Below are 57671 nucleotides of genomic sequence, written 5' to 3' on the forward strand. Positions count from 1 at the left end.
GCGCTGATCGAGGCCTCGACCAAGCGGGTCGGCGACGGCTCGCAGCTGGCCGAGCAGGCGGGCCGGACCATGGAGGAAGTGGTCAGATCGGTGCAGCGGGTGACCGACATCATCGACGAGATCTCGGCGGCCTCGCACGAGCAGAGCGAGGGCATCGGCCAGGTGAACACGGCGATCGCGCAGATGGACGAGGTGACGCAGCAGAACGCGGCGCTGGTGCAGGAGGCGTCGGCGGCGTCGTCCTCGCTGGCCGAGCAGGCGCGGCATCTGGAGGAGGCGGTGGCGGTGTTCCGGCTGGGCGCAGGGCAGGAAGCCCGGGCGGCGCGGAGCGACACGGCGCAATCCCGCTCGGGAGAGCAGCACAGGCTGGCCGTGGCGAAGGAACCTGCCAGGCCGGCCCTGGCCATCGCCGAGGAGCGCTGGGAAGCCTTCTGAGCGGGCCAGAGCGGAAGGCGCCTGCCGCGCCCAGCGGGGCCGTCTTGCAATCGGCCGGCAATGATCTAGCTTGAGTCGACACATCATGGATGCAGCCTTCGGTGGCGAACCGAAAGCCGCATGCGGGCGTGCCCTGCAAGCACGCCGCCCAAGGGACGGGGCAACGCTTCCGAACCGGCCAAATAGGTGAGTGCACCATGAAAACGCTGTTTCTCGTTCGTCACGCCAAGGCAAGCAAGGACGATCCCGAGTTGCCCGACCAGGACCGGCCCTTGACCGAGCGGGGCGAGAACGATGCCCCGAAGATGGGCAAGCGTCTGGCGAAACGGGGGGTGAAACCCGATCTCATTGTATCGAGCCCGGCAAAACGGGCGCTCGTCACGGCGGAAGCCATCGCCAGGACGCTCGATTACAAGCCCAAAGACATCATGACCAACAACGAGCTGTATGTTTCCGAGGCGGACAACCTGCTCGACATCATTCATGGGTTCGACGACAAACTGGAGGATGTGATGCTGGTCGGTCACAACCCGGCGCTGGACGAACTCGCCCATCGCCTGTCGAGCAAGATCGACCACCTGCCGACCTGCGCCGTCGCCAGGCTTTCCTTCGATACGCAATCCTGGTCGGCCGTCGGCACGACCAAACCCGCGAAAGTCCAGCTGGATTACCCGAAAAGCGCCTGAAATACGCTCCGCCATGCGGCCGACGAGCACTCTTCCGATCGCACCGGCGACGCCTGCCGGGCCGGACGCCGTCGGCCCCGCCGGCGGCAAGTGCCGTGGGCTGGCCTATAGTCAGTATCGACTCGGGGCCTCGAGAGCCGAGCATTCGGTTGCCAAGAGCTGTCCGTCTCCTTTCCACTTTCCCGGACTTCGCAATGATCGTCAGGATGGAAAAAGCCAGTAACCAGGCCGGCTATGTAGTTTGGTTGAATCACTACAAGGTCCATTTCAGCAGTCAGATCAAGGCGGAAGCCTTCGTCACGCAGTTGCAGGCGCGCCTGCAGGCTCCACATCCGCTGCCGGCACATGGCAACCAGGCGATCCATCCGTCGCGATGATCGCGCGACGTTATCCGGCCACTGTAGCCGCACCGGCTGTTTGAGAGATTAAAGATGATTGTCGATCGGCTGGTCGAGCACGTCTTGCAGCTGGATGTCGCGTTGATGGCCAGCGGCGCCCGGCTGCAGGCGCGCAGCGACGAGGAAGCGCTGCACGATCTGCGCGTCGCCGTGCGCCAGTTGCGCAGCGTGCTGCGTCCGCTGCGCGGCCTGTCCGACATCGATGCGCTGGAGGTCGTGGCGGCGGCGGTCGGCCATGCGAGCACGCCGCTGCGCGACACCGAGGTCCTGCTGCAGGAGTTGCAGGCCCGCAGTCTGGCCGAGCTGAGCGCGCCGCGCCGGCAAGCGCTGGAGGCGGGGCGCGATGCCCTGCTGGCCAGCGCCGAATGGCTGTTGTTGCGCAATGCCCTGGAGGCCTGGCCGGCAGTCTGCCGCCGGGCCGAGCGGCTCGGCGATCTCCAGGGGCTGCGCAAGCACATCCGCAATCGGCTGGCCAAGCAGCAGCGCAAGCTGGCCGAAGCCCTGCGCGATCCGGCCCATGACCGCCACCGGCTGCGCGTGCTGATCAAGCGGGTGCGCTACGCCGACGAGGCCTATCCCGAGCTGTCGGCCCTGCCGGCCGGCACGGCCAAGCGCCTGAAGGCGGCGCAATCGGCGCTCGGCGACTGGCACGACCGTCTGCAGTGGCTGCAGCGGGCCGAGCGGGAGGCCGATCTGCAGCCCCTGTGCGAGGCGTGGCGCCAGGCCCTGGCCGACGCTGCGCAGCGTTCGGACCAGGCGCTCGAGCCGCTCTGCAAGGATTTCCCGCTGGAGTGAAGCCGCCCCTCAGTCGAGGATGACGTGCGGCAGGAAGCGGCTGGAGTCGCGGGTGATCGGGCCATCGTCCTCGCGGATGCCCATGCCCGCGGCGTTGTCGCCGATCACCCAGGAGCCGATCAGGGTGTGGCTGCCGGCGAAGCGCGGCAGCGGCGCGCAGGCCTGCAGGATATAGGGCGCATCGGTGTAGGGACCGTCGACCCGGAACACCTCGCCCGCCGCCGTGCACAGCTCCACGTTGGCTCCCTCGCGGGAGAAGAAGGGCTTGCGCACCCAGCCTTTGGGCACCGGCCTGGCGGCATCCGTGTCCAGGTGGCAGGGCAACAGGTTCGGATGGCCTGCGTGGAATTCCCAGAGCAGCGGCAGGATGCCCTTGTTGGAGAGCAGCGCCTTCCACGGCGGCTCGAAGAACTGCGTGTCGCAGTCGGCCAGCGCCGCGCCGAACGGCTCGTGGAAGACGAACTCCCAGGGATGCAGCTTGAACAGGTGGGGAATCCAGCGCTCCTCCAGATCGACGAAGCGGCCTTCGGCGTTCAGGCCGATGTCCTCGAGGTCGATGTGGCGGGTCGCGATGCCCACCTGCTCGGCGATCCCGCGCAGGTAGTCGGTGGTGCCGCGGTCCTCCGCCGAGCCGCGGATCGAGGCCAAGTAGAAGGGCCGGCGGATGCCCAGCTCGGAGAACGCCTGGCGCAGCTGGTCCTCGATGCTGTTGAACTGGTCGGCGTGGCGCGGCAGCCTGCCGAGGGCCATGCACTCCTCCAGCCAGCCCCACTGGAAGGCGGCGCTCTCGTAGAGGCTGGTCGGGGTGTCGTAGTTCAGTTCCAGCAGCCTGGCCGGCCCGTGCCCGTCGTAGGAGAAATCCATGCGTCCGTAGAGGTGCGGATGGCCCTCGACCCAGGAGGTGCGGATCAGCTCGTGGAACGCCGGCGGGATCGCCAGGCGCTCGAGCAGTTCCTCGCTGTGCACCACCCGCTCGACCAGGTCCATGCACATCGCGTGCAACTCGTTGGTCGGCGCCTCGATGTCCTGCTCGACCTGGGCGAGGCTGAAGCGGTAGTAGGCGCGCTCGTCCCAATAGGGCTCGCCGTCGATGGTGTGGAAGCGGAAGCCGAGCCGCTCGGCGGTCCGCCGCCAGTCCGGCCGTTCGTCGATCGCGATTCTCTGCATGAGGCCTCCTCAGCCGCCGACGCTGCTGCTGCCGCCCCAGCCGCTGCGCGCGCTGGACTGGCTGCCGAAGCCGCCGCGCGAGGTGGCCGCGGAGGTCGAGACCGGCTTGCTGGTGGTGCGACTGTAGCCCTGGCCGTAGCGGCTCTGCTGCGAGTTCGGGAAGCTCGCGCCCTGCTCGATGCGCCGGCCGAGGGTCGAGGTGGAGAACGTGCCGCGGCCGTCGCGGTGGCGATACACCGGCTCGCTGTAATAGCGCCCGCCGCCGCTCATCAGGTTGCCGATCAAAAGGCCCATCAGCAGGCCGTCCATGGAGCTGCCCGAGGCGGCCGCCTGGGCGCGGGCGCTGTCCATCTGCGCCTGGCTGACGGTGCCGCCGGCGGTCAGCTCGAAGCCGCCCGGTTGCGGCACGTAGCGGCCGGCGGAATCGGTCTGGCAGTAGCCGGGCACGAAATCGGCCTCGCAGTCGGCCTGCCGCTCGTACACCGGCGCGACGCGCCGGTGCTCGGCCAGGGCGGTCATGTAGGCGTCGGAGCAGACGTCGACCGGAAACTTCTGGTTCACGCATTCCTGCACCGACTGGAAGCGGAACTTCTGCTCGATGTTGTAGGTGTCCTGCGGGCCGTCGCAGCCGGCGATCGCCAGGCTGATCGAGGTGGCCAGGGACAGTTGCACGTAACTGCTTCGCTTCATCGGGGCCTCCCGCCGGCCGCTCAGTTGGGGGTCATGCAGGCGGCGTTCAGCAGGCCGACGCCGACCGCCACCGCCGCCACGTAGATGCCGGCGGCGATCTCGCCCTTCTGGATCCGCGCCGGCAGGTCGCGCAGCGCCAGGTGGACGGCGAAGAAGGCCAGCAGCTGGACGATGGCGGCGATCAGCGTCCAGACCACGAAGTCGAGCAGGCCGACCGAATGGGCGATGACGTTGCTGGCGGGGATGGCGAAGCCGACGATCGCCCCGGCCAGGGCGATCGCCGCCGCCACGTTGCCCTCGCGGATCAGGGCGAACTCGCGGTGCGGGGTGAGCCGCGTGTAGACCAGCTGGAAGAGGAAGAAGAGGACCGCCGCGCCCAGCATGTAGGCGAGGAAGCCGAACACGGCCGCCTTGTTGAGCGACATTTGCAGTGCGTCGAGCATCGGTATTTCCCTGTTTCAGATGAGGTGCAGATCGGTGGTGTAGAGCGAGACGCCCAGCGCGGTGCTGAGGCTGACGGCGCCCTCGCCGTCCTCCTCGACCGTGAACAGCAGGAACTCGCGCCGCGCGGTGAGTCCGGTGTCGCGGGCGTAGAGCATCGCGTAGTGACCGATGCCGTAGGCCTCGTCGTTGGCGCTGCGCACGCGCTCGAAGAAATCCACCAGCCGGGTCTGGCCCTGCTCGCTGCCCCACTCGCGGACGAACTCGACCCCATCGAGGCTGTAGCGCGGCAGGCCGATGGGGCTGTCCGGCCCGGCCAGGCGGCGCAGCTCCGCCTCGCTGGCGACGCTGGCGCAGTCGAGGTAGTTGAACAGGATCAGCGACTCGACCTGCCCGTCCCGCGCGCCGCTGGTATGGACCTGCAGCCAGAAGTCCTGGTCGTCCAGGTAGTAGCGCGACAGCCAGTGGGACTGGCCGAGGTCGATCACCCCCTCGCTCCAGATCGACTGGCTGGCGGGCACGCAGACCCGGGAATGGCCCTCGAGCAGCAGGCCCAGGCTGGGATCGAAGCCCACCGCCCGGCCGCAGGCGAGCCCCAGCGGACCGGCCGCCGGCGCCACGGTTTCGCTCTTCGGGGCTTCGAAGCCCATCATGCGCTTAAGCCAGCTCATGGCAATTCTCCTTGAGACGGGCGGCGGCGATGTAGAACAGCTCGCCGCCCCGGATGCGGGTGTCGCCGGGCGGGTTGACCGCCGGCAGGTGCTCGCCGATGGCGCGGTGGCCGATCAGGGTCGCGTTGTGGCGCTGCTTGAAACTCAGGTAGAGGTCGCCGAAGCGCCCCTCGAAGCCGTCCGGCAGCTTCAGCCGGTACTGGGTGGCGCCCTGGCCGACGCTGAGCAGCTCGTTGATCACCTCCGACGAGCCGGGGTCCTGGGAGGAGCGCACCAGCATCTCGATGGCTATGCCGGAGGTGCACTCCAGCTTCGGCGCGTAGGCGCGGGCCAGGGCGGCGGTCTCACTGTCGTTGAAATGCGCCACGACGTGGCCCGCCGGATTCAGCTGGTTGACCGCCAGCACCGTGGCCAGGGTCAGGTCGTCCGAGCCGGTGCGCACCAGCACCCGCTCGGCGCCGGGCACGCCGGCGCGGCGTAGCAGGGCAGCCGAGGACAGGCTGTCGCCGCGGACGAAGGCGGCCTGGCCCGGCATCGGGTTTTCTTCCAGGGCCGCATCGCAGATCACGATCAGGTCGTCGTTGGAGGTTTCGTCCTCGAGCAGCAGCTCGACGACCCGCTCGCTGACCTTCCCCTCCCAGCCGATCAGCACCGTGTGGGCCGTGCGGTCGGTGTAGTCCCCCTTGCCCTTCATGTCTTTTCTCCAGAATTCGATCACCAGATTGGTGGCCTTGCCGATCGTCGCGGTGAGCAGGGCGATGCCGCCGATCATCACCCAGCCGGCCACGAACAGGCGCCCGGCCGGCGACAGGGGCGCGAGATCGCCTTAGCCGACGGTCAGCGCCGTGGTCAGATAGAAATACGCATAGGTCGCCGGCGCCGTCAGGTGCGACTCGCCCAGCGCCAGCAGGCCCGCGTAGGCGACCAGGGCATGCAGCCCCGTGGCCAGGCCCAGCCCGGCCCAGCTGAAGCGCGCGAAGAAGACGGCTGCATGAAGGCGCAGCAGGACGAAGATCGACATGGCTTCCGATTCCAGTGCAGGGGATCAGGGCGGCAGCAGCCGCGCCGCGACCAGGCCGGCGAGCGCTCCGGCGATGTGCGACTCGAACGAGGTCCCCCGCCCCGGCAGCAGGCCGAAGACCAGGCCGCCGTAGAGCAGGAGCACCACGCCGGCGACCAGCAGGTTGCGCCAGTTGCGCCGGTACCAGGCCCGCGCCAGGAGCCAGGCCCACAGGCCGAACACCCAGCCGCTGGCGCCGACATGCAGACCGTCCCGGCCGAACAGCCAGACCAGCAGGCCGCCGAGCAGGACGACGACCAGGCTGACGGCGACGAAGCGCCGCCTGCCCTCGGCGGCCACCAGGCTGCCGAGCACCAGGAAAGGCAGCAGGTTGCCGGCCAGGTGCGCGAACGAGCCATGCAGGAAGGGCGCGGCGACGATACCCGGCAGCCCCCAGAGCGACTGCGGCAGCAGGCCGAAGCCGTTGAGGCTGTAGCCGCTGAGCGCGTTGACCACCTGCAGCGCCAGCATCAGCCCGGCCACACCGGCCACCACGCGGAATCCGTCGACGATATTCACTGCCTGTCCCTGACCTGCGGCGCGCCGGGGACGGGTCCTCCCCCGTCCCCGGCGCGCCAATGCCTTACTCGGCGGCCTGCTTGCGCAGGCGCTCCAGCACCGCATTGGCGCTGCCGGCATCCGGCACGATGCCGGCTTCCTTCAGGCGCCGCTCCAGGTCGCTGCCGGTGGACGCCTCGGCCAGCTGCTCCTGAGCCTCCAGCTCGGCGGCGCGCAGGTCCTGCCTGGCCTTCAGGCGATTGAGGGTGCCGACCGCGGTCTCCAGCTTGCCGTTGGCCCCGCCACTGGCGATCGAGGCGCTGACCTGAGCCTTCTGCACGCTCTCGCGGGCGCGGGCCATGTCGACCTGCTGGCGCAGGCTCCTGATGCGCGCCTCGGCCTTGGCGACGTCCTTGCGCATCTTCTCGACGTAGGCGCCGAACTCGCCGGCCTGCCGGTGCTCGGCGTCGCGCTCGTTGGTCAGGTTGGCGATCAGCTGCGCGACCTCGGTCGCCAGATCCTCGCGACTGGCCTTCAGCGCTGCCAGGACCTTGGCTTCGAGGTCGTGGATCTTGGCGTCGTGCTCGGCCACGCGGCGGGTCGCCAGGCTGTGCTTAGCCATGATCGCGGCCAGCTCCTGACGGGCCTCGGCCAGTGCGGCGTCGGCGTCGCGGATCTCCTGATCGAGGATGCGCAGCGCCTGCTGGTCAACGATGGCCTCGCCGACTTCGCTGGCGCCGCCGCGGATGGCGGTGAACAGCTTGCTCCAGATGGACGTGCCTGACATGCGGATGCTCCCCTGTTACTTGAAGAAGTCTTCGAACGCCTCGGCGGCGCGCTGAAGGTTGTCGACCAGGGTGAACACCTCGGTCACCACGTTGGTCAGGCTGGAAGCGGCGCTGAGCGCGCCGAACATGTTGTAGACGGTCTGCCCGTTGGGCATCGTCTCGATGCCGATCGAGGACAGCGGGAACAGCTCCCGGCTGCGCAGCACGGCGTCGTTGAAGCGGGCGACGTCGGCGATGGCCTCCCGATCGACCAGCACGGAATCGACGATGATCTGCTCGCCGACCACCGCGAGGTAGATCGGCAGGCCGCCGTACTCGTTCATCTCCAGCCTGATGCTCGGCTCGGCGCCCTGGACCAGGGCGATGCCGATCTCCCCGGACCTCACTTCATCGAGCGCCTGCAAGGCGCCGTAGAGGCGGTCGATGGTCCAGTGTTCCCCTGCGCTCATGTATTCCTCCAGTCTGAATGTGCCGGCCAACAGCGGCTGACGTAATCGCTTCTCGAGCCGCTTGAGCAGCTCCCGGTTCTCGGGCAGCACCCAGCTCTCGTGCTTCACGTAACCGGCCTCGGCCAGCGCGCCGCGCATGCGCTTCATGTAGAAGCTGGACGGCTTCTTCTTCGCCCCGGCCGGAGTGGATTTCCTGCTTGGCATGGCTCACCCGATCCATCACATGTGAGAAAATCTAGATCAAAGTCCCAGCGCTGGCAATATCTCACACGTGATGGATTTCGGGCGACATCCGCAAAGCGCGACGGGGTTGGCAAAAGAGGGACAATCCGATGGTTTGCGCAAGGGTGTGCCACATGGCGCCGGCCGCGGTGCGCCAAGCGCTTGGCCCGCCGGCTGGGCTTCGCCCGGGAAACCCTGTCCCGCATCCTGCACGGTCATGCACCGATCAGCCCGGACCTGCCAGGGCAATCGCATGAACGTGTAGGAGCGAATTCATTCGCGACCCGCGCCATAGGTGCGGCAAATCGTTGAACATCTACGCCCCGCATGCGGGGCGGTCGCGGATGAATCCGCTCTTACAGAGGCGTATGCATGCCGACATTTCGCTTCATGCGATTGCCCTGCCGGACCTGCTCGGGCGGCGTCCCGCTGTAAGCCATCGCCTACAGCAGATCGAGCGTTCGCCCAATAGGATCGGAACGGCTGTCGGAGTAGAGTGACTCCCATACCGACATCGAAGGATCGATGAAGGCTGCTAGGGCTTGAAGACAAGGGAACCGCCGCAAGGATCGCGGCATCATCAGGATGATGACTCCCAGGGATGAGGTGAGATGTCAAAAACGGCGAGGCTAACCCCTCGCCGTTTTTGTTTTGCGCCGAAGAAAGTGACTCGACGCCTTCGCACCGAGGGTGCTGCACCTGGCAGCAGGGCGTTTCCGGGGCAATACACGCGGAGCCGGGCAAGTGTAGGCCTGAGTCACCCTGCCACAGTGACGCCATGCCACGGTGACGGGGTACGCCATCCGGGTACACTGCAGATGGTCATCACTGTGAGCTTTCTGCTTCCATAGCACGCCGGCATGTTGTCCTCCAGCAGCATCGCCGGCATTTTCTTTTGTCGGCCACCGCCCACGCGCCTTCCCCCTCTCCTCGGCCGCTCCTGCCACGCCGCACAGTTCGTCGCCGGGGCTGACCACCAGTCACCAGCCACCAGTACACCCGCTTCCGATTCCGGTAGCAGTCTCCCTGCTCATCCAGGCATCGCTCTCTCCCTCAACGCCTCCACCAGCCCGCTTCTCCGCTCCACCTGCCGCCTGACCGCCTCGTCGAACACGCTGCTGCGGCTTTCGATCAGGCTGAACCAGTGCCGCGCGCGGGTGATGCCGGTGTAGACCAGTTCCTTGGTCAGCACCGGGTTGAGGGTGTCGGGGAGGATCAGCGCGGTGTGGGCGAATTCCGAGCCCTGGGATTTGTGCACGGTCATGGCGAACACCGTCTCCACCGCGCTCAGGCGGCTGGGCAGGATGTAGCGCAGCCCATCCGAGCCGTCGTTGCGCGGGAAGACCACGCGCAGCACCGTCTGCGCCGGCGCGTCGGGCTCGGGCAGGCGCAGGGCGATGCCGATGTCGCCGTTCATCAGGCCCAGGCTGTAGTCGTTGCGAGTCATCAGCACCGGACGCCCTTCGTACCAGCCCTGGTCGCCCTCGAGCAGGCCGCGCCGGTGCAGGGCCGCGGCGATCCGCGGGTTGAGCCCTTCCACGCCCCAAGGTCCCTTGCGCACGGCGCAGAGCAGCTGGAATTCGTCGAAGGCCTTGAGCACCGCTGCTGCCCAGTTCTTCCAGTCCACATGGTCGGGCGGGCAGTCGGCGGCCGGGCGCTTCTCGCGCAGCAGCTCGAGGTAATGGGCGTAGCCCTGCGGCCTGGCCTGGCCCTGCATCGGCAGGCCGCCGAGCAGCAGGCGCTCCAGCGCTGCATCCTCCTCGCCGCGCAGGCGCAGCACGTGCAGGTCGCGGCCGCCTTCGGCGAGGATGGTCCGCGCGCCGGCCGCATCGCGACAGTTGACCGCGCGGGCCAAGCGACCGATGCCCGAGCCGCTGCCGAAGCGCCGCGAGTGGCGCAGCATCACGGTGCGCTGGGCCAGCGGCTGGCGCCCGGCGTCGCCTTCCCGCAAGGCGGGGTCGGCGAGGGTTTCGCCGCCGACCGCCTCCAGCCAGGCGCGGGTGTCGGCGCCGTAGAAGCCGCCCTCGGCGTCGCGGCACAGATCGCCGAGCAGCGCGCCGGCCTCCACCGAGGCGAGCTGGTCCTTGTCGCCGAGGAGGATCAGCCGGGCGTGGCGCGGCAGGGCGGCGAGCAAGCAGGCCATCATCTCCAGATCGATCATCGACGCCTCGTCGACCACCAGCACGTCGAGCGGCAGAGGGTTGCCGGCGTGGTGGCGGAAGTGGCGGCTGTCCGGCAGGCTGCCGAGCAGCCGGTGCAGGGTGGTGACCTCGCTGGGAATGGCCTTTTTCACCGAGTTATCCACATCCAGCGAGGCGATCTGAACGCCGATGGATTCGGTCAGCCGCGCGGCGGCCTTGCCGGTCGGTGCGGCGAGGCGGATGCGTAGCGCCTGGCCGGCGGCCAGCGCCGGGGCCTGCAACAGCGCCAGCAGGCGCACCACGGTGGTGGTCTTGCCGGTGCCGGGGCCGCCGGTGATCAGGCTGAAGCTGCCGCGCGCGGCCAGGGCGCAGGCGAGCTTCTGCCAGTCGGTCTGGCGCTCGCCGTCGACCAGCAGCGGCTCGGGGAAGAGCTGGCCCAGGCTATGGGAAAGATCTGCCGGCAGCGCCGGCGCGTCGTTCAGCCGCGCGCCGATCGCCGCGGCCACCGCGCGCTCGTAGTTCCAGTAGCGGCGCAGGTAGAGGCGCTCGCCGGCGAGCACCAGCGGCGCCTCCTCGCCCGCGCCGTCGAGCGCCACCAGGCGGCTGGCGGCCAGCGCCGCCCGCCACTGCGCCAGCTCGACGCCGGCGAGGATCTCCGAGGGCAGCAGGCTGGCGCGCGCGGCGTCCTCGCCTTCCGGCGGCAGCGACAGGGCGAAGTCCGGGCTGGCCAGGGTCGCCGCCAGATCCAGGCAGACGTGGCCGTGGCCGAGCTGGTGGCTGGCCAGGGCGGCAGCGAGCAGCGCCAGCGGCGGGCAGTTGTCGTCCAGTTCGCGGAAGAAGCCGGCCAGCGCGCGGTCGAGGGCGCGCAGCCAGCCGCGCTCGACCCAGGCGTCGAGCAGCGCCAGCAGGCCGGCGGCGTCGTGCAGTTCGGCGGCCGGCGCCGCTTCGCCCATCAGCAGGGACAGTTGTTCGCTCATGCCAGGGCCTCCGCTTTCTCACCCTTGAACAGCGCATCCAGCGCCTCGATCAGTTCGCGCGGCGGGCGGGCATGGTGGATGCCCTGCCCCGCCGTGCGGCTGCCGCGCAGGAACAGATAGAGCGCGCCGCCCAGGTGCTCGTCGTAGTCGTAGCCGGGCAGGCGCGCCTGCAGCTGGCGGTGCAGCGCCAGCAGATAGAGCACGTACTGCAGGTCGTAGCGATGGCTGGCGACCGCCGCCGCCATCGCCTCGGCGGTGTAGGCGGCGTCGCCCTCGCCCAGCCAGTTGGACTTGTAGTCGAGCAGGTAGTAGCGCCCGCCGTGCTCGAACACCAGGTCGATGAAGCCCTTGAACATGCCGTTGAGCCGGTCTTTGGTCAGCGCCGGACGCAACCTGCCGGGCAGCACATGGCGCTGCACCAGGGTGTCGATCCGGCGCACGTCGACCTGGCGCGCCTCGAACCAGAACTCCAGCTCCGGCTGGTACTGGCGCAGTCCGGCCAGCGCGGCGCGCTCGCCAGCGCCGAGCGCCAGGGGCGTGGTCAGGAGCTCGAGCAGCCAGTCGGCCAGCGGCTCGATCCACTCGGTCATGCCACGCAGCTGGCAGCGCCGGGCGATCAGCTCGCGCAGCCGCGCAGGTCTTTCGGCCAGCGCGGCGAAGCCCTCGCTACCGGCCATTTCCAGCAGGCCGTGGAGGAAGGTGCCGGGATTGGGGCCGCGCGGGAAACGGTGCAGGGTCGGCGTTTCGCCCGCGCGCAGCGGCACGAACACGCTCACGCGCTCGTCGTCGGCGGCCTTCTGCGCCGCCGGGCTGTCCGGCGCGGCGTCGTCGAAGCGGCTGGCGACGACTGCCTCGGTCGCGCCGGTCTGCAGGGCGCTGTAGGAGGCGATCCACCAGTGCTCGGCGGCGCGCCGCGCCGGGGTGCGCCAGTGCGGCTCGGCCTTGGCGGCCAACTGCTCGCGGAAGGCTTCATGGCCGACCTCCGGCGCCGCCAGCACGCAGCTTTCACCCGCCACGTCGAGCGGCGCCAGCCACTGCTCCAGCGCAGCCGTGTCGGCCAGCGGTGCGCCGCCGCCGAGCAGATAGCCGAGCGCCGAGTCGTGCAGGCGCGACTGCCTGGCGTTGCCGGCCTTGAGGTCGGCGATGCCCAGCCAGCAGGCGTGGCAGGCGCGGGTCAGGGCCACGTAGAGCAGGCGCAGCTCCTCGCCGAGACGCTCGCGGTCGGCCAGCGCCACCTCCTCCGCACCGGGGCTCAGCACCAGCCGGCGGCGCTCACCGTCGTGCACCTGCAGCGGCTGGCCGCCCTCCACCGCGCGGAAGGCACAGACGAACGGCAGGAACACCAGCGGGTATTCGAGGCCCTTGGACTTGTGGATGGTCACCACCCGCACCAGCGCCGCGTCGCTCTCCAGGCGCAGCACCTGCTCCTCGGCAGCCTGGATCTCGCCGGCCAGCAGCTCGGACAGGTGGCGGATCAGCGCCTGCTCTCCGTCCAGCTCGACGGCGGCGCGCTGCAGCAGCTCGGCCAGGTGCAGCAGGTTGGTCAGCGCGCGCTCGCCGTCGGGGCGTGCCATCAGCCGCTGCGGCAGGTCGAAGTCGTGCAAGAGCTGATGGAGCATCGGCAGCACGCCCTGGCGCTGCCAGCGCTGGCGGTAGCCGCGAAACTGCATGACGCGCCGCTCCCAGATGCGCTCGTCCTGGTTCAGCCGCTCCAGCTCGGCCAGTTCGAGGCCCAGGCTGCGGCTGGCCAGCGCGGCGCGCAGCGGGCGGTCGACGTCCGGCTCGGCGCAGGCGCGCAGCCAGAGCAGCAGGTCGCGCGCCTCGGGGCTGGCGAACACCGAATCCTTGTCCGACAGGTAGACGCTGCGCACCCCGCGCGCGGCGAGCTCGCCGCGGATCGCCTCGGCTTCCTTGAAATTGCGCACCAGGATGGCAATGTCGCTGGGGCACAGCGGCTGCAGCCGGCCGTCCCGGGCGAAGCCCGCCTTGCCCTGCTGGCCGAGGGTCAGCAGGCGGGCGATCTCGGTGGCGGCGCGTCCGGCCATCTCGTTGCGATAGGCGCTGCCGGACAGCGGCGCCTCGCCCGCCAGATGCCAGAGCGTCAGCGCCGGCGGCGCGCTGCCCTCGACCTGCCAGAGCTCCTCGCGGCCCTTCGCGCCCACTTCGTGAAAGGGCAGCGGATTGGCCGCGCCCTCGCGGAACAGGAAGGCGCCGGACCCGGCCTCGCGCTGCTCGGCCAGCCGGAACACCCGATTGACCGCGGCGACCAGCGCATGACTGGAGCGGAAGTTGGTGTCCAGGTCGTAGTGGCGGCCGGCGGTGGCCTGGCGGGCGCGCAGGTAGGTGTGGATGTCGGCGCCGCGGAAGGCGTAGATCGCCTGCTTGGGATCGCCGATCAGGAACAGGCCGCCGTCGGCGCGGTTGGCCTGCACCTCGTAGATGCGGTCGAAGATGCGGTACTGCAGCGGGTCGGTGTCCTGGAACTCGTCGATCAGCGCCACCGGGAACTGGCCGCGGATCACTCCGGCCAGGCGCTCGCCGTTGTCGCCCTGCAGGGCGGCGTCGAGGCGAGTGAGCATGTCGTCGAAGCCCATTTCGGCGCGGCGGCGCTTCTCCTGCTCGAAGCGCCGGCAGACCCAGGCGGCGGCGTGGCGGCGGGCCGGCTCGTCGGGGCCGGGCAGCGCCTTCAGGCGGGCCGGCAGCTCGCGCATGGCCTCCAGCGCCGGGTGCCGCGGCGGCTCGCCCTTCCAGGCGTCGGCCAGGCCCTCGGGGGTCAGGCGGGTGAAGCCGGTGCCGAGGTCGAGGCCCGCCTCGTCGCCGGCGGCCCAGGCGCGCAGCTTCTCGCACCACGGCTGGTAGTAGCGTGCCTGGATCTTGCGCCCGTCCACCTGTTTGGCCTTCAGCGCCGCATCGAGCAGCGCCTCCAGCTCACCGGCCCAGGCGCCCCAGCCTTCCTTCAGCCGGGCCAGTTCGCCGGCCTGCGCGGCCAGCGCCCGCTCCAGCAGCGCGCCGAGCGCCTCGACCGGCAGCGGCTGCGCCTCGCCGAGCAGCGGGCGCAGCTTGTCCCTGAGCAGCGCATCGGGGTGCTGCCAGTGCTCCATCACCCAGCCCAGCGCCGCGCCGGAGAGCGGGTAGCAGTGCTGGCGCCAGTAGTCGCGCACCACCTCGGCCATCAGCTCGCCGTGGTCGGTCTCCAGGGTCTGGGTGAACAGGCTGCCGCTGTCGAAGGCGTGCTCGCGCAGCATGCGCTGGCACCAGCCGTGGATGGTCGACACCGCCGCCTCGTCCATCCACTGCGCGGCGATGTCCAGGCGCCGCGCACAGGCCGGCCAGCGTTCGGCAGCGAAGTCGCCGCGCAGTTGCCGGAGCAGTTCGTCGCCGTCTTCCTCGCCGCGAAACACCTTCGCCGCCTCGACCAGCCGCGCGCGGATGCGGTCGCGCAGCTCGCGGGTGGCGGCGTCGGTGAAGGTCACCACGAGGATCTCCGGCGGCAACAGCTCGCGGGCAAAGCCCGCCTCGCCGCCGTGGCCGAGCACCAGGCGCAGGTACAGGGCGGAGATGGTGAAGGTCTTGCCGGTGCCGGCGCTGGCCTCGATCAGCCGGCTGCCGTGCAGCGGGAAACGCAGCGCCAGCGGGCGTGCGGGGGACGTCGGCTGGCTCATGCGCGGGCCTCCTCCGTGAGTTCTGCGGGCGGGTGATCGAGCAACGACCGGTACAGGTCGCGGCTCCACTCGGGGAAATCGCCGCTTGCGGTCAGCGCGTCGAAGGTCGGGTACTGGCGCGCCAGGCTGGCGCTGCCGGCCGCCTCGCCGCCGTGGTTGTAGCCGCCCTCGTAGGCCTTGCAGGCGGCCTCTCCGGCCTTCGCCTCGTCGTCCACATTGAGCAGCCAGGCGATGGCGGTATTCAGCGCCACCGGCAGCGGCGCCTCCAGACCGGCGCGCCAGGCTTCCAGCCACAGGCGCAGGATCGCCTGCGCCTTCGCCTGCTCGATGGGGGCGAACTTCAGGCTGGCATCCTCGCTGACCAGCAGGGTGGTCAGCGGCACGTCGCAGGCCGCGGCGGCGACATGCGCCACCCAGGGCCTGAGCAGGCGGTGCCATTTCCAGCCGTCCTTGCCGCGCCGGAGGTCGCCGGGCTGCAGCTCGATGCGCGCCAGCGCGCCGCCGGCATTGCGGCGCAGGCCACCGAGCCAGCCCTGCAGCTCGACGCCGGCATGCGCGAACTGCAAGGGTTTCGGCGAGTCCAGGCGTTCGGGCCAGTCCGCGCAGAGCGCCCGGTAGCGCCCGATCTGCTCCGGCAGCGGCTTCAGCACGGCCTCGCGCAGGCGCTCGCCGAAACCGGCCAGCGGCAGCCGGCCGCTGCGCTGCAGGCGCAGGGCGGCGGCCTCGAGCGCCGGCCCGACCTGCGCCGGGTCGTCCTCCAGGGCCAGAGTGGCGGCGTCCAGCAGGGTCTGGCGCAGCTGGTGCAGCTCCAGGCCGTCGAGGCCGAAGGGCTCCTCGTCGAGCTGCGCCTGCGCCTCTTCGTCCAGATGCACCTTGAGGCGCTGGGTGAAGAAGTGCTTGACCGGGTCGCGCAGGAAATTCTGCAGGGTCTCCAGGGCCAGCGCGCCGTCCGGCTCGAACGGCGGCAGCGCCTGCGCCGCCCCGGCCGGCCCGTCCTGGCGATGCAGCGCCGCCCATTCGCGGGCGTAGCTGAACAGCGCACCGTCGCCCGCGAAATAGCGGCGGCTGAACGGCTGCAACGGATGTTCGGTGGTCAGCGCTGCGAGCAGCTTTTTCGCTTTGTCAGCCTCTGGATCGCTCGCGTCATAGTATTCCTCCCGCAAACGCCAGCCGCTGGCGGCATGGTCGCGCAGCTGGCCGAGCAGCACCGAGGCCGGCCGCTCGCAGTTGTCGCGGATGCTGCGCCCCACCCAGCTGATGTAGAGCTGCTCGCGGGCGGCGAGCAGCGCCTCGAGCAGCAGGTAGCGGTCGTCCTCGCGGCGCGAGCGGTCGCCCGGGCGGTAATCGCCGGCCATCAGGTCGAAATCCAGCGGCGTCACGCTGCGCGGGTAGTCGCCGTCGTTCATGCCGAGCAGGCAGACCATGCGGAACGGAATGGCGCGCATCGGCATCAGGGTGCAGAAGTTCACCGCGCCGGCCAGAAAGCGCTGGCTCAGGCGACCCTGATCCAGGGTGCCGAGCCAGGCCTCGCGGACCACGCTGAGCGGCAGGGGCTCCTCCAGAGCGACCCCGGCGCACAGCTCCAGCCATTCCTCCAGCGCCTCGCCGAGCTGGCCGAGCAGGGTCTGGTCGCGCTCGCTCTGCGCCAGGAAGAAGTCGCCGAGCATGGCCTGCAGGATGCGCCCCCACTCCGCCGGCGCGGCAGGCTTGGCCAGGCGCCGGTGCAGGGCGTCGAGGGCGTCGAGCAGCTGCACCAGCGGGCCGATCAGCGCGGCGTCCAGCCCGCCGATCTCGTCGAAGGGCTCGATGCCGGCGCAGGGCGCGCCGCGGCCCACCGCGTAGCCGAGCAGCATGCGGCGCAGGCCGAAGCGCCAGGTGTTCTGCTCCAGGTTCGCCGGCAGGCCGAGGCCGGCGCGGCGCTCGGCGTCCAGGCCCCAGCGGATGCCGGCGCCCTCGATCCAGCGGCGCAGGGTCGGCAGCTCGCTCGCCTCGATGGCGAAGCGCGCGCGCAGCGCCGGCACGTCGAGCAGGTCGAGCACCTCGCTGACGGTCAGCCGGCCTTCCGGCAATCTCAGCAGCTGTTCGACGGCAATCGGCAGCGGATCGCAGCCGCGCTGCCCCTGGTCGGCGAGGGTGAAGGGGATGTAGCGGTCGTCGTCCTGGGCGTACTGGCCGAACACCGCCTGGATGTGCGGCGCGTAGGCGTTGACGTCCGGGACCATGACGATCACCTCGCGCGGGCGCAGGCTCGGGTCGGCGGCGAAGCGGTCCAGCAGCTGGTCGTGGAGGATCTCGACTTCGCGCTGGGCGCTGTGGGCGATGTGAAAGCGCAGCGAGCGGTCGGCCCCGGGATCGACCGGCGGCCACGCCTGGCGGGTTTCCTCCAGGGTGCGCAGGTGGAGGATGTCGTCCTGCAGCTGGCCGAGCAGGTGCGTGGTGTCGCCCGCGCCGAACAGGTCGATGCGCCCGCCGAGGATGGCGAAGCGCTCGCGGTAGTGCTCGGGGTCGTCGTGCATGTCGAGCAGGTTGATGTAGTCGCGGCCCTGCTTGCCCCAGGCGGCCAGGAGCGGATGGGCGTGCTGGTGCAGGTCCTCGGCGGACAGCCCCGGCGCCAGGCCGCCCTTGCGCTGCTGGCGGCGGTACTGGTGGCGCAGCAGGTCCTGGTCGGGAACGATGTCGCCCCAGTGGTACTGGCAGGGGTTGTGCACGCAGAGCAGCACCTGGCTGAAGCGCGCCAGGGTGGCCAGCGCCTCGAGGGTCTGCGCCGGCAGCGAGGAGATGCCGAACACGATGACCCGGCGCGGCAGGCCGGGCGGCGCCGCCTCGAGCGTGCGCAGGCGCTCGACGAAGCGCAGGTGCACGCCGGCGCGGCTGGCGGCCAGCGCCTGGCGGCCGACGTCCTCGAGCAGGGCGCGCCACAGCGCCGGCTGCCAGCGCACCGCCTCGTCCAGCGGCCTCGCGCCCTGCCGCGAGGTGCGCAGCTGGTCGCGGCCCTCGGCCCAGTCGGCCAGCCAGTCGGCGCGGTACACCTGGTACTGGTCGAACAGGTCGGCCAGGCGCTCGGCCAGCTGGTGGCGCTTGCGTAGGTCGGCGTCGCCTTCGAGGAAGCGGCGCAGCGGGGCGAACGCCTCGCCCTGCAAAAGGCCCGGCAGCAGGCGCATCAGCCGCCAGGTCAGCGGCGCCTTGTCGAGCGGCGACTCCAGGGGGATGTCGGCGCCGCCCAAGAGCGCGCGATAGCTGCGCCAGAGAAAGCGCGCCGGCAGCTCGACCTGGATCGCCGCGGCGATGCCGCAGCTGTCCTGCCCGGCCAGCGCCAGCTTCAGCCACTGGGCGATGCCGTTGCTCTGCACCAGCACCACCTCGTTCTCCAGCGGCGCCAGCGGATGCAGCCGCATCCACTCCACCACCAGCTCGCGCAGCTCCTCCAGGCGGTTGCCGTGCACCACCATCAGACCCGGCGTCAGCCCCTCGTCACCCTGCATGCCCTGCTCCCTTGTGCAAAGAAGGGCGACATTGTGCCACTCGAGGACGACAGCGGGTGTCGCGCCCGACCGCCGCCGGCGAAGGGGAAACGGGCGGTCGCGCCGGCACGGACCGGCCGCCAGGCGTGCGATTGCCTGTCCCGTGCGCCTCAGGAGGCGCGGTTCTTCTGGCGGGTCACCCGGAACAGGAAGGCGAGACCCACGGCGGCGGAAAAGAGCGAGGCGAGGAAGATGCCCAGTTTGGCCTGATCGAGCAGGCTCCTGTCGAACGCCAGGTTGCTGATGAACAGCGCCATGGTGAAGCCGATCCCGGCGAGGATGCCGCCGCCGGCCAGCAGCTTCCACTCAAGCTCGGGGGGCCTCATCGCGCCCAGGCGCAGCGCCAGCCAGGTGAAGGCCAGGATGCCGGCGGGCTTGCCGAGCGCGAAGCCGACGAACACCGCGACGCTGATGGAGCCGCCGAGATCGCCCGGGGACAGCGACACCCCGGCGTTGGCGAAGGCGAAGAGCGGCATGACCAGATAGGCTACCCACGGATGCAGGGCGATCTGGATCCGTTCGGCCGGCGCCAGGGTTTCGCGCGCCGCGGTTTCCGCCAGACGCAAGGACTGCCGGTCCCGGGTGTCCCCGCTCCCTTCATTGCCGGCCGGATACGCGATGACTCGATCCAGAATGCCATACAGGCGCTCGTCGCTGACCCACCGGCCGGTGGGGGTCATCAACCCCAGGAGCACGCCGCTGATCGTCGCATGGACTCCGGAGCGGTCGACGGCGAACCAGATGAAGACGCCCGCCAGGATGTAGAGCGCAATGCTGCGAATGCCGACGAGGGCCATCAGGCGAACCACCGCGAGACCCACGACGGCGAAAGCCAGCGCACTCCAGGACAGGTCATGGCCATAGCCGATGGCGACCACCAGGATGGCGCCGATGTCGTCGACGATCGCCAGCGACAGCATGAATACCCGCAGGCTTTGCGGAATGCGCGACTTCAGCAGCGCCAGGCAGCCGATCACGAAGGCGGTGTCGGTGGACATGACCACACCCCAGCCCGCCTCGCCGGGCTGACCCGACTGCAGGAGCAGGTACAGCGCCGCCGGTACTGCCATGCCCCCCAGAGCCGCCGAGACCGACAAGGCGGCCATGCGCGGCTGACGCAATTCGCCCAGCACCAGCTCCCGCTTGAGCTCCACGGCGACGAGGAAGAAGAACAGGGTCATCAGCCCGTCACCGATCCAGTCTTTCATGGAGCGGACAAACGCCAGCGAGCCGATCTGCAGCCCCATGGGGGTTTCCCATACGCCCAGAAAGGCCTCGGCCCAGGGTGAATTGGCAAGCCCCACGGCAGCGACCGTGAAGAACAGCAGAACGGCAGCGGCGACGGCCTCGATGCGCAGGAAGCGGGCCAGCGGTCTGGTCAGCCGCTGAACGGATTCATGGGGCAGCCGGGAGAAATCGGAGCGTCCCTGCGGGTCTTCGGGCATGACGCGAGTCCTCGGATGGTGGCTCAGGCGGTTGGGACTCTACCGGAGCGCTTTCGCCTGGCTGGAGAGGTGCAGGCGGCTCGGGCATCGCGTCTGGATTTGAACCGACGGGACCTCAAGGCTATGCGGATCGCGGCCGACATGGCGGCGGCAATCGCCGAGGCGCTGATCCAAGTGAGGATATTACCTGGGCTTGTTCTCTTCCGGGGAGAGAGGCGCAGCCTGCTTGGCATTCAATACTTTTTGAGCTTCCTGAAGGGCGTTTTTTACCTCGTTGAGATCTTCGGCAGCACTAAGGCCGGCCTGCAGCACGGCGCCAAGCTCGACCATCAGCGCGTCCCGGGCGGCCTTGGCTTCGACGATATCCTCGTTGGCGAAGGTTTCCTCCAGGCGGGCGACGATCTCGGCCGTCGCCGATCGATTATTGTCTCTGGCAGCCTCCATGAGTTTGACTTTCAGCTCTTCCGGAAGGCGGAGGTTGAAGTGCGGGTCTGTGTCGCTCATGCGTGACCTCGATCTGAATAGCGTTTGCAGGGCCACTCCCTGGGGTTGGACGCCCGCGTGTGCAGGAGTTCCCCATCCCTGGCCTTTCCGTTCAGTATGGCAACCCGTGCCGGGAAACGCGGCCGGGCTGACCCGCGGTCCAGGCATGCGCAGTGCCCCTGGCTGGCGGTCAGGCAAGACCGGAGGCTGGTGGCTGCACTATTCTGTCCACAAAGGCCACTTACTGATGTCCAACCCCAGCGGATACCGATTGCTGAACGCATCGCCATCGAGGTGCTCGGTATGTATCACGGTGAAAGGTTCAACGCCTGGACCCATCTGGTCGGCGCGCTCCTGGCGCTGGTCGGCATGGTCTGGCTGCTGGTGGTGGCGAGCCTCGACGGCACGCCGCAGAAGATCGTCGCCAGCGCGATCTACGGCGCGACCCTGCTGTTGCTCTACAGCATCTCGACCATCTACCACAGCCTGCGCGGGCGAGCGAAGACGATCATGCGCAAGCTCGATCACCTGTCGATCTACCTGTTGATCGCCGGCAGCTACACGCCCTTCTGCCTGGTGACCCTGCCCGATGCCTGGGGCTGGTCGCTGCTGGCGATCATCTGGAGCCTCGCGCTGTTCGGCATGCTGCAGGAATTCAAGCCGCATTCCGAGGCGCGGGTTCTCTCGCTGGTGATCTATGCGGTGATGGGCTGGCTGATCCTGGTGGCGGTCAAGCCGCTGCTCGCTGCCCTGGGCAGTGCGGGCTTTACCTGGCTGCTGGCGGGCGGGATCGCCTACACCGTGGGGATCGTCTTCTTCGCCTTCGACAGCCGCTTCCGCCACTGGCACGGCATCTGGCACCTGTTCGTCATGGCCGGCAGCCTGCTGCACTTCGTGGCGATCTTCTTTTATGTGGTGTGAAGGGCAGGCTGATCCGGTCGGTTTCCGTGTTCAGCCAGAGAATCACCGGCCAGAGCCTGTCCCGGCGCGGCTTGGGCGACAACGCCGCAATCGCGGCCAGCAGGGGCCCGAGAAGGTCACTCGCATTCACGCCGACGATCCCGTTCGGAGAGAGGCAGCTTGAACAATTCCGTGGGTGGGTAATTGAGGAGGGAATTGCAAGCCCGAGTCACCCCGGGCTTGCCTATATATGGAGTTAAAGTTTGATAAAACGGATAGCGGTACCACCGCCAGGCTTCAGATCCAGGCTGAGCACAGTATCTCGACCAACGGTCTGGGAAACGATTTCGATCGCCTCGGGATTATCGCGCCAATCCGCGTTGGCAGCGTCGCGGTAGATCTCGGCACGGTATTGTGCAGCAGGTTCCAGGAACGATAGATCCACTGGCAACATTCTCGCCTCTTCATTTGTAATCGCGCCCAAGTACCAATCGCTGCTGTGTTTATCCTGACGCGCCATAATCAAGTACTGCCCGATCTCACCGGCGAGCGTTTTACTGTCTGACCAGTCCGTTGGTACGTCATCGATAAATTTGAAAGCAGGTTTGCCTTCATAATTTTCTGGCAGGTCTGCGGCCATTTGCAATGGGCTGTAAAGGGTGACATACAATGCCAACTGATTGGCCAAAGTGCTGGGCACGCGGTTGTTGGGTCGATGCTTTTTATAGTCGAACTTGAAAATACCCGGGGTAAAGTCGGTAGGGCCAGACAGACCGCGGGTAAAGGGAATGATCACCGTGTGATTTGGCAGGTTGCCCGTATCGGGGCTGCCGCCGTTGTATTCCATACCGCGCACACCCTCGCGTGTCATCAGGTTGGGGTAGGTACGACGCAGCCCAGTATCTTTAACGGTTTCGTGCGCATTCACCATGATGTTGTACTTGGCTGCCGTCTCGACAACTTTCTGGAAGTGGCGCACCATGAATTGCCCTTGATGCGACTCCTTGCCATCCAGGCGAGGACCTACATAGCCCATTTTCACAGATTGAATCCCCTGCTTTTTATAATAGGCAAAGGCTCGTTCCATCTGCTCCTCGTAATGCGCTACACCCGCTGCAGTTTCATGATGGCCAATCAAACGCAAACCCTTTGACTGGGCATACTCAGTCGCGGCGTCGATATCGAAGCCGACCACAGGCTCATCAAACACAAAGGTTGGCTTGCGATTCCACCACTCACCTTCCCAGCCCTTATTCCAGCCTTCGACCAGCACGCCGTCGATATCATGCTTGGCGGCAAAATCTATATACTGCTTGACGCGCTCCGTAGTCGCACCTTGATCCTCGCCAGGACTCCACGACTTGTTACCAATGTGCATCTCCCACCAAACACCCATGTATTTGCCCGGCTTCACATAGGATGAAACATCACCGAGCTTGTTCGGCTCGTTCAGATTCAACACCAAATCAGAATTGAGCAAATCAGCAGCGCTATCGGCGATTTGAATCGTGCGCCATGGTGTCTCCAGCGGTGTTTGCGCATAGACACGGGTTCCATCAGCCCAGGGAGCCAGATCCGCCTTGAGGGTAATGTGATTTTCGGCAGTGTTGCGCAGCGACATGCCGGCGTAGTCGATGAGCGCCGCTTCGTGCACAGCGATAGCTACATTATCCTCGACGCCGGTTAGAGTTAACGGTGTATGCGCCACATCGATACTGCTGAGCGCAGACTTTAGATATTGATACTCATAGTCCTGTTCACGGTGTGCAGGGATCCACCAGGCATTGAAATTCCGTGCAAAGGCAAATTCGGTCAATTCATCTTCAATGGAAAATTTATCCAGCTGCTCTTGCTTGGGTATGACATAGCGAAAACCGACACCGTCATCAAACGCGCGGAAAACCACTTCAAACTTGCGCTTCAGCCCTGTTTTTTCAGTCAAGTAGAGGTGTAGCTCATTGTGCTCGTCGCTCACGGTGGCACGCTCGCCCCAGACTGGTTGCCACTGCTTTCGCACTGTCTCCTTGTCTGCTTTTACAAGCTCCAGATCACCCGCCAGGTCGGGCTGGCCCTTTATCGCAAAGCCAAGCCTGGAGGGTTTGATAATAGCCTTATCGTTAAAGCTGATGGAGTACTCCAGGCCAGCAGGCTGGTTATTGACACTCACCCGAATGCGGCCATCCGGCGACAACAATTGCTGCTGATCAACCTGTTCGGCAAAGGCACCAAAGGTAGTGGATAACAAGAAAAAGGCTAACAGCTTATGGCGTGAAAACATCTGGACTTCCTATTGTTGACATTATTGGTGGTAACATGCCTGCTTCCTTGCGCATTGCTCTCCTAGGCAGGAACTCAATCTCGGAGCCGAAACAGTTTCCCAAATAAAAGTTGTAACCCGAGCATCGGAAATCTAGCTTGTAAATTATGGATGACTTTACTAATGGATGCTCCATTGCTGTTCTTTCTGGAACAGCGCGAAAGCATGTGAATAACTCTGAACGGGAAGCTGGAAGTGAAACTTCCCGTAACTCTGCAAGCCTTGGCAGGTAAAGCCATGGAAACCTCGACGCGGAAACAGCGCTTTCAGCTTTAGGGTCTATATTCATCACAAGCCTGATCTGTCATCCTTTCTTGTTGTTTTTGAACTTTTCCGGTCATAGAGGCCTTGATAAAGCTGTGGCCAGCATAATTCTTCACCGGCTAAGTTAACGTTAACTTAGCACTTGCAAATTTGTTTGCCAACCGGTTTTCATCGGGCACCGGTGCCAGAGTTTCTTCCTGAGTAGGGAAAAGGCCAGCCATGCCACACTGCAGAGTCGTGGCACCACAAATTGAACTTGTCATGAGCATGATTAGAACCAGGTCTCCATTTGCACCCCGAGCTGCCAAACACCACCGGATTTGAAACCCTTCTGCCCGAAATCGTCTGTTGTGCTGAAGTTATCGAGATCCTTGGACCAATTCATATAGGTGGCGAACAGGCGCAGTTCGGGACGGGTGAAGAATTCTCCAGTCTCCGCCTTGAAGGTCGGCGCGAAGGTGATCTTCCAGAAGTCGCCGTTGGCCGTTTGCCGGCCATCGTAACCACGCGCATCGAGGTCCATGGTCTGCCAGGTAAACTCGTAGAGCATTTCGAAGTTGCTGCTCAGCTCGTTGGCCAGCCGTACATTGAAGGTCAGATAGTTGTAGTCATCGTCGGGCACATACCGGTTCTTGCTCTTTTCGGCAATCAGGGCCGGCGCGATTCGCCAGTCGTCGTTCAGGCGGGTATGGCCATAAATCGCCAGGCGCAGCGTTTCGGCTTCATCGAGCAGTTCGCCATCGCCGCCGATGGTATTGACCTCCCCTCCCAGCCCCTTGCCGTACAGCAGCGCGGTCTTGAAGAAGCCTTCACCACCGAAAAAATCCGGCCGGTGATAGGCGAACATGCCATGCCAGCCCTTTTCACCGGGACTGAACCCCGCCTTGTTCACTCGGCTGTCCTCGTCGGATAGCTTCCTCTTGTCACCGTTCAGCTTGTCATTGTTCTGGCCCGAAGAAATCGCGCTCAGCATGAGTTGCCAGCGATCGTCATCGAAATACTGATTGAGAGTGGCGACATAAGTCCTGATGTCCTTGTTCGTCTCCGTGCCGAAATCGCCGTAGGAGCGACTCATCAGCGAGGCATTGAGGCGCCAGCCGTCGGTCGGCCGCACGTCGTAGATGCCGCCACCGGTTCCGGCCAGGAAAACAATGCCCCGGTCGAGCCAGTGGATGTCGTAATTGTCCCGGTCGAAGCGCTTGCCGGCCCAGATGGTGGCGTCGCGCAACATGGGAATGTCCTGGAACGACGCCAGATTGCCGAGTTCGGCATATACCTGGCGAACGTTGAGCGAGCTATCGCCCGAGGTCCAGTCGTTGGGGGTTTCCACCCCATCGGCGATCGCAAACATGTACTTCGAGCGCGTGCCGTTGCTGGCCTGGGTTTCCTTCGAGAATTTCGCCTCCACGTAGGTGTCGACCTCATTGCCCAGCCGGCCGACGGACCCACCTATCGAGCCGGCGGGGGTCACGTTGGGGCCACCACGACCGCCGCCGCTTCCATTGGTCATCATGCCGGAACGGGCATAGGCACCAAAGGAGAAGCCCTCCGTCAAGTCCTCGATCGAATCCACCGAAGACGCCAGTGTCGAGGTGCGGGTCTCCAGGGACTGCTGGCGCGCCTCGATCTGGGCGACTCGCTCGCTGAGCGACAGCTGTAATTGTGTGGGCAACGAGGAATTGACGGCGAACTGTCTGTCGAGCCGCTCGACCTCCCTGCGCAATCGAGCGGCATCGGCCTCGGCTGCCGCCGCCCGCCTCTCGGCGACGATGGTCCTGGCTTCGAGCCGGGCGAGACGCTCCTCGACGCTCGGCGCCGGTGCAGCAAGGAGATGGGTGGAGAGAAAAAGCAGGGAAAAGCCAGCCCAGGGGCGACAGGCCGCGGAATGCATGGGTAAACCTCTTGTTCTTGTAATAGGTACTGCCAGGACGCCTGCGAGCCGGCCATCCCCTCGCGCGCCGCAGGCGACCCGGAAGGCCCGGATCGGCAAGTCCCTGCTGCGCACCGGGCAACGGAAAGCGGCCCTTCGCTGCGTCCTCAACGCCTGTTCACGCTCCCCCGATCAAACGATTACGCTTGACAGCAAGCTGGCGGGAGTAGCGTAATACGCCTCGATGTTAACGTTACCTCCAATAAAAACAAGAGGGTTTTTTCATGCACCTCCCGTTCAAACGCGAGTACTGGCTGGTCAGTGGTCTGCTGTTCTTCTTCTTCTTCGCCTGGTCGTCGAGCTATTCGCTGTTCTCGATCTGGCTGCACCGGGTCATCGGCCTGAGCGGCACGGAAACCGGCTTCGTCTTCGCTGCCAACGCCATCGCCGCGCTGCTCATCCAGCCCTTCTACGGCGCCCTGCAGGATCGCCTGGGCCTGTCCCGGAAACTGCTGGTCTGGATCGGCGTGCTGCTCGCCTGCGCCGCGCCCTTCGCGATCCACGTCTACGCCGGCCTGCTGGCCCACAACGTGGTGCTCGGCGCCCTGGTCGGCGCCGCCTTCCTGGCCTTCGCCATGCTCGCCGGCGTGGGCGTCATCGAGTCCTACACCGAGCGGCTGTCGCGGCATGCCGGCTTCGAGTTCGGCACCACCCGGATGTGGGGCTCGCTGGGCTGGGCGGCCGCGACGGGTGTGGTCGGCGTGGTGTTCAACATCGACCCGGACATCGCCTTCTACATGAGCAGCGCCGCCGGCCTGGCGTTCCTGCTGATCCTCTCCCGGCTGGACATGGACGCCTTCAGGAACCACGAGGCGCAGGCCGGCGAGTCCGCGCCGGTACGCACCGCCGACATCCTGCAGCTGCTGCGCCTGCCGCGCTTCTGGGCGTTCAGCCTGTTCCTGACCGGGGTCGCCGGGGTCTACATGATCTACGAGCAGCAGTTCCCGGTGTATTTCGCCTCCTTCTTCCCCACCCCGGAGGAAGGCACCCGCGCCTACGGCTACCTGAACTCCTCGCAGGTGCTGGTCGAGGCCGTGCTCATGCTGTTCGCGCCCTGGGTGGTCGCCCGCACCGGCGCCAAGTACGGCCTGCTGCTGGCCGGCGCCATCATGTTCGTGCGCATCCTCGGCTCCGGGCTGGCCACCGAGGCCTGGACCGTCGGCGCCTGCAAGATGCTGCACGCCATAGAGGTGCCGATCCTGCTGGTCGCGGTGTTCAAGTACATCTCCGTCAACTTCGACGCGCGGCTGTCGGCCACGCTCTACCTGGTCAGTTTCCAGTTCGCCCAGCAGCTGACCGCCATGCTGCTGTCGCCGGCCGTGGGCTACGGCTACGACAAGGTCGGCTTCGCCAGCGTCTACCTGCTGCTGGCCGGCCTGGTCGGCGCCTGCCTGCTGCTGTCCTGGTCGCTGCTGCGCGCCGACCCGTCGCGCAAGACCGCCCGGGCGGCGGACAGCTCCCTGGAGCTGCCGGCCATCGCCCAGTCGGCCAACCACTACGAACCCTAGTGAGGAAAGGCCCCCACAAAAGCCACTTCGCGTCATCCGCGTCCCGGCGGGGATGACGCCCGCTCAAGACCTTCCCACGCACCTCAAGGATCACGACATGCCGGTTGACCTACTGGACGAGGCGCAGCGCGCCCTTGAAACAACCCTGCCCGAGCGCGGCGACGACTACCGCCTCGGCTACCACCTGTCGCCCCCGGCCGGCTGGATGAACGACCCGAACGGACTGGTGTATTTCCGCGGCGAGTACCATGTCTTCTACCAGCACCATCCGTATTCGCCCCAGTGGGGACCGATGTACTGGGGGCATGCCAGGAGCGCGGACCTGGTCCACTGGGAGCATCTGCCCATCGCCCTGGCCCCCGGCGACGCCTATGACCGGGACGGCTGCTTTTCCGGGTCGGCCGTGGTGGAGGGCGACACCCTGTACCTGATCTACACCGGGCACCGCTGGCTGGGCGAGCCGGGCAATGACGAGCACGGCATGCACCAGGTCCAGTGCCTGGCCAGCAGCACGGACGGCATCACCTTCACCAAGCACGGGGTGGTGATCGAAACGCCGCCGCATCCGGACATCATGCATTTCCGCGATCCCAAGGTCTGGCGGCGCGGCGACCACTGGTGGATGGCGCTCGGCGCCCGCCAGGGCGACGACCCGCAGCTGCTGCTCTATCGCTCCCGGGACCTGCGCCAATGGGAATGCCTCGGCCGCGCCCTGGAGGGCCGGCGGCAGCCCGACGGCTACATGTGGGAGTGCCCGGACCTGTTCGAGCTGGAGGGGCGCGACGTCTTCCTGTTCTCGCCGCAGGGCCTGGAGCCCGACGGCTACGAGCGCTGGAACCTGTTCCAGAACAGCTATCTCCTCGGCCGGCTGGGCGAGAACGCCTGCTTCGTCGCGGAGACCGAACTGCGCGAGATCGACCACGGCCACGACTTCTACGCGGCGCAGACCCTGCTGGCGCCGGACGGACGCCGCCTGCTCTGGGCCTGGATGGACATGTGGCAAAGCCCGATGCCGAGCCAGGCACACCACTGGTGCGGCGCGCTATCCCTGCCGCGCGAGCTGAGCCGCGACGGCGACCGGCTGCGCATGCGCCCGGCCCGCGAGCTGACGGCGCTGCGCCAGTCCCGGCAGGCGCTGGCGATCGGCACGCTCGAGGCGCAGAGCCGCAGGCTCGAGGTGCGCGGCGCCCTGCTGGAGCTCGAACTGGAACTGGAACTGGAGCTGACCGGCAGCACGGCCGAGCGCTTCGGGCTGGCCCTGCGCTGCAGCGACGACGAACGGGAGCGCACCCTGCTGTATTTCGACGCCATGGCCCGCCGTCTGGTGCTCGACCGCCAGCACTCGGGCGCCGGCGTGAGCGGCGTGCGCAGCGTGCCGGTGGCGCCGGGGCAGACGCGGATCGCCCTGCGGATCTTCCTCGATCGCTCGTCCATCGAGGTGTTCGTCGACGACGGCGCCTACACCCTGAGCAGCCGCATCTACCCGCGCCCCGACAGCCTAGGGGTGAGCGCTTTCGCCGTGAACGGGCGCGGGACGTTCGGCGAGGGCGCGGCCTGGAGCCTGGCCGACCTGAAGCTCTGAACGGTCCCCCTGGCGCCGTCCGTGCCGCCGGCTGTCGTGTTGGCTGCATGGGCACGGAGCCCGGGGTAGTCTGCTACGTGCCCGACGACGAGGACGGCCACCAGTACCGGGCCGTGCGCCAGGCGTTCGAGCGCGGCTATCGCCGCCGCTTGCATGCTAACCGAAAACGATGGGAGGACCGTCGGTCTCACCGGGGTCGATGTATGGCACCTTGAGCTGGTGCAACTGGTCGAGCGGCTTGCCCGCCAGCACGTCGACAACCAGATCGGCCAGCGCCTGGCCGGTCGATTCGCCGGTCGGCTGCATCACTGAGGTGACCTTGTAGGTCAACGGAATCTCGAAGGGAATGCTGTCGTATACGATCAGCGACAGGCCGCTACCCGGCTTCCAGCCACAGTCGCCAAGCGCTCGAAGAGCGCCAATCGCATTGTTGTCGACGAGCAGAGCCGTGGGCGGCTGTTGCATGGCAAGCAGTTTGCGAACCGCCTGGTAACCACCGGTACGGTCAGCCGGCGCCTCGACGATCAATTCGGGATCGGGTTCGATTCCGGCTGCGCACAGGGCCGCGACGAAGCCCGCATGACGCTGCATCGCGAAGTTCATCTCCAGCGGTGCGTGAACCAGGGCGATGCGGCGGTGGCCGAGCGCAAGCAGGCGCTCGGCTGCCAGGCGGCCGCCAGTTTCGTTGTCGAAGTCGAACCAGGCGTAGGGGATGCGGCTCTGCGTGCGGCCATAGGCGACGAAGGGGTAGTTCCGCTCCTGCAGAAGGCCTATGCGCGGATCATCGACCCGCGTGCGTGTCACGATCAACGCATCGACGCGTCGGCTGTCGATCAAACGGCGGTAGGTTTCGAGCTCGGCGTCGGGCCGCGCCGAATGAATCAGCAAGTCAAGGTTATGCTCGGCAAGCCGCTCGGTGATGCCGGACACGACCTCACCGAAACGGATGTCGCCGATGGTGCTTACGCTGAATGGAAAAACGATACCGATTGTGTCGGTGCGGCCGGTAGCAAGCTGGCGTGCTTGCGAGTTGGGCTGATAACCGAGCCTTTCCGCCGCCTCCATGACCCGCTGGCGGGTCCTTTCGCTGACTTCCGAGTAGCCATTGAGCGCCCGGCTTACAGTCGTTTGCGACAGTCCGAGCGACTCGGACAGCGTCTTCAGATTTACTTTCATATGCCCTGCTTCCGCCTGTTCCTGGCGCTGATCGACCGACATACGCCGGTCTGCCGAATGCGCAAAGTTTAATGATTTCCAAAGGGTCTCATCCCGGCGCTGAAAAATGTTTTCATCCAAAGCGCTTTCAATTAATATCCAAAGCGCTTTGGATAGCGTGCTCATCAGCAAACTCATACCAGAGATGCTTCACAGTTCCGTCGAATCTTTGGGACGAACAAAAAAATTAACGAGGGTTCTCATCGTGGAAACGAAATGGTGGCATAACGCCGTGGTGTATCAGATCTACCCACGCTCTTTCGCCGACGCCAATGGCGACGGCATCGGTGACCTCGCAGGCATCATCGGCAAGCTCGACTATTTGCAGACGCTGGGCATCAATGTGATCTGGTTGTCGCCAGTGTTCCGCTCGCCGATGGACGACCACGGCTACGACATCTCGGACTATTGCGACATCGCGCCGGAGTTCGGCACGCTCGCGGAGATGGAAGCGCTGATCGCCGAGGCCGCGCGGCGCGACATCCGTATCCTCATGGACTTGGTCGTCAACCACACTTCCGATGAGCATCCCTGGTTCATCGAGGCGCGCAAATCCAGGGACAACCCTTACCGCGACTACTACATATGGCGTGCCCCCCGCACTGATGGCTCCGCGCCGGACGAACAGCGCTCGAACTTCGGCGGCAGCGCCTGGGAATTCGACGCGACGACCGGCGAGTACTTCTTCCACCTGTTCTCGAAGCGTCAGCCGGACCTGAACTGGGCCAATCCACAGGTGCAGCAGGAAGTACACCAGATGATGAACTGGTGGCTGGACAAGGGCATCGGCGGCTTCCGCATGGACGTCATCGACTTGATCGGCAAGGAGGTCGATCGCGGCATCACGACCAACGGCCCGCACCTGCACCAGTTGCTGCAGGAGATGAACGCCGCGACCTTCGGCGAACGCGACGTGCTGACGGTCGGCGAGACCTGGGGCGTGACGCCGGAGATCGCCAGGCTGTATTCAGAGCCCGCCCGCCGCGAGTTGTCGATGGTGTTCCAGTTCGAGCACATCACCCTGACCTGGGACCAGCAGGACGGTAAATGGACGCCGCGCGCCTTCGACCTGCGCGAATTCAAGGGGGTCATCGGCAAGTGGCAGAGCGCTCTTGGCGACACTGGCTGGAACTCGCTGTTCTGGAACAACCATGACCTGCCGCGGGCGGTGTCGAGCTACGGCGATCCCGGCCGCTACCGGGTCGAGTCGGCGAAGATGCTCGCCACTGCGCTGCATTTTCTGAAGGGCACGCCCTACATCTATCAGGGCGAGGAAATCGGCATGACCAACGTGCGCTTTGAGTCGGTCGAGGATTACCAGGATGCCGAATCGCTCGGCCTATACCGCGAGCGCACCCTGGCGGGGGTATCGCACGAGGCGATGATGGAAGGCATCTACGCCAACAGCCGCGGCAACGCGCGCACGCCGATGCAGTGGGATGCGAGCGAGAATGCGGGCTTTTCGCACGCCGAGCCCTGGATGAAGGTCAATCCCAACTACCGCGAGATCAATGTTGCCACCGCGCTCGACGATCCGGGCTCGATCCTTCACCACTACCGCGTCCTGATCCGGCTGCGCAAGGAACGGCCGGTGATCGTCCATGGCGATTACCGGCCGCTCTTCGATGAGCATCCGCAGCTCTTCGCCTACGAGCGCCGCCTTGGCGACCAGCGCCTCGTGGTCATCAACAACTTTTCCGGGCAGCCGGTCGCGCTCGAGCTGCCGGCCAGTCTGCGCGGCCTCGCGGGCGAAAGCCTGGTGAGTAACTACGGGCCCCGCAACGTGCTCGGGCAGCACCTGACACTGCAGCCCTACGAGTCCTTTGCCATCGCGCTGGACACACAGACGACTTGACGCCCGTCCTGACAGCATCCATGACCATGACGCGGACCGCTGCGGGGTGTCCAGCGGAACCCGTTCGGTGCCGAAGCCGACCGGCGCCGGTTCCTCAGCTCAGAGCGATCCTCCTTACGTCGCCCGTGCCGCCTGCCGCCGTGTTGTCATGCTTTCGCCGGGCATGACATCATGCCCGGCCATACAGGCAATGGCACCCGCACATGGCTTCGGTCAAAGATGTCGCACGGTTGGCGGGGGTTTCCCCGATGACCGTGTCCCGAGCGATCAACACCCCGGAAAAGCTCAACCCGGAAACCCTGGCGAAAGTCCGTCAGGCCATCGAAGCCCTGAACTACGTGCCCAGTCTTTCCGCCCGCAAGATCCGCGGCGGCCATTCCAGCGGCAAGACCATCGGCGTCTTCGCGCTCGACACGGCGACCACCCCCTTCGCCGTGGAAATGCTGCTCTCGGTGGAACGCACCGCCCGGGAACACGGCTGGAACGTCTTCATCCTCAACGTGTTCGAAATCCCGCTGAACCCGCAAACCATCGACCTGATGCTGTCGCACCGGCCGGACGGCATCGTGTTCAGCGCCATGCAGCTGCGCGAACTGGAGATTCCCCCGGCGCTGCGCAGCAAGCCGCTGGTGCTGAGCGGCTGCATGAGCACCGAGCCCGGCGTGGCCTGCTACGTGCCCGACGACGAGGACGGCCAGTACCAGGCCGTGCGCCAGGCGCTGCAACGCGGCTATCGCCGCCCGCTGTGCATCAACCTGCCGCGCCACAGCCTGGCCTGGAAGCTGCGCCAGCAGGGCCTGTCGCGCGCCCTCGTGGAGGCCGGCATCGCCCCGGAGAGCGTCCGCCAGTACGACCTGTCGACCGACGACGCCTACGGGGAAACCATCGCCGAGCTGGAGCGCCAGTTGAGCGAGTCGCACGGCAAACCGGCCTTCGACCTGCTGGTCTGTGGCAACGACCGCATCGCCCTGGTTGCCTACCAGTACCTGCTCAGCCGCGGCCTGCGCATCCCGGCCGACGTGGCGGTGCTCGGCTACGACAACATGGTGGGCGTCGCCGAACTGTTCTATCCGCCGCTGAGCACCGTGCAGCTCCCCTACTACGAGCTGGGCCGCCGCGCCGCGCTGCACCTGATCGAGGAGCGCGACGAACCCTTCATCCACTGGGTTCCCTGCCCCGTCGTGGATCGCCAGTCCTGGTGAGCCGTGCCGCCGCAGCGGCACGCTGGCTGCGGATCGGTACGCCCAAGTCTCGCGCCAGGCCGGCAGCGCCTGGTTTCGCAATATGGACACAAGTCTGTCCGCCTCCCTTGCCGCTCTCCGAGAGTGTGATATTTTTTTGACATCATTGTTTTTGACACGCCTTGCATGCCCGGCATTCCTTCCCCTGCCGCCCTGCCCCACATGCCCTCACGGAACGAAAAGAAGGCAACTCCCATGAAAAGAAGAATATTCCTGCTCGCCACGCTGGCCGTCCCTGCCAGCCTCGCTTTCCAGGACACGGCCCAGGCCGCCGGCTATCCGGCCAGGCCAATCGAGCTGGTGGTGCCGAACATCGCCACCGGCAGCACCGACATGGTCGCCCGGACGTTCGCCAGGCACGCCGAGAAGCGGCTCGGCAAGCCGCTGGTGATCATCCGGATCACCGGCGCGGGCGGCTACAACGGCTCGCGCGCGGTGCACGAGGATCAGTCCAGGGGCTACAAGGTGCTGCTGACCCACCAGGGCCTGGTCGCCAACTACCTGACCCAGGTGGCGCCCTACTCCTACGACGGCTTCAAGGTCGGCCCGGTGGTCGCCGAAGACGCCACCGTGGGCCTCTACGTGTCCGGCAAGTCGAAGATCAAGTCGATCAACGACCTGCTCGCCAAGGCCAGGGCCGAGCCGGGCAAGGTCAAGGCCGCCACCGAATACGGCACCTACAACCACTTCATGTTCCTCAAGCTGCAGAAGGAACAGGGCGTGAAGTTCCAGATGGTGGAAATCCCCGGCGACGCCGGCAGGATTCCCGCGCTGCTCGGCGGCACCGTCGACGTCATCGCCAAGATCTATTCGGGCACCGAGGACTACCTCAAGTCGGGCGACTTCGTGCTGCTCGGCGAGCCGACCGGCACGCGCGCGCCGAACGCCCCGCACGTGCCGACCTACAAGGAGCAGGGCGTCGACTTCACCTTCCCGCCCTACCTGTTCACCCTGTTCTTCAACCGGGACACCTCCGACGACGTCGTGGAGCAGTGGGCGGAGGTCGCCCGGGAAGTGACCTCGGACCCGGCCTACCGGAAGGAGATCGCGGCGCTGGGCATGGCCGTCGCCTACAGGTCGCCGCAGGAAAACACCGCCGCCTATGCCGCCATCCAGAAGACCATGGCGGAACTGGCGAGCGGGGCGGAGTCCTTCGCCCGGCAGTGACAGCCCGCGTCCCGGGATCGGGCACCCGGGACGAGCCCGAACCGGAACCCCCAACCAATCCACTACAGGAGGCATCCGAAACGTCCCCTTGTCCCGGTCGGGCCTTTCGCGGCTCGGCCGGTTCATCGTCATCCGCCGGCACCGGCCCGAAGCCGGGGCGGCCATGACACCTGCAATCCCGCGCACCTACATCAATAACAAGAAGGTGAATCACGTGAAAAAAACCAAACTCCTGCGTGCCACCCTGGCAGCCGTCGTCGGCCTTGTCCTCCAGAGCACGGCCCAGGCCGCCGACTATCCGAGTAGACCGGTCGAGCTGGTGGTGCCGGCCGCCGCCACCGGTGCCTCCGACCTGAGCGCCCGGGTCTTCGCCAAGTACGCCGAAAAGCTGCTCGGCAAACCGATGGTGGTCGTCAGGATCAACGGCGAAGGCGGCTACAAGGGCTCGCGCTCGGTCCACGAGGACCCGTCCAACGGCTACAGGGTGCTCTATACCCATCAGGGCCTCGTCGCCAACTACCTGACCGGGATGGCCCCCTACTCCTACGACGGCTTCAAGGTCGGTCCCACGGTCGTCGAAGACGCCACCCTGGGGCTCTACGTATCCGGCAAATCGGGGATCACGTCGATCGGCGACCTGCTCGCCAGGGCCAGGGCCAAGCCGGGCAAGCTCAAGGCCGCCACCGAATACGGCACCATCAGCCATTTCATGTTCCTCAAGCTGCAGAAGGAGCAGGACGTGACGTTCAGGCTGATGGACACCGGCGGGGACGCCGCCCGGCTCGCCGCGCTGATCGGCGGCACCGTCGACGTCATGGCCAAGGTCTATTCGGGCACCCAGGAGTACCTCCAGTCGGGCGACTTCGTGCTGCTCGGCGAGCCGACCGGCACGCGCGCGCCGAACGCCCCGCATGTGCCGACCTACCGGGAACAGGGAGTAGACTTCACCTTCCCGCCCTACCTGTGGACCCTGTTCTTCAGCCAGAACACGCCCCAGGCCGTCGTCGACACCTGGACCGGGATCGCCCGCGAAGTGACCGCGAACCCCGCCTACCGGAAGGAGATCGAGGCGCTCGGCATGGCCTGGACCTACAGGTCGCCAGAGGAAAGCGCCGCCGCCTATGCCGACACCCAGAAGGCCTGGGCGGCACTGGCGGCCGGGACGGCGGCCGTCGCCCGGCACTGAGGCCCGGCGGGCATCCGCGCCACGACGCCGGCATTGGGCCACAATCCAGGTACAGGGTGCCCGACGAAATCTGGACGCATGCTCCAGATCGGTGCAAGCTGCCCCACCCCGCCCGGCCTGCCCCGCCAAGGAATGGTGCTGATGCCCGACCTCGCTTCATTCGGCATATCGACGGAAATCGTCGGCGAATCGGCCCGTTTCCGCAGCCTGCTGAGCCTGGTCGAGCGCGTCGCTCCCACCACGCACACCCTGCTGATCTGCGGCCCGACCGGCTCGGGCAAGGAAGTGGTGGCGCGGCGGCTACACGCGCAGGGCCTGCATCCCGGGCAGCCCTTCGTCGACGTCAACTGCGGAGCGATCCCGGAAAACCTCATCGAGTCGGAACTGTTCGGCCATGCCCGTGGCGCCTTCACCGGGGCGACCAGCCAGCGCCCCGGCTACTTCCAGCAGGTCGGCCGCGGCACGCTGTTTCTCGACGAGATCGGCGAGCTGCCGCTGGCGCTGCAGACCCGCCTGCTGCGGGTGCTGGAAACCCGCAGCTTCCGCCCGATCGGCGCCAGCGAGTCGCTGCGCTTCGAGGGCCGGGTGGTCGCCGCCACCCACCGCGACCTGCAGGCCATGGTCCGCGAAGGCCGCTTCCGCGAGGATCTCTACCACCGCCTGACGGTGTTCGTGCTCGAGGTGCCCGGCCTCGACCAGCGCCGCGAGGACATCCCGGCGCTGGTGACGCACTTCGCCGCCCGCCAGCCACGGCCGCTGTCGTTCTCCGAGGTGTCGCTCGAGCGGCTGCGCCAGGCGCCCTGGCCGGGCCATGTGCGCCAGCTGCGCAACCTGATCGACCGGCTGGGCGTGCTGGCCCTCTCCGAGCGGATCGGCCTCGCCGAACTGGAGCCCTTCCTGGCGCCGGCCCAGAACGCTTCCGCCGAACAGGACGACCTGGCCGACGCCCTGCTGGCGCTGGAGGGCGACAACAAGCTGCAGGCGGCCGAGAACCTGCTGATCGACCGGGCACTACAGCGCAGCGGCGGCAACAAGAGCGCGGCCGCCCAGCTGCTGGGCGTCAGCCGCAAGGTCGTCGAGCGGCGCCTGAAGTCCCGCGAGAGCCGCGGCCAGGACGCCGAACTCCTGCTCGAGGAAGGCCGCCGGCGGGTCGAGGCGGCGGAATTCCGCGAGGCGATCCCGCCACTGCGCCGCTGCCTCGACCAGTTGAGCCGGCGCGACGGGGCACACGTCCTGCAGTTCGAGGCCTACCGCCTGCTCGGCGTCAGCCTGCGCAGCGTGAACGGCTGGCTGTGCGCCGAGGCCTGCGCCTGCTACGAAGCGGCCCTGCAGGCGGGAGAGGGCCTGGGCTACGGCAGCGAGCTGGCCTCCCTGCAGTTCGGCATCTGGGTCACCCAGCTGATGACCCTGGAGCTGGGCAGGGCCCGCGCCACGGCGCAGGACATGCTGCAGCGCGCCCGCGACCTCGGCAGCCCGGCCGCCCAAGACGAAGCCCACGTGGCCATGGCCAACACCCTGTTCTGGCTGGGCGACTGCGAGGAGGCCCTGGCCTGCCTGGCCCGCGGCGGACTGCTGCAGGGCGGCGAGGACGAGGCGCGCAGCGGCCTGCAGGGCTTCGACCTGGTCGCCCTGGCGCTGACCTTCGAGGGCCTGGCGGCCTTCCAGCTGGGCACCTTCGCCCGGGCGCGCCAGGCCATGCAGCGCCTGCTGCTGCGCTGCGGGGAGGACAACCCGCATCCCTTCAACCGGGCCCTGGCCCTGCAGGGCGCCGTCTGGCTGGCCTGTCTGTTCGAGGACCGGGAGCGGCTGGGGCCGCTGGCGGCGGACCTGGACGCCCTCTCCGAGCAGCACGGCTTCACCTTCTACCGGGGCATCGGCCAGGTCTTCCGCGGCTGCCACATGGGCTCGCTCGGCGCCTTCGACGAGGCCGAGCGCTTCATGCTCGAGGGCTACCAGAGCCACATGCTCAACCACGGCGGCCGCCTGTTCCATTCCTTCCAGGCCTGGCAGCGCGGCGAGCTGCTGCTGCAGGCCGGACGTCCTGCCGACTGCGAAAGCCTGCTGGCCCATGCGCTGGACCTGGCCCTGGAGCACCAGGAACGCACCTACCTGGGCGAGCTGCAGACCCTCAAGGCGCGGGCCCGCTGGGCACAGGGCGACCCGGACGGCGCCGAGCAGGAGCTGCGCAGCGCCCTGTCCACCGCCATGGCGCTGGGCTCGGTGTCCGCGCGCATCGCCGCCGCCACCCAACTCGCCCGGCTCCTGTGCCAGACCCGCCGCACGGAGCAGGCCGCCGAGCTGCTCGCCCGGGCGCTGCGCGGCGTCGCCCCGGAGGCGCCGCCGCCGAGCCTGGCCCGGGCGCTGCAACTGCTCGCGGAGCTGGGCACCGGCCACCAATCACGCACCACAACCATGCAAGACAAGGAGTGACACATGGCGTATGAACTCGGTCCCCAGGACCTGGAAGCATTGCTGCTGGGCGGGGCCTTCTTCGGCAGCGGCGGCGGCGGCACCATCACCTCCGCCCGCCACCTGGCGGCGAACTTCCACGCGGGCGACTACTACCCCACCCAGCGCGTGCGGGTGGTGTCGGCGGAGGAGGTCGGCGACGGGGACACCGTGATGGTCGCCTACATGGGCGCCCCCGAAGCGATCAACAGCACCTCCTATCCCATCGGTCCCGTGGCCGCGGCCCGGCAGGTGCAGGCGCGCCTGGCGGCCCAGGGCCGCCGGCTGGCCTATGTGGTGTCCCCGGAAAGCGGCGCCCTCGGCTTCGTCGTCGCCTGTCTGGTGGCCGCCAAGCTGGGACTCGCGGTGGTCGACGCCGACGGCGCCGGGCGCGCCGTGCCCTCGCTGCCGATGCTGACCTACGCTGCCGCCGAGATCAGCCCGCGGCCGACCTTCCTGGTCAGCCAGGGCGAACTGTGCGTGGAGCTGGACGTGACGCCGCGCAGCGGCATCAACGGCGATCCGACCCACCAGCAGGACGTCTCGGTGATCGTCGAGCAGATGACCCGGCCGATCGTCGCCGCCACGCAGTTCGGCGAGTTCGGCGGCCTGGCCATGTGGATCATGAGCCCGGCCGAGCTGCCCGCCGCGCTGCCGATCCGCGCCACCCTGTCCCGAGCGCTGCAGCTGGGCCGCGCCCTGCAGGCCGGAGAGATCGGCAGTGCGGCGGCCATGATCGACTACCTCGGCAAGGCGTTCGGCATCCTCGCCCGGGCGATCTCCCAGCCCGGCGAGCTGGTCGCCGCCGAAGTGGACACCGCCGGCGGCTTCGACCTAGGCAAGGTCCACCTGCAGGCCGGAGCGCGCCGCTACACCGTGGTCTACCAGAACGAGTCGCTGCTGGCCTGGGACAGCGTGCGTCCCGCCCCCATCCTGCTGGCCCCCGACAGCCTGGCGTACTTCGTCGAGGGCCCGGGCCAGGCGGTGTATTCCAACGGCGACCTGGTGCTGGCCGATGGCAGTCTCAACCCCGAGGTCAGGCAGCGCACCGTCACCCTGCTCGCCTGGCAGGCCGACCCCGCGCTGCGCACGCCGGGCGGACTGATCCTCGACTCCTTCCGGCAGCTGCTGGCCAGCATGGGCTATCTGGGCCCCTACGTGCCGGTCGGCGAACTACAGCGGGACCGCGCGGAGATCGGCGCATGAACGCTCCCATCCGTATCGCCGTGCTGGTCCCGGCGGCGACCGACGCCTACAACGCGCGCATCCTGCAGGCCATCGACCCGGTGGTGCCGGCCGACGTGCAGGTGGAAATCCGCGCCATCGCCACAGGCCATCCCTGCATCGAGAACCGCACCAACTGGCTGCAGAACGGCATGCCGGTGGTGGAACTGGCGCGCCAGCTGGAGCAGGAAGGCTTCGACGGCATCTGGCTGACCGACTTCGACATGTGCGGCGTCGAGGCCGCCCGCGAAGTCATCGACATCCCGATCGTCGGCGGCTTCCCGACCTCGGCCTTCAGTGCCCTGGCCCTCAGCCAGCGCTTTTCCATCATCACCGTGCTGCAGAGCACCCTGGCCATGCAGCGCGGCCACGTCCTGAGCTATGGCCTCAGCGAGTCGTTCGCCTCGATCCGCGCCGTGGACTGCAACGTGGCCGACCTCGGCAACCTCGACGTGGTGGTCGCCCGGACCTTCGAACAGGCCCTCAAGGCGGTCCGCGAGGACGGCGCGCAGTCGCTGCTGCTGGGCTGCACCGGCTTCGTCGACGTGGCCGGCCGGGTCGCCACCCTGCTGGAGGAAACCCTGGGCAGCTACGTCCCGGTCATCGACCCGAACCAGGCCGGCTTCGGCTTCCTGGTCTCCCTGGTGCGCATGAAGCTGCGTCCCAGCCGGCTGACCTACAGCAAGATCACGACCTTCTAACCTGCCGGCATCGCCTTGGCGCCCCCGTCCGGGGGCGTTCCCTGCCTCCATGTCCGGGCCGGACCGCCCTGTCCGGACATGGATGACTTCGTCCATCCGGCCCGCGCCGCCCTGGCTGGATTCGTCCACCCTTTCCCGCTCCGCCTCCAAAGCGTACAAATAAATCAATAAAAATCAAAAAGTTGTCTACTTGGAACAGGCCTTGCTTCAGGGATTGCCGACAAAGACGCCAACGCCACCGGCGTATTGGCCCTGTCCGCCGGGCATGTCCCTTTCATGCCCCGTCCATTTCCGATGCAGCAGAGAGTTCTTCCATGTGCATCAACATCGCAATCGGCAGGGAAGCGAGCACGGAAAACCAGATCATGGTTTGCCGCAACGAGGATGGCCGCGGTCATCGCTGGAACCGCTACCTCGCCTATCGGAGCGAGCCGGAATACGCCAGTCCCCTGGTCGTGCACGAGGGGATCTGGACCCTGGGCAACGGCCTCGGCGTGCCCCTGCCGGCCAACGGCTTCGCCTACAGCGCCATGCCCGATGCGCAGCCCCATCGCGCAGCCAGGTGCCATCTCCACGAGGGACGCGGGATCAACGAGAACAACGTCGCCGTTTCGACGACCAATGCCCGGCGCCTGAACCCCCAGGCCATGGCCGCCGATCCGCTGCTGGCCGAGGCCGGTATCGAGGAAGCGGTGATTCCCACCCTGCTGCTGCCGCAGGCCCTGAGCGCCCGCCATGGCGTGGAGCTGCTGGGCCACTACATCGAGCGCTACGGCGCCAGCGAAGCCTGCGGCGCGATCCTCGCCGACGCCTTCGAGGCCTGGTACCTGGAGACCGGTTCGGCGCATCACTGGATCGCGGTGCGGATTCCCGCCGACAGCTACCTGGTCGCGGCCGGCGCCATGCGCGTCCATGACGTCGACCTCGACGGGGCCGGCGTGCTGCATTCCCGCGGGCTGTTCGAGTTCGTCGCGGAGCACCGCCTGCTGGCCGATCCCGACCGCCGGCGATTCGATTTCGCCGGAGCCTTCGGCGTCCCCGGCAGCCCCCACGACGCCGAACGGATCTGGCTCACCCAGAAGCACCTGAGCTCCTCGCAGCGCCAGGGCCCGCGACAGCCGCGCTATCCGCTGTTCCTGAAGCCCGATGGCCGGCTCTGCGTCACCGATGTGATGACGGTGTTGCGGGGCACCAGCATGTGGAGGGTGTTCGAAGGCGGCACGGGCCGGCCGAGCGCACACGACAGGACCGAGGCGAGCCACATCGTCTGCCTGAACGCGGACATGCCCACCGAACTGCGCGGGCTGATCTGGCAGACCCTCGGCTCGCCCCTCGGCACCCCCTACCTGCCGCTCTACCATGCGATGCAGGACATCCCCCGCGAACTGGGCCGCAGTTCCGACCCGCAGGGCGGAACCCCCGCCTACCGGGCCTTCCGCGGCCTCCTTGCGCTGGCCGGCGGCGAAACGCCCGGGCATCTCTCCGCACTGCAGGCCATGTGGCATGCCCAAGAGCAGGAGTTCGTCTTCCAGCAGCACCACCTGAGGCAGATGCTGCTCTCCATGTACCTGCAATCGCCGCCGAGCGCCCTCGCCTTCGCCCAGCACTACAGCACCGGCTGCACCCTGCAGATGGTGGAAAAGGCCCACCGCGAACGCCAGCGCCTGATGGCGCCCCCCCCGGAAAAGACCGGCAACGCGTAGGCGGCCTGCGCGGAACGGCGAACCGGGCTGCACGCCTGCGTCCAGTGGAGACGCAGGCTCGAAGGCCTATCAGCCGGCCTGCCCCGCAGCCCGTCGGAATCACCGGGCTCCGTCCGAGAACCTTCTAGACTCGACTCCCCAAGGAAACCCAAGGGAGATCGAACATGCGCTCCTGGAAACTCGCGCTCGTCGTCCTGGTGCTCGCCGGCACCGCCTGCAGCAACATCCCCTCCTCGGAAACCCGCCATTCGGGCTTTCTCGGCGACTACAGCCGGCTGGTCGAGGACCCCTACTGGGACAACAGCGAGTACTGGGTCAAGCCGGGCCTGCACCTGCGCCAGGACTACGACAAGAAAATCGTCCTCGAACCGGCCCGCTACTACGTGGATGCCGCCACCCAGGCGGTGATCCGCGAGCGCAGCGAGGAAACCGCCAAGGTCCTGGCCCATCTCGACCAGGCCATCCGTCGCGAACTGCAGGCCGGCGGCTACCAGCTGGTGACCTCCGCCGACGTGCGCAGCCTGCGCTTGCGCCCGGCGATCACCGGGCTGATCCGCAACGCCCGCGACATGAAGCCCACCGAGTACATCCCGATCGGTTTCCTGATCGGCGCCGGCATGCAGCTCGCCGGCGTGCGCGACCAGCAGGTACGGATCTTCTTCGAAACCGAGATCCGCAACGCCAGGACCGGGGAACTCCTCGGCCAGTCGGTCAGCGCCGCCAGCGGCAACGAGGTCTCGCCCTCGGTCAAGGCCGGCGCCAGCGACACCTACCAGGCGCTGGACGACTGGGCCAGGCAGGTGCGCGAGCGCCTGGACCGGGCCTATGGCGAGACCAAGGGCCAGGCCTCGCGCTGAACGGAAGGGAAGGGAAATGGACGAACCGCGCTGCGGGCGCCGGGCAACGCGATCCGGCGCTGCCCGGCCGGCTTCAGGCGCCGGGCAGATGGTCGAGGTTGACCGGATCGCCCGGGTGCAACCCCAGCTTTTCGCGGATGTCCCGGAACATGGCGTCGTATTCACCATGCTCGCGCAGGACCGGCCCGAAGCGCGGCTGGAAGCCGTTGCGCACGGCGATCTGCGTCAGCGCATTCATGAAGTCGAAGGCCATGTCGCGGTGCAGCTCGCATTCATCCGCAAAGGGTTTGCCGTCGATCTCGCCCTCCATGCGCAGGTGCAGCATCGGCCCCTCCTGGGGATCTTCGCGCACCTCGTAATAGACATCGCAGGTGAAGGCCTGGCGGTTGAGCTTGTCCACCTTCTGCTCGCGATGCACATGACCGGGTGTGAACATGGGAATCTCCTTGCACTATGAAAATCCACTCTCGGAACCCCACTCCTGTCGGCCGACGGGCTCCGCCCGGACTCAGTGTAGGCACTCCGCCGCCGCCCGCACCGCTGAGCGACATTCGGCCACGAGCGGAGCACAAGGCGGATAACCGGCCCTAAAAGCCATGTACCGCCGATCGGAAAAAAGGCAGCCAGAAGAAACCAGACGAGCGGCATGGTCAATTTGATGTCGCTGCCTAGACTCAGCCTCGAATCACGACTTTTGGGGCATGAGTATGGACATCGCAGCCCGGCTGGCACGCAGCCAGGATATTTCCGGCAAGGCCAAGAAACTCTTCGAAAAACGCGCCCGGATCGCCCAGGAAAACCTCAGGGAACGGGTGCACAAGGCCTGGGAGAAGGAAATGGCCGGCCTGACGGCCAGGCCCCTCACGCCCTGGAGCCTCTGGAACGCCTGGTACCGCTATGGCGTGGACGCCGCCCAGCGTTCGGTACTGTTCTGGGACACCCTGCGCCAGCGCGGCAACAACTATCTGGAGCACCTGCAGCAGGGCCAGCCGCCCCTGCTGCATTTCGACCACGAGACGGTGCTGGACGGGCGCACCTTCGAGCGCCCGGTCAACTACGCCCTGCTGCGCATCCTGCCGCCCCCCGGCGTGCAGCTGGACCCCAGGCTGCGGCCCTACATGATCCTCGACCCGCGGGCCGGGCACGGCCCGGGGATCGGCGGATTCAAGGACGACTCCCAGGTGGGAGTGGCCCTGCGCGAGGGGCATCCGGTGTACTTCGTGATCTTCTTTCGCGAGCCGGAGCCAGGCCAGACCCTACTGGATGTGTGCGCCGCCGAGCAGCGCTTCGTGCGCAAGGTGCGTGAGCTGCACCCGGACAGCCCCAAGCCGGTGCTGGTCGGCAACTGCCAGGGCGGCTGGGCGGCGATGATGCTGGCCACCTCGGACCCGGACGCCACCGGCCCGGTGGTGATCAACGGCTCGCCGATGTCCTACTGGGGCGGCGCCTGGCAGGAGGGCGAGGGCGACAACCCCATGCGCTACGCCGGCGGACTGCTCGGCGGCACCTGGCTGGCCTCCTTCGCCTCCGACCTGGGCAACGGCGTCTTCGACGGCGCCTGGCTGGTGCAGAACTTCGAGAGCCTGAACCCCGCCAACACCTACTGGGACAAGTACTACCACCTGTTCGCCAACATCGACACCGAACCGCCGCGCTTCCTGGAGTTCGAGCGCTGGTGGGGCGGCTACTTCCTGATGAACCGCGAGGAGATCGAGTGGATCACCCGCAACCTCTTCGTCGGCAACAAGCTCTGGTCCGGCGAGACCCGCAGCGGTAGCGGCAAGGCCTTCGACCTGCGCGACATCAAGTCGCCGATCATCCTGTTCGCCTCCCTGGGCGACAACATCACCCCGCCCCAGCAGGCCTTCAACTGGGTGGCAGACGTCTACGGCAGCACCGAGGAGATCAAGGCCCGCGGCCAGGTCATCGTCGGTCTGCTGCACCAGGACATCGGCCACCTGGGGATCTTCGTGTCCGGCAAGGTGGCCCGCAAGGAACACGCGCAGATCGTCGAGGTGCTGAAATCCATCGAGATGCTGCCACCCGGCCTGTACGGCATGTCCATCGGCGAGCGCAGGGGCGACGACGGCCGGGTGGAGTACGCGGTGGAGTTCCACGAGCATCGCCTGGAGGAGGTTTCTGCCCGGCTCAACCGCCTGCAGCGGGCCGACGAGAAACCCTTCGAGACGGTGGCCGCGCTGTCCGAGTTCAACCAGCGGGCCTACCAGATCTTCGCCCAGCCCCTGGTGCAGGCCCTGTCCAGCGAGCGCTCCGCCAAGGCGTTGCGGGAGTTTCACCCCCTGCGGGTGCAGCACTGGGCCATTTCCGACCGCAATCCCTGGCTCTGGTGGCTGCGCCCCGCCGCCGCCGCGGTCAAGGCACAGCGCCAGACAGCGGATACGGACGATCAGCCCCACCACAGCGAGAAGCTGGCCTCCGAGCTGATCAGCGCCTCCCTGGACTATTACCGGGCGATGCGCGATGCCCTCGGCGAGGCACTATTCTTCCAGACCTACGGCACCCTGTTCGCCCTGTACCTGGCCGACCGGCCCGGTGCGGAGCAGCCGGTCGCGGCCGCCGTGGCCGAGCCGCGGGAACAGCCCTTCATCCAGGAAACCCTGGCCGCCATCGGCGAAGGCGGCTACAGCGAGGCCTTCGCCCGGGTGGCGGCCCTGCTTACCGGCAAGGGCGACGTGCCCCTGTCGCGACTGGTGGCGAAGCAGGAAATCGCCCGGGACTACGTCGATTTGCTGCCCACCCTGCCCGCCGAGGAGTGGCGGCGTATCCGCGGCGAACAGGAAATCATCGTCAGCTACGAGCCCGAGCAGGCCATCGCCACCCTGCCCGCCCTGCTGGCCGAGACGGAGGAGCGCGACCGGCTGCTGGTCCTGCTCGAACGCCTGATGGCGGACGAGCGCGTCCAGCGGAGCAAGCCGACCGCCGAACAGCAGGCCATGCTCGAGCGCATCCGCGACGTGCTGGGCGGCAAGCCCGCCCCCCGGCAACGCATCGCCGCCGTGAAGAAGAAAGCCTGAGCCCCGAGAAACGGAGACACTCAATGACCGGCAGCCACGAAAAATACCGACGCCTGATCGACTACTGTTGCGCCCTGCCGCCCACCCCCACGGCAGTGGCCTGGCCCTGCGACCAGAGCTCCCTGCAGGGCGTGGTGGATGCGGCGAAGAACGGCCTGATCGCGCCGATCCTGGTCGGTCCGCGCGAGCAGATCGAGGCGCTGGCCGCGCAGCACGGCATCGACATCGGCGGACTGCCGATCGAGGACGCCCCCTACAGCCAGGCCGCCGCCGCCCGCGCGGTGGCGCTGGTCCGCGAGGGCAAGGCCGAGGCGCTGATGAAGGGCAGCCTGCACACCGACGAACTGATGGGCGCGGTGGTCAAGCGCGAGACCGGGCTGCGCACCGCGCGCCGGGTCAGCCACTGCTTCGTGATGGACGTGCCGGGGCACGCGGACACCCTGATCATCACCGACGCCGCGGTGAACATCGCGCCGACCCTGGCCGAGAAGATGGACATCACCCAGAACGCCATCGATCTGGCCCACGCGCTGTTGCAGGTCAGCCCGGAGAAGAAGGAGGTGCGGGTGGCGATCCTCTCGGCAATGGAGACCGTCAACCCGGCCGTGCCCTCCACCGTCGAGGCGGCCGCTCTGTGCAAGATGGCCGACCGCCAGCAGATCACCGGCGCCATCCTCGACGGGCCCCTGGCCCTGGACAACGCCATCAGCCTGGAGGCGGCGCAGATCAAGAAGATCGACTCGCCGGTGGCGGGCCGCGCCAACGTGCTGGTGGTGCCCGACCTGGAGGCCGGCAACATGCTCGCCAAGAGCCTGTCCTTCCTCGCCGGCGCGGATGCCGCCGGCATCGTGCTGGGCGCGCGGGTGCCGATCATCCTGACCAGCCGCGCCGACTCGCTGACCACCCGCCTGGCGTCCTGCGCGGTGGCGGCACTGGTGGCCAAGGCCCGGCGCGAGAACGCCGGGAAGGCGATGGGCTGAGCCATGCAGAATGCGATCCTGGTCCTCAACGCCGGCTCCTCCAGCCTCAAGTTCTCGCTCTTCGCCGACCATCCCGGCGGGCCGGAACTCCGCCTGCGCGGGCAGATCGAGGGGCTCAACGGTGCGCCGCACTTCATCGCCCGGGACACCGCGGGCGCGATCCTCGACGAGCGGCGCTGGGCCGACGGCACCCGCCTCGGCCACGACGGCGCGGCCCACCATCTGGTCGAGTTCCTGCAGGACTACCGGGATGAATACCAGCTGATGGCGGTGGGCCACCGGGTGGTCCACGGCGGCCAGGAGTATTCCCTGCCGGTACGCGTAGACGCCGGGGTACTGGCGAAGCTGGAGAAGTTGGTCCCCCTCGCGCCCCTGCACCAGCCCCACAACCTGGCGCCGATCCGCGCCGTGGCCGAACGGGCGCCGCAGCTGCCCCAGGTGGCCTGCTTCGACACCGCCTTCCACCGCCGCCAGCCCGAGCTCGCCCAGCTGTTCGCCCTGCCGCCGGCCATCACCGAGCGCGGCGTGCGGCGTTATGGCTTCCACGGTCTATCCTACGAATATATCGCCAGCGTGCTGCCGCAACTGGCCCCCGAGGCCGCCGCCGGCCGGGTCGTGGTCGCCCACCTGGGCAACGGCGCCAGCCTGTGCGCCATGGCCGCCGGCCGGAGCATGGCCAGCACCATGGGCTTCACCGCGGTGGACGGCCTGCCGATGGGCACCCGCTGCGGCAACATCGATCCGGGAGTGATCCTCTATCTCATGGACGAACTGAAGATGGACGCCCGCGCCATCGAGCGACTGATCTACAAGGAATCCGGACTGCTCGGCGTGTCGGGGATTTCCAGCGACATGCGCGAGCTTTTGGCCAGCGACGCACCGCGCGCCGCCCTGGCGGTGGACCTCTTCGTCTACCGCATCGGCCGCGAGCTCGGCTCCCTGGCCGCGGCCCTGGGCGGGCTCGATGCCCTGGTATTCACCGGCGGCATCGGCGAGCACGCCGCGGTGATCCGCGCGCGCGTCTGCCGCGACGCCGCCTGGCTGGGCGTGGAGCTGGACGAAGCCGCCAACGAAGCCGGCGGCCCGCGGATCAGCACGGCCTCCGGCACGGTGTCGGCCTGGACGCTCGCCACCAACGAGGAACTGATGATCGCCCGCCATACCCGGCAGACGATTTCGCCCACCTGAGAACCCGAGGAAAAAGGACATGACTCCGGAGACTCCCCACCCGCTGCTCAAGGGCGCCAAGGCGCTGGTGGTCGGCGTGGCCAACGAACACTCGATCGCCTACGGCTGCGCCAAGGCCTTCGCCGAACTCGGGGCCGAGGTGGCCATCACCTACGCCAACGACAAGACCCGCACCTACGTCGAGCCGCTGGCCAGGGAGCTGAAGGCGCCGATCTTCATGCCGCTGGACGTCACCCAGGCCGGCGAGCTCGAAGCGGTGTTCGAGACGATCACCCGGCAATGGGGACGACTGGACATTGTGGTGCATGCCGTTGCCTGGGCACCCAAGGAAGACCTGCAGGGCGGCCTGCTCGACTCCTCGGCGGAGGGTTTCGGCCTGGCCATGGACATCTCCTGCCATTCCTTCGTGCGCATGGCGCGCCTGGCGGCGCCGCTCATGACCAACGGCGGGACCCTGTTCGCCATGAGCTATTACGGCGCCAACAAGGTAGTACCCAACTACAATCTGATGGGACCGGTGAAGGCCGCGCTGGAGGCGTCCTGCCGCTATCTCGCCTACGAACTCGGCCCCAAAGGCATCCGCGTGCATGCCATCTCCCCCGGCCCGCTGAAGACCCGCGCCGCCTCCGGCCTCAAGGATTTCGACCTGCTGCTCAACGAGGCCGCGCAGCGCGCGCCGCTGGGCGAGCTGGTGGACATCATGGACGTGGGCTTCACCTGCGCCTACCTGGCCAGCCCCTACGCCCGCCGCCTGTCCGGCGAGACGCTGTACGTGGACGGCGGCGTGAACATCATGGCCTGAGGCCGGCGCGCAACCGGCAGCCCGGAGAACCTGCAGCAAGCCCGGCAGGCAAGGCTGGCAGCACAATCATCACGTGGGGTTTGCCCATGATCACTCGCTTTTTCCGGCGCATCCGTCCGGGCTTCGGCAGGCTCCCAAGCCGTCTCGCTTTACGGATCGCCTGCCTGGCCGGCGGCCTCGTCCTGCTGGCCGGCTGCGACGAAAAGCCGGTCGCCCCGGCGCGGCCGCCCACCGAAGTGACCGCCATGACGGTGACCGCGCAGGACACCCCGGTGACACTGGAATTCGTCGCCCAGACCGAGAGCTCCCGGGAGGTGGAAATCCGCGCCCGCGTCGCGGGCTTCCTGGACAAGCGGCTGTACAACGAAGGCGAGCTGGTGAAGGCCGGGCAGGTCCTGTTCCAGATGGACCCCAAGCCTTTCGAAGCGGCGCTGCAGTCGGCCCAGGGACAACTCGCCCAGCAACAGGCGCGCCTGGAAATGGCCAGGGCCGACCTGGTCCGGGTCCGCCCCCTGGTGAAGCTGGGCGCGCTCAGCAAGAAGAGTCTCGACGATGCCATCGGCAACGAGCGGCAGGCCCAGGCCGCCGTGCTCAGCGCCGAGGGGGCGGTGCGCACGGCGCAAATCAATCTCGGCTATACCACCATCGCCTCGCCCCTCACCGGCGTGTCGGGCTCTGCCAGGCAGCAGGATGGCAGCTACGTGACGCCGGGCGAAGCGGGCCTGCTGACCCATGTGTCGCAGGTGGACCCCATCTACGTCAACTTCAGCCTCTCGGAAAACGAGATGCTCAAATATCGCAGCGAGATTGCCGCCGACCAGCTCAGGTTCCCGCCGAACAACGCCTTCGAAGTCGAAGTGGTGCTGGCCGACGGCTCGCTGGTGCCCGATCGCGGCCGCCTCAGCTTTGCCGATTTCTCCTTCAGCGAGGAAACCGGCACCTTCCTGATCCGGGCAGAGCTGGCCAACTCCAAGGGGCTGCTGCGTCCCGGCCAGTTCGTGCGCGCCCACCTCAAGGGCGCGACCCGGCCCAAGGCCGTGCTGGTGCCCCAGCGGGCGGTCCTGCAGGGTCCCAGAAGCCATTACGTGTGGGTGATCGACAACGACGGCAAGCCCGAGCAGCGTGTCGTGGCAATGGGCGACTGGCACGGCGACGACTGGTTCGTCAGCCAGGGCCTGCGCCTCGGCGAGCGCATCGTGGTCGACGGCGCGATCCGGGTGGCGCCCGGGGTCCCGCTAAAGATCGTCGATGCCCGTCCCGCCACGGAAGGAGCGGGCGAGCGGCAGCGCCCGGTGGCGGCCGAGGCCTGGCCCGGCCAGCAGGAGCGGCTGAAGGTCACGCCATCCGACCAGGGATCGGCGCCATGAGCGGACGGACCCCATGAGCATCTCCCATTACTGCATCGACCGGCCGATCTTCGCCTCGGTGATTTCCATCGTCATCACCCTGGCCGGGGCGGTGGCGATGTTCAATCTGCCCGTGGCCCAGTATCCGGACATCACCCCGCCGCAGATCACGGTATCGGCCACCTACCCCGGCGCCGACGCCGAAGTGGTGGCCAACAACGTGGCGGCGCCCATCGAACAGCAGGTCAACGGCGCCGACAACATGATCTACATGTACTCGTCGAGTTCGGCGACGGGCAACATGACCCTCAACGTCTTCTTCGAGATCGGCACCGACCCTTCTCTCGCCCAGGTGGACGTGCAGAACCGGGTGAACCTGGCCCTGCCGCAGCTGCCGTCGGCGGTCCAGGCCCAGGGCATCAACGTGCAGAAGAAGTCCTCGGCCTTCATGATGGTCATCGCGGTGTATTCCCCCGAGGACCGCTACGACAGCACCTACATCGCCAACTACACGAACATCTACCTCCTGGATGCCATCAAGCGCATCCCCGGGGCCAACCAGGCCGCCATCTTCGGCACCCCGGACTATGCCATGCGGATCTGGCTGAAGCCGGACCGGATGGCCCAGCTGGGCATCTCGGCCACCGACGTGCAGCAGGCGGTGGCCAACCAGAACCAGCAGTTCGCCGTGGGCCGCATCGGCCAGTCCCCCACCGGCCAGCCGGTGGAGCAGTCCTTCGCCGTCACCACCAAGGGCCGCCTGAGCGAGCCCGCCGAGTTCGAGGACATCATCATCCGCGCCGCCAGCGGCGGAGCGGCCATCGTTCGCCTGCGCGACATAGGCCGTGCCGAACTCGGCCAGAAGGACTACTCGCTGCGCAGCACCTACCAGGGCAGGCCGGCAACCCTGATGGCGGTCTACCAGCAGCCCGGCGCCAACGCCCTGGAGGTGTCCGCCGCGGTCCGGGAAACCCTGGCGGAGATGGAGAAGAGCTTTCCCGCCGGCCTCGAATACACGATCGTGATGGACACCACGGCCTTCACCCGCGCGTCCATCAACGAGGTGGTGAAAACCTTCTTCGAGGCCCTGGTGCTGGTGGTGGCGGTGGTCTACCTGTTCCTGCAGAGCCTGCGCGCCACCCTGATCCCGGTGCTGGCGGTGCCGGTGTCGATCGTCGGCACCTTCATCGGCATGACCGCCCTGGGGTTCTCCGTCAACATGCTGACCCTGTTCGGCATGGTGCTGGCGATCGGCATCGTGGTGGACGACGCCATCGTGGTGATCGAGAACGTCGAGCGCAACATGCACGTCCACAAGATGAATCCCAAGGACGCCGCCAAGCGGGCCATGGACGAGGTGGCCGGCCCGGTGGTGGCCATCGTGCTGGTGCTCTGCGCGGTGTTCATTCCGGTGGCCTTCATGGGCGGCATCACCGGCCAGCTCTACAAGCAGTTCGCCATTACCATCGCCATCTCGGTGGTGATCTCCGGCCTGGTGGCCCTGACCCTGTCGCCGGCCCTGGCCGCCATCCTGCTCAAGCCCGCCCACGGCGAGAAGCGCGGCTTCTTCCGCTGGTTCGAACGCAGCTTCGAGCGCATGACCGAGGGCTACTCCCGTTCGGTGGCCTTCATGATCAAGCGCTTCGTGCTGGCGCTGCTGCTGTTCGCCGGGATGATCGTCCTGACGGTGCTGATGGCGCAGCGGATTCCCGGCGCCTTCCTGCCGCCGGAAGATCAGGGCTACCTGCTCGGTGCGGTGATCATGCCCGACGCCGCCAGCCTGGATCGCACCAGCGAGGTGGGCAAGGTCGCCAGCGACTACTTCATGAACAACGAGGCCGTCGAAGGGGTGGCCGTCGTCAACGGCTACAGCCTGCTGGACAGCCAGAACAAGAACAATGCCGGCACCTTCTTCGTCGGCTTCAAGGATTTCGAGGAGCGCTACCAGGACGCGGAAACCATCCAGGCGCAGGGTGCCCCGGCCGTCATCAAGGCGGCCGGCCAGACGCTCTCCCAGGTGCGCGAGGGGCTCATCCTGCCGGTTAATCCACCGTCCATTCCCGGCCTGGGCACCACCGGCGGCATGGAGGTGTGGATCCAGAGCAAGGGCGACGGCACCGTCAGCCAGCTGGCCGAGCTGGTGAACAACTTCGTGGCCAAGGCCAGACAGCGTCCGGAACTCGGTGCCATCACCTCCACCTTCAACGCCTTCTCCCAGCAGCTGCTCGCCGATGTGGACCGGGAAAAGGCGGAAACCCTGGGCGTGCCGGTGGAGGACGTGTACAGCACCATGCAGACCATGTTCGGCTCGCTGTACGTGTCGCAGTTCAACAAGTTCAGCCGTCTGTGGCAGGTGATCCTGCAGGCCGAGCCCGCCTATCGCCTCAAGGTCGATGACCTGCAGCAGATCTACGTGCGCAGCCGCAGCGGCGAGATGGTCCCGCTCAAGGCCCTGCTGACCACCCGCTACGTCACCGGCCCCGATCTCTTGACCCGCTTCAACAACTTCCCGGCGGTGAAGATCACCGCCAATGCGGCGCCGGGCTTCAGCTCCGGGCAGGCGCTCGCGGCCCTTGAGGAGGTGGCTGCGGAGACCATGACCAGCGACTATGGCCTGGCCCTGAGCGGCGAGGCCTTCGAGGAGAAGAAGGCCGGCGGCACCACCTCCCAGGTGTTCATCTTCGGCCTGATCATGGTGTTTTTGATCCTCGCCGCCCAGTACGAGAAGTGGTCCCTGCCGGTCGGCGTGCTGCTGGCGGTGCCCTTCGCGCTGTTCGGCGCCCTGCTGGCGATCCTCTTGCGCGGGCTGGTCAACGACGTGTACTTCCAGATCGGCCTGACCATGCTGGTGGCCCTGGCGGCGAAGAACGCCATCCTGATCTTCGAGTTCGCCGTGCTGAACCGCGAACAGGGCATGTCGGTGTTCGATGCGGCGATGACCGCGGCGAAGGAACGCCTGCGGCCCATCGTGATGACCTCGCTGGCCTTCATCCTCGGCTGCGTGCCCCTGGCCATCGCCGTCGGCGCCTCGGAGAACAGCCGCCACTCGATCGGCACCGGGGTGATCGGCGGGATGCTGGCGGCGACGGTGATCGCGGTGTTCTTCATCCCGCTGTTCTACTACCTGGTGGAGCGGATTTCCGAGAGAGCCGCGGGCAAGCAGAAAGCCACGCCGCCCGCCGAACCGGCGCTGCCGGGCGGGGCGCTGAGCGGCGCGCCGCAACAGCGCCGCGAGGACGACTGAGATGAGCATGGCCGAACGACCGCTGATCGCCTGCCACGACTGCGACCTGCTGCAGCGCGAGCCGCTCCTGCCCCAGGGCGGCGTGGCGCGCTGCCGGCGCTGCGGGGCGACCCTGCTGCGCAGCCATCCGCAGAGCACCGAGCGCGCCCTGGCCTTCACCCTCGGCGCCCTGTTCCTCTTCGTCCTCGCCAACGTCTTTCCCATCGTCGGCCTCAAGCTCAGCGGCGACTTCGTGCAGACCACCCTGCTCGGCGCGGCGCAGGTCATGTACCGCAACGACATGCGCCTGGTCGCCGGACTGGTGCTGGTGACCACCTTCGTCGCGCCCCTGACGCAGATGCTGGCCATGACCTACCTGCTGCTGCCGGCCTGTCTCGGACGCCGGCCGCCGCAAGCCCGGCGCGTGTTCCGCGGCATGACCCTGATCCAGCCCTGGAGCATGCTGGAGGTGTTCGTGCTCGGCATCCTGGTCGCGCTGGTCAAGCTCGCCCACCTCGCCATCGTGGTGCCGGGGATCGCCCTGTGGTCGTTCGGCGGGGTGATGCTGCTGATGGCGGCGGCCACCGCCGCCTTCGACGCCCGCGACCTGTGGACACGCCTGGAGGCGGCGCGATGAAGAGCCCGGCGAGCGCCGCCCGCTGGCACCTGGCGACCTGCCACGGCTGCGGCCTGCTGAGCCGCGCAGGCCATGAGCACGCCGCCCGCTGCCCGCGCTGCGGCAGCCCCCTGCACACCCGCAAGCCGGACAGCATCGCCCGCACCTGGGCCTTCATCGTCGCCGCGGCGATCCTCTACATCCCCGCCAACCTGCTGCCGATCATGGAGACCAGCTCCCTGTTCGGCGCCCAGGACGACACCATCATGAGCGGTGTGGTGTACCTGTGGATCTCCGGCTCCTGGCACCTGGCCCTGGTGGTGTTCATCGCCAGCATCCTGGTGCCGATGGCCAAGCTCTTCGCCCTGATCGTCCTCGTGCTGTCGGTGCAGCTGCGTGCCCGCTGGCAGCCGGTGCAGCGCACCCGCCTCTACCGCCTGGTGGAACTGGTGGGGCGCTGGTCGATGCTCGACGTTTACGTAGTGACCCTGCTGGTGGCCCTGGTGCAGCTCGAAGCCCTGGCGACCATCCGCCCCGGCACCGGGGCCCTGGCCTTCGGCGCCGTGGTGGTGCTGACCATGTTCGCGGCGATGAGCTTCGATCCTCGCCTGATCTGGGACTCCATGGAGAAAGACGATGCCTGATGCCCCCTCGCCTCCCGACCTGTCCACGCTGCCGGAGGCCGAGACGGCCCCCAGGTCGCGCAGGAAGCCGCAGCTGGTCTGGCTGGTGCCGCTGGTGGCCGCCCTCATCGGCGGCTGGCTGGCGGTGAAGTCCATCCTCGAACAGGGTCCGGTCATCAGCATCGTCTTCAAGAACGCCGAGGGCCTGGAGGCGGGCAAGACCAAGCTCAGGTACAAGGACGTGGAGATCGGCCTGGTCACCACCGTGACCCTGTCCAAGGATCTCAAACAGGTGATCGCCACCGCGGAGCTGGTCAAGGACTTCCAGCCCCACCTGGTCGAGGACACCCGCTTCTGGCTGGTCAAGCCGCGCATTTCCGGCGGCAGCGTGACGGGACTCGGCACCGTGCTGTCCGGCTCGTACATCGGCGTGGGCGTCGGCAAGACCGACCGCGCTCAGAAGACATTCACCGCCCTGGAGGTGCCGCCGCTCATCCAGCTCGACACGCCGGGCCGCGAGTTCGTCCTGCACAGCACCGACCTCGGCTCCCTCGAACTGGGCGCGCCGGTGTTCTTCCGGCGCCTGCAGGTCGGTCAGGTGGTGGCCTACCAGCTCGACGAGAACGGCCGGGGGGTGAGCCTGCGGCTGTTCGTCCACGCGCCCTACGACCGCTTCGTCACCGACAACTCCCGCTTCTGGAACGCCAGCGGACTGGACGTCAAGCTCGGCGCCGGCGGCATCGAGGTGGATACCCAGTCCATGGTCTCGATCCTGCTGGGCGGGGTGGCCTTCGAGACGCCGCCGGAATCCGCCGCCTCGCCGGCCGCCGCCGCCGACACCCGCTTCGAGCTGTTCGCCGACCGGGCGCGGGCCATGCGCAATCCCGAGCGCGACGTGCTGAAGATGGTCCTGTTCTTCGACGAATCCCTGCGCGGCCTGGAAGTCGGCGCCCCGGTGGACTTCCAGGGCATCACCCTCGGCGAGGTATCAGCCATCCGGGTGGAACTGGACCACGTCAGCCGGCGCATCGTCATGCCGGTCGAGGTGAACCTCTATCCGGAGCGACTGCGGCTGCGCTCCCGGGAAAGCACGCTGCCCAGGTTCGAAGGGGAAGCGCGCAAGCGTTTCCTCGAAGAGCTGGTCGCCACTGGCCTGCGCGCCCAGCTGCGCAGCGGCAACCTGCTCACCGGCCAGCTCTACGTCTCCCTCGACGTCTTCCCCCAGGCGAGCGCGGCCAAGATCGACTGGGAAAGCGATCCACCGCAACTGCCCACCACGGTCGGCAGCCTGGGCGAACTGCAGGCCTCCCTGCAGCGCGTCGCCAGCAGGCTGGAAAAGCTGCCGCTGGAGCAGATCGGCGCCGACCTGCGGCAGACCCTGCAGACCACCAGTCGCCTGCTGAACCGGCTGGATACCCAGGTGGCCCCCGAGCTGGCGGCCACCCTGGGCGAGGCGCGCAAGGCCGTGGACACCGCCCAGGGCATGATGGCCGCCGACGAGCCCCTGCAGCAGGACACCCGCGAGGCCATCCGTGAGCTGGGGCGCACCGCCAAGTCCCTGCGCGCCCTGTCCGACTATCTCGAGCGTCATCCCGAAGCGCTGCTCTGGGGCAAGAAGAAGGAGACTGAACGGTGAAATCCCATGCCCTGGTCCTTGCCGGCCTGGCCCTGGCCGCCCTCGCCGGCTGCGCCAGCAACGCCCCCGAAGAGCGTTTCTACACCCTCAGCGCCGTCGCCATGGCCGATGCACCGCTGGCCAGGGCGGACTACAGCGTGAGCGTGGGGCCGGTCAGCGTGCCCGAGGCGGTGGACCGGCCGCAGCTGGTCCTGCGCCGTGCGCCCAACCGGGTGGAGATCCTCGAGCAGGCACGCTGGGCCGCCCCTCTGCCGAGCGGCATCGCCCAGGTCGTCGCCGCCAATCTGACGCACCTGCTGGGCGGCGCCCGGGTCGCGGCCTACCCGCAGAGCGCCGTGGCCGATCCCGACTACCGGGTGGCGGTGGACGTGCAGCGCTTCGAGTCGGCGCCCGGCGCCGCGGCCAGCCTCGACGCCCTGTGGACGATCCGCAGCGCCAAGGGCGCGCTGGTCAGGGCGGGCCGCTCGACGATCGACGAGCCAGCCAGGGGCGGCGACACCGAAGCCCTGGTGGCGGCCCATGACCGGGCCCTGGCGGCACTCAGCCGGGACATCGCCCGCGCCCTGCCGGCGGCCCGCCCGGCCGCCCTCCCCTGATCGGGAATGGGCCGGGCCGCCGCCCTCAAGGGACGCCCGGCCCGCCGGCTTCGACCTCGGCAGGCTGGTCGTCCACCCACTGCCAGAACAGGCGATAACCCACGGCCAGGACGATCGGCCCAATGAACAGGCCGAGGATGCCGCTGGCCACCATGCCGCCGAGCGCACCGATCAGCACCACCGGCATCGGCACGTCCACGCCGCGGCCGAGCAGCAGCGGCTTGAGCACGTTGTCCACCAGGCCGGCGAGGACGCTGTAGACGGCGAACACGATGGTGGTCACGCTGGCGCCTTCCGTGGAAAAGACGTAGATGATCACCGGCACGGTGATCAGGGTCGCCGGCACCTGGATGATGCCGAGCAGCAGGACCGCCAGGGCCAGCAGGCCGGCGCCCGGGACGCCCATGAGCACGAAGCCGACGCCGACCAGCAGCATCTGGATGAAGGCGATGCCGAGCACCCCCTGGGCCACGGTGCGGATGGTGGCCGTGCACAGCTCGACGAGCGACTCGCCTCTTTCCGGGCCGACGATCCGTACGGCGATGCGATGGGCGCTGCGATGGCCGAGTTCGCCGAAGGCCATCATGATGCCGGCGATGATCAGGGCAGCGATGAAGAGCAGAAAGCCGGCGCCGATGCTGGCGATCCTGGCCAGCAGGCCGAGCAGGAACTCGCGGATTTGTGGCCTGTACTTCTCCAACGAGCCGGACAGGTCGGAAGCCGCCTGCTGCCAGAGGTCATGCACGGGCTGGCCGATCACCGGCCAGTTGGCCACCGACTCGGACGGCGGCGGAATGCGCAGGGAGTCGCTCCTGACGGTTTCCATGACCTGCTGCGCCGACTCGACGAGCGAGATGCCGAGCAGGTAGATCGGCACCATCAGGATCAGCAGGCCGACCACCACGATGAGGCTGGCCGTCTGACCCTCGTGATGACCCAGTCGGGCACCGAGCCGGCGCTGCAGCGGATAGAGCATGACCGCGAGGATCAGCGACCAGA

43 protein-coding genes and 2 pseudogenes (1 of these 45 running past the window's edge) are annotated in these 57671 nt (G+C 67.6%); 27 read left to right on the top strand and 18 right to left on the bottom strand.

Features of this window, described 5'->3' with window-relative positions:
- The 4 genes from EV691_RS14130 to EV691_RS14145 all read left to right on the top strand — a co-directional run.
- Nucleotides 1-435 (top strand): methyl-accepting chemotaxis protein (locus EV691_RS14130; RefSeq protein ID WP_243649662.1); only part of this gene is annotated, 435 nt, incomplete at its 5' end.
- 197 nt (nt 436-632) lie between these two features.
- Entirely contained in the window at nt 633-1121 is a 489-nt protein-coding gene (locus tag EV691_RS14135; RefSeq protein ID WP_131297580.1) for a SixA phosphatase family protein, read from the top strand.
- Between the two features lie 194 nt (nt 1122-1315).
- Entirely contained in the window at nt 1316-1498 is a 183-nt protein-coding gene (locus tag EV691_RS14140) for a hypothetical protein (RefSeq protein WP_131297579.1), read from the top strand.
- Between the two features lie 54 nt (nt 1499-1552).
- Nucleotides 1553-2314 (top strand): CHAD domain-containing protein, encoded by a 762-nt coding sequence (locus EV691_RS14145; protein WP_131297578.1) that lies wholly within the window; start codon nt 1553-1555, stop codon nt 2312-2314.
- A 9-nt stretch (nt 2315-2323) separates the two neighbouring features.
- Here the strand turns inward: EV691_RS14145 and EV691_RS14150 are convergent, their stop codons facing one another.
- The 8 genes and pseudogenes from EV691_RS14150 to EV691_RS14185 form a co-directional block, all read right to left on the bottom strand.
- On the bottom strand, nt 2324-3481 hold the full coding sequence (locus tag EV691_RS14150) for a glutathionylspermidine synthase family protein (protein ID WP_131297577.1): 1158 nt from the start codon (nt 3479-3481) through the stop codon (nt 2324-2326).
- Between the two features lie 9 nt (nt 3482-3490).
- A complete protein-coding gene (locus EV691_RS14155) occupies nt 3491-4171 on the bottom strand; it encodes a DUF1190 domain-containing protein (protein ID WP_131297576.1) in 681 nt (226 codons plus the stop codon).
- Nucleotides 4172-4191: 20 nt separating this feature from the next.
- Nucleotides 4192-4614 carry a DUF350 domain-containing protein gene (locus tag EV691_RS14160; RefSeq protein WP_131297575.1) on the bottom strand — a complete coding sequence of 141 codons (423 nt, stop codon included), beginning with the start codon at nt 4612-4614 and terminating at the stop codon, nt 4192-4194.
- Nucleotides 4615-4629: 15 nt separating this feature from the next.
- A complete protein-coding gene (locus tag EV691_RS14165) occupies nt 4630-5283 on the bottom strand; it encodes a DUF2491 family protein (protein WP_131297574.1) in 654 nt (217 codons plus the stop codon).
- Nucleotides 5270-6304, bottom strand: a pseudogene (locus tag EV691_RS14170) (ion channel). The gene EV691_RS14165 and the pseudogene EV691_RS14170 overlap by 14 nt, the downstream one beginning before the upstream one ends.
- Nucleotides 6305-6328: 24 nt before the next feature.
- Nucleotides 6329-6862: a rhomboid family intramembrane serine protease gene (locus tag EV691_RS14175; protein ID WP_131297573.1), complete on the bottom strand. Its 534-nt coding sequence runs from the start codon at nt 6860-6862 to the stop codon at nt 6329-6331.
- A gap of 64 nt (nt 6863-6926) precedes the next feature.
- Nucleotides 6927-7628: a PspA/IM30 family protein gene (locus EV691_RS14180; protein ID WP_131297572.1), complete on the bottom strand. Its 702-nt coding sequence runs from the start codon at nt 7626-7628 to the stop codon at nt 6927-6929.
- A 15-nt stretch (nt 7629-7643) separates the two neighbouring features.
- Nucleotides 7644-8282 carry a YjfI family protein gene (locus EV691_RS14185; protein ID WP_131297571.1) on the bottom strand — a complete coding sequence of 213 codons (639 nt, stop codon included), beginning with the start codon at nt 8280-8282 and terminating at the stop codon, nt 7644-7646.
- A 180-nt stretch (nt 8283-8462) separates the two neighbouring features.
- Here EV691_RS14185 and EV691_RS23910 point away from each other — a divergent pair.
- A pseudogene (locus EV691_RS23910) lies at nt 8463-8540 on the top strand (HigA family addiction module antitoxin); the annotation flags it as partial.
- Between the two features lie 790 nt (nt 8541-9330).
- On the opposite strand, the gene recD reads toward EV691_RS23910, so the two are convergent.
- The 5 genes from recD to EV691_RS14215 all read right to left on the bottom strand — a co-directional run bounded on the left by recD (nt 9331) and on the right by EV691_RS14215 (nt 20550).
- Nucleotides 9331-11418 (bottom strand): exodeoxyribonuclease V subunit alpha, encoded by a 2088-nt coding sequence (gene recD / locus EV691_RS14195; RefSeq protein WP_131297570.1) that lies wholly within the window; start codon nt 11416-11418, stop codon nt 9331-9333.
- Complete coding sequence (recB, locus tag EV691_RS14200; RefSeq protein ID WP_131297569.1) at nt 11415-15080, bottom strand: exodeoxyribonuclease V subunit beta; 3666 nt, start codon at nt 15078-15080, stop codon at nt 11415-11417. The genes recD and recB overlap by 4 nt, the downstream gene beginning before the upstream one ends.
- Nucleotides 15077-18562: an exodeoxyribonuclease V subunit gamma gene (gene recC, locus EV691_RS14205; protein WP_131297568.1), complete on the bottom strand. Its 3486-nt coding sequence runs from the start codon at nt 18560-18562 to the stop codon at nt 15077-15079. Before recC ends, recB begins: the two co-directional genes overlap by 4 nt.
- Nucleotides 18563-18711: 149 nt before the next feature.
- Nucleotides 18712-20046 carry a Na+/H+ antiporter NhaA gene (gene nhaA, locus EV691_RS14210; RefSeq protein ID WP_131297567.1) on the bottom strand — a complete coding sequence of 445 codons (1335 nt, stop codon included), beginning with the start codon at nt 20044-20046 and terminating at the stop codon, nt 18712-18714.
- A gap of 183 nt (nt 20047-20229) precedes the next feature.
- On the bottom strand, nt 20230-20550 hold the full coding sequence (locus EV691_RS14215; protein ID WP_131297566.1) for an Arc family DNA-binding protein: 321 nt from the start codon (nt 20548-20550) through the stop codon (nt 20230-20232).
- Between the two features lie 282 nt (nt 20551-20832).
- Here EV691_RS14215 and trhA point away from each other — a divergent pair, with 282 nt between their 5' ends.
- Nucleotides 20833-21450 (top strand): PAQR family membrane homeostasis protein TrhA, encoded by a 618-nt coding sequence (trhA, locus tag EV691_RS14220; RefSeq protein ID WP_131297565.1) that lies wholly within the window; start codon nt 20833-20835, stop codon nt 21448-21450.
- Nucleotides 21451-21685: 235 nt separating this feature from the next.
- On the opposite strand, the gene EV691_RS14225 is transcribed toward trhA, so the two are convergent.
- Together EV691_RS14225 and EV691_RS14230 are read right to left on the bottom strand one after the other, a co-directional pair.
- On the bottom strand, nt 21686-23707 hold the full coding sequence (locus EV691_RS14225; RefSeq protein WP_131297564.1) for a glycoside hydrolase family 97 protein: 2022 nt from the start codon (nt 23705-23707) through the stop codon (nt 21686-21688).
- Nucleotides 23708-24281: 574 nt separating this feature from the next.
- A complete protein-coding gene (locus EV691_RS14230) occupies nt 24282-25901 on the bottom strand; it encodes a carbohydrate porin (RefSeq protein WP_131297563.1) in 1620 nt (539 codons plus the stop codon).
- 263 nt (nt 25902-26164) lie between these two features.
- Here EV691_RS14230 and EV691_RS14235 point away from each other — a divergent pair, with 263 nt between their 5' ends.
- Nucleotides 26165-27448, top strand: a complete 1284-nt coding sequence (locus EV691_RS14235) for an MFS transporter (protein ID WP_131297562.1) — start codon at nt 26165-26167, stop codon at nt 27446-27448.
- 97 nt (nt 27449-27545) lie between these two features.
- Complete coding sequence (locus EV691_RS14240; RefSeq protein WP_131297561.1) at nt 27546-29030, top strand: glycoside hydrolase family 32 protein; 1485 nt, start codon at nt 27546-27548, stop codon at nt 29028-29030.
- Between the two features lie 156 nt (nt 29031-29186).
- On the opposite strand, the gene EV691_RS14245 is transcribed toward EV691_RS14240, so the two are convergent.
- On the bottom strand, nt 29187-30383 hold the full coding sequence (locus tag EV691_RS14245; protein ID WP_207390144.1) for a substrate-binding domain-containing protein: 1197 nt from the start codon (nt 30381-30383) through the stop codon (nt 29187-29189).
- Here EV691_RS14245 and EV691_RS14250 point away from each other — a divergent pair.
- From EV691_RS14250 to EV691_RS14290, 9 genes are all read left to right on the top strand, one after another.
- Nucleotides 30364-32100 (top strand): glycoside hydrolase family 13 protein, encoded by a 1737-nt coding sequence (locus EV691_RS14250; protein WP_279388880.1) that lies wholly within the window; start codon nt 30364-30366, stop codon nt 32098-32100. The two genes, EV691_RS14245 and EV691_RS14250, sit on opposite strands and share 20 nt — an antisense overlap.
- A gap of 203 nt (nt 32101-32303) precedes the next feature.
- The gene (locus EV691_RS14255; protein ID WP_131297560.1) at nt 32304-33302 is read left to right on the top strand and encodes a LacI family DNA-binding transcriptional regulator; all 999 of its coding nucleotides are present in this window, start codon (nt 32304-32306) and stop codon (nt 33300-33302) included.
- A gap of 234 nt (nt 33303-33536) precedes the next feature.
- A complete protein-coding gene (locus tag EV691_RS14260; protein ID WP_165496521.1) occupies nt 33537-34508 on the top strand; it encodes a tripartite tricarboxylate transporter substrate binding protein in 972 nt (323 codons plus the stop codon).
- Nucleotides 34509-34722: 214 nt separating this feature from the next.
- The gene (locus EV691_RS14265) at nt 34723-35694 is read left to right on the top strand and encodes a tripartite tricarboxylate transporter substrate binding protein (protein WP_165496520.1); all 972 of its coding nucleotides are present in this window, start codon (nt 34723-34725) and stop codon (nt 35692-35694) included.
- 141 nt (nt 35695-35835) lie between these two features.
- Nucleotides 35836-38124: a sigma-54-dependent transcriptional regulator gene (locus EV691_RS14270; RefSeq protein ID WP_207390143.1), complete on the top strand. Its 2289-nt coding sequence runs from the start codon at nt 35836-35838 to the stop codon at nt 38122-38124.
- 3 nt (nt 38125-38127) lie between these two features.
- On the top strand, nt 38128-39348 hold the full coding sequence (locus EV691_RS14275; RefSeq protein ID WP_131297557.1) for a DUF917 domain-containing protein: 1221 nt from the start codon (nt 38128-38130) through the stop codon (nt 39346-39348).
- On the top strand, nt 39345-40067 hold the full coding sequence (locus tag EV691_RS14280; RefSeq protein WP_131297556.1) for an aspartate/glutamate racemase family protein: 723 nt from the start codon (nt 39345-39347) through the stop codon (nt 40065-40067). The genes EV691_RS14275 and EV691_RS14280 overlap by 4 nt, the downstream gene beginning before the upstream one ends.
- A 314-nt stretch (nt 40068-40381) precedes the next feature.
- A complete protein-coding gene (locus EV691_RS14285; protein ID WP_131297555.1) occupies nt 40382-41770 on the top strand; it encodes a C69 family dipeptidase in 1389 nt (462 codons plus the stop codon).
- A 164-nt stretch (nt 41771-41934) separates the two neighbouring features.
- On the top strand, nt 41935-42627 hold the full coding sequence (locus tag EV691_RS14290) for a DUF3313 domain-containing protein (RefSeq protein WP_131297554.1): 693 nt from the start codon (nt 41935-41937) through the stop codon (nt 42625-42627).
- Nucleotides 42628-42700: 73 nt separating this feature from the next.
- On the opposite strand, the gene EV691_RS14295 is transcribed toward EV691_RS14290, so the two are convergent.
- Nucleotides 42701-43063, bottom strand: coding sequence for a DUF5064 family protein (locus EV691_RS14295; protein ID WP_131297553.1), 363 nt, complete (start codon nt 43061-43063; stop codon nt 42701-42703).
- A gap of 265 nt (nt 43064-43328) precedes the next feature.
- Between EV691_RS14295 and EV691_RS14300 the strand changes: the two genes are divergently transcribed.
- The 10 genes from EV691_RS14300 to EV691_RS14345 all read left to right on the top strand — a co-directional run bounded on the left by EV691_RS14300 (nt 43329) and on the right by EV691_RS14345 (nt 56672).
- Nucleotides 43329-45662 (top strand): DUF3141 domain-containing protein, encoded by a 2334-nt coding sequence (locus EV691_RS14300; RefSeq protein WP_242672488.1) that lies wholly within the window; start codon nt 43329-43331, stop codon nt 45660-45662.
- Nucleotides 45663-45685: 23 nt separating this feature from the next.
- Nucleotides 45686-46642, top strand: a complete 957-nt coding sequence (locus EV691_RS14305; RefSeq protein WP_131297552.1) for a phosphate acetyltransferase — start codon at nt 45686-45688, stop codon at nt 46640-46642.
- A 3-nt stretch (nt 46643-46645) separates the two neighbouring features.
- A complete protein-coding gene (locus EV691_RS14310) occupies nt 46646-47830 on the top strand; it encodes an acetate/propionate family kinase (RefSeq protein WP_131297551.1) in 1185 nt (394 codons plus the stop codon).
- A 19-nt stretch (nt 47831-47849) separates the two neighbouring features.
- Nucleotides 47850-48632: an enoyl-ACP reductase FabI gene (gene fabI, locus EV691_RS14315; protein WP_131297550.1), complete on the top strand. Its 783-nt coding sequence runs from the start codon at nt 47850-47852 to the stop codon at nt 48630-48632.
- An 86-nt stretch (nt 48633-48718) separates the two neighbouring features.
- On the top strand, nt 48719-49999 hold the full coding sequence (locus EV691_RS14320) for an efflux RND transporter periplasmic adaptor subunit (protein WP_131297549.1): 1281 nt from the start codon (nt 48719-48721) through the stop codon (nt 49997-49999).
- Nucleotides 50000-50012: 13 nt separating this feature from the next.
- Complete coding sequence (locus EV691_RS14325; RefSeq protein ID WP_131297548.1) at nt 50013-53222, top strand: efflux RND transporter permease subunit; 3210 nt, start codon at nt 50013-50015, stop codon at nt 53220-53222.
- A 1-nt stretch (nt 53223) separates the two neighbouring features.
- Complete coding sequence (locus EV691_RS14330) at nt 53224-53838, top strand: paraquat-inducible protein A (protein WP_131297547.1); 615 nt, start codon at nt 53224-53226, stop codon at nt 53836-53838.
- Nucleotides 53835-54461 carry a paraquat-inducible protein A gene (locus tag EV691_RS14335; RefSeq protein WP_039807172.1) on the top strand — a complete coding sequence of 209 codons (627 nt, stop codon included), beginning with the start codon at nt 53835-53837 and terminating at the stop codon, nt 54459-54461. The genes EV691_RS14330 and EV691_RS14335 overlap by 4 nt, the downstream gene beginning before the upstream one ends.
- A complete protein-coding gene (locus EV691_RS14340) occupies nt 54454-56076 on the top strand; it encodes a PqiB family protein (RefSeq protein ID WP_131297546.1) in 1623 nt (540 codons plus the stop codon). Before EV691_RS14335 ends, EV691_RS14340 begins: the two co-directional genes overlap by 8 nt.
- Nucleotides 56073-56672, top strand: coding sequence for a PqiC family protein (locus EV691_RS14345; protein ID WP_131297545.1), 600 nt, complete (start codon nt 56073-56075; stop codon nt 56670-56672). Before EV691_RS14340 ends, EV691_RS14345 begins: the two co-directional genes overlap by 4 nt.
- A 25-nt stretch (nt 56673-56697) precedes the next feature.
- Here the strand turns inward: EV691_RS14345 and EV691_RS14350 are convergent, their stop codons facing one another.
- Nucleotides 56698-57671: the 3' portion of an AI-2E family transporter gene (locus tag EV691_RS14350; protein WP_131297544.1), read on the bottom strand. 130 nt of this gene lie beyond the right edge of the window; 974 of the gene's 1104 nt are visible here — the last part of the coding sequence; its start codon lies beyond the right edge, outside the window; its stop codon occupies nt 56698-56700.

The organism is Azotobacter chroococcum, from assembly GCF_004339665.1.
Taxonomy (GTDB): domain Bacteria; phylum Pseudomonadota; class Gammaproteobacteria; order Pseudomonadales; family Pseudomonadaceae; genus Azotobacter; species Azotobacter chroococcum.

What these genes read in the sequence shown, in the direction of transcription:
- EV691_RS14270 (WP_207390143.1), top strand. Translation starts at nt 35,836, where the DNA reads ATGCCCGACCTCGCTTCATTCGGCATATCGACGGAAATCGTCGGCGAA.
- EV691_RS14335 (WP_039807172.1), top strand. Translation starts at nt 53,835, where the DNA reads ATGAAGAGCCCGGCGAGCGCCGCCCGCTGGCACCTGGCGACCTGCCAC.
- EV691_RS14180 (WP_131297572.1), bottom strand. Translation starts at nt 7,628, where the DNA reads ATGTCAGGCACGTCCATCTGGAGCAAGCTGTTCACCGCCATCCGCGGC.
- EV691_RS14160 (WP_131297575.1), bottom strand. Translation starts at nt 4,614, where the DNA reads ATGCTCGACGCACTGCAAATGTCGCTCAACAAGGCGGCCGTGTTCGGC.
- EV691_RS14155 (WP_131297576.1), bottom strand. Translation starts at nt 4,171, where the DNA reads ATGAAGCGAAGCAGTTACGTGCAACTGTCCCTGGCCACCTCGATCAGC.
- EV691_RS14185 (WP_131297571.1), bottom strand. Translation starts at nt 8,282, where the DNA reads ATGCCAAGCAGGAAATCCACTCCGGCCGGGGCGAAGAAGAAGCCGTCC.
- EV691_RS14310 (WP_131297551.1), top strand. Translation starts at nt 46,646, where the DNA reads ATGCAGAATGCGATCCTGGTCCTCAACGCCGGCTCCTCCAGCCTCAAG.
- EV691_RS14215 (WP_131297566.1), bottom strand. Translation starts at nt 20,550, where the DNA reads ATGAGCGACACAGACCCGCACTTCAACCTCCGCCTTCCGGAAGAGCTG.
- EV691_RS14230 (WP_131297563.1), bottom strand. Translation starts at nt 25,901, where the DNA reads ATGCATTCCGCGGCCTGTCGCCCCTGGGCTGGCTTTTCCCTGCTTTTT.
- EV691_RS14300 (WP_242672488.1), top strand. Translation starts at nt 43,329, where the DNA reads ATGAGTATGGACATCGCAGCCCGGCTGGCACGCAGCCAGGATATTTCC.
- recC (WP_131297568.1), bottom strand. Translation starts at nt 18,562, where the DNA reads ATGCAGGGTGACGAGGGGCTGACGCCGGGTCTGATGGTGGTGCACGGC.
- EV691_RS14135 (WP_131297580.1), top strand. Translation starts at nt 633, where the DNA reads ATGAAAACGCTGTTTCTCGTTCGTCACGCCAAGGCAAGCAAGGACGAT.
- EV691_RS14150 (WP_131297577.1), bottom strand. Translation starts at nt 3,481, where the DNA reads ATGCAGAGAATCGCGATCGACGAACGGCCGGACTGGCGGCGGACCGCC.
- EV691_RS14290 (WP_131297554.1), top strand. Translation starts at nt 41,935, where the DNA reads ATGCGCTCCTGGAAACTCGCGCTCGTCGTCCTGGTGCTCGCCGGCACC.
- EV691_RS14165 (WP_131297574.1), bottom strand. Translation starts at nt 5,283, where the DNA reads ATGAGCTGGCTTAAGCGCATGATGGGCTTCGAAGCCCCGAAGAGCGAA.
- EV691_RS14245 (WP_207390144.1), bottom strand. Translation starts at nt 30,383, where the DNA reads ATGAGTTTGCTGATGAGCACGCTATCCAAAGCGCTTTGGATATTAATT.
- EV691_RS14225 (WP_131297564.1), bottom strand. Translation starts at nt 23,707, where the DNA reads ATGTTTTCACGCCATAAGCTGTTAGCCTTTTTCTTGTTATCCACTACC.
- EV691_RS14235 (WP_131297562.1), top strand. Translation starts at nt 26,165, where the DNA reads ATGCACCTCCCGTTCAAACGCGAGTACTGGCTGGTCAGTGGTCTGCTG.
- EV691_RS14295 (WP_131297553.1), bottom strand. Translation starts at nt 43,063, where the DNA reads ATGTTCACACCCGGTCATGTGCATCGCGAGCAGAAGGTGGACAAGCTC.
- EV691_RS14260 (WP_165496521.1), top strand. Translation starts at nt 33,537, where the DNA reads ATGAAAAGAAGAATATTCCTGCTCGCCACGCTGGCCGTCCCTGCCAGC.
- recD (WP_131297570.1), bottom strand. Translation starts at nt 11,418, where the DNA reads ATGAGCGAACAACTGTCCCTGCTGATGGGCGAAGCGGCGCCGGCCGCC.
- EV691_RS14240 (WP_131297561.1), top strand. Translation starts at nt 27,546, where the DNA reads ATGCCGGTTGACCTACTGGACGAGGCGCAGCGCGCCCTTGAAACAACC.
- EV691_RS14305 (WP_131297552.1), top strand. Translation starts at nt 45,686, where the DNA reads ATGACCGGCAGCCACGAAAAATACCGACGCCTGATCGACTACTGTTGC.
- EV691_RS14280 (WP_131297556.1), top strand. Translation starts at nt 39,345, where the DNA reads ATGAACGCTCCCATCCGTATCGCCGTGCTGGTCCCGGCGGCGACCGAC.
- EV691_RS14320 (WP_131297549.1), top strand. Translation starts at nt 48,719, where the DNA reads ATGATCACTCGCTTTTTCCGGCGCATCCGTCCGGGCTTCGGCAGGCTC.
- EV691_RS14340 (WP_131297546.1), top strand. Translation starts at nt 54,454, where the DNA reads ATGCCTGATGCCCCCTCGCCTCCCGACCTGTCCACGCTGCCGGAGGCC.
- EV691_RS14255 (WP_131297560.1), top strand. Translation starts at nt 32,304, where the DNA reads ATGGCTTCGGTCAAAGATGTCGCACGGTTGGCGGGGGTTTCCCCGATG.
- EV691_RS14140 (WP_131297579.1), top strand. Translation starts at nt 1,316, where the DNA reads ATGATCGTCAGGATGGAAAAAGCCAGTAACCAGGCCGGCTATGTAGTT.
- EV691_RS14275 (WP_131297557.1), top strand. Translation starts at nt 38,128, where the DNA reads ATGGCGTATGAACTCGGTCCCCAGGACCTGGAAGCATTGCTGCTGGGC.
- fabI (WP_131297550.1), top strand. Translation starts at nt 47,850, where the DNA reads ATGACTCCGGAGACTCCCCACCCGCTGCTCAAGGGCGCCAAGGCGCTG.
- EV691_RS14330 (WP_131297547.1), top strand. Translation starts at nt 53,224, where the DNA reads ATGAGCATGGCCGAACGACCGCTGATCGCCTGCCACGACTGCGACCTG.
- nhaA (WP_131297567.1), bottom strand. Translation starts at nt 20,046, where the DNA reads ATGCCCGAAGACCCGCAGGGACGCTCCGATTTCTCCCGGCTGCCCCAT.
- EV691_RS14145 (WP_131297578.1), top strand. Translation starts at nt 1,553, where the DNA reads ATGATTGTCGATCGGCTGGTCGAGCACGTCTTGCAGCTGGATGTCGCG.
- recB (WP_131297569.1), bottom strand. Translation starts at nt 15,080, where the DNA reads ATGAGCCAGCCGACGTCCCCCGCACGCCCGCTGGCGCTGCGTTTCCCG.
- trhA (WP_131297565.1), top strand. Translation starts at nt 20,833, where the DNA reads ATGTATCACGGTGAAAGGTTCAACGCCTGGACCCATCTGGTCGGCGCG.
- EV691_RS14325 (WP_131297548.1), top strand. Translation starts at nt 50,013, where the DNA reads ATGAGCATCTCCCATTACTGCATCGACCGGCCGATCTTCGCCTCGGTG.
- EV691_RS14285 (WP_131297555.1), top strand. Translation starts at nt 40,382, where the DNA reads ATGTGCATCAACATCGCAATCGGCAGGGAAGCGAGCACGGAAAACCAG.